The organism is Streptomyces sp. NPDC034085, assembly GCF_055575555.1.
The window spans coordinates 57,672-113,057 of sequence record NZ_JBVISL010000015.1; the positions used below are offsets into that span (position 1 = coordinate 57,672).

Here is a 55,386-nt window from a genome sequence, read left to right on the forward strand (position 1 = left end):
CGTCGCCACGGCCCGCCGCGCCGAGACGCTCGACGGCCTCGTCCGGCGCTTCGGCGACCGGGTCCTGCCGATGGCCCTGGACGTCACCGACCGCTCGGCGGTGTTCGCCACCGTGGCCGAGGCCGGCGAGCGGGCCGGGCGCATCGACGTCCTGCTGAACAACGCGGGCTACGGGCTGGCCGGGGCCGTCGAGGAGGTCGACGAGCGGCAGGTGCGCGACCAGTTCGAGGTGAACTTCTTCGGCGCGCTGTGGATGTCGCAGGCCGTGCTGCCGCTGATGCGCCGCCAGGGCAGCGGCCACCTGCTCCAGATGTCCAGCATCGCGGGCGTGACCACCTACCCGAACCTGGGCGTGTACTGCGCCAGCAAATGGGCCCTGGAGGCGGTCGGGGAGACCCTGGCCCAGGAGGTCGCGGGCTTCGGCATCAAGGTCACCCTGGTGGAGGCCGGCGAGTTCCGCACCGACTGGAGCGGGGGTTCGATGGTGCGGGCCGCGCCGATGCCCGCGTACGACTCCGTCCTCGCGCAGCGCCGGCACGGCCTGTCGGGGGCCTTCGCGCACCTCCAGCCCGGGGACCCGCGCCGGGCCGGCGTGGCGCTGCTGCGCCTGCTCGAGGCGGAGGAGCCGCCGCTGCGCGTGCTGCTGGGCGCCGGCGCGGCCGACCGGGCCCCGGCCGTCCTGCGCGAGCGCCTCGCCGCCTGGGAGGAGTGGGACCCGCTGGCCCGGACGACGGACTTCCCGCCGCGGCCCGGGCCGTGACCCCTACAGGCCGGCGGCCCCATCAGCCCCTGGTCGCCCGCGCCCTGCCGGTCGAGCTCGTCACCCTCCCCCTCGACGCGCTGCTCGTAGGCCGTGTCCACGCCCTGCGCGATGTCCGGGGACTGCGCCCCGATGGACACCGACACACCGCAGGAGGCGCCGTCGAAGCCCGCTCGACCGGCGTGTGCACGGGCCGGGCGGGAGCCCGGCCGGCGGGTCCTCAGACCGCGGCGCGCTCCGCGGCCGGTTCCCGGCGGGAGGCCGGGCTGAGCAGGCCCACCTGGAGCTGTCTGAGCTCCGGGGACGGCTCCAGGCCCAGTTCGTCCGCGAGGAGGCGCCGGACCTTCTGGTAGGCCTGCAGGGCCTCCGCACGGCGGCCGGCGGCGCCGAGCGCCGCGATGAGCCGGCTGTGGAACCACTCGTTGAGCGGGTAGTCGTTGATGAGCTTGCGCAGCTCGGGGATGGACTCGCGGTACCGGCCGAGGCGCCCCTGCGCCTCGATGCGGGTCTCGAAGGCCCTGATGCGCAGCTCCTCGAGGTGCACGACGTGTCCGGCGAGGACGTCGCCGGCCGGGAAGTTCGACAGGGCCGGCCCCCGCCACAGGTCGAGTGCCTGGCGGACGGTGCGCAGGGCCCGGGCCGGCTCGTCCTCGGCGAGTTCGTGGCGGGCGCGGGTGACGAGCCGCTCGAAGACCCTGATGTCGACCTCGGATTCGTCGACCTGCATCGCGTAGCCGGGCGGGCTGGTGACGATCAGGCAGCGGTCGGCCGGCGCCAGCCGCTCCTGCGTGAACATCCGGCGGGCGTGGTAGACGTACGTCTGGAGCGTGGTGACGGCGCTGCGCGGCGGGGTCTCGCCCCACAGCTCCCGGATGAGGGCCTCGGCCGTGACGATCTCCCCGGGCCGGGTGAGCAGCAGTGCGAGCGTCTGGCACACCTTCGGCGTTCCGGGCTGGTAGGTCCTGCCGTCGTCGGTGACGATTTCAAAGGGGCCGATGAGATTGAATCGCATGGAAGATGACTCCTCATCAGCGGAATTCGGCGACAACGGCGGGCGCCCGCCACGACCGAAAGTCTCTTGCGCGCCGAATGGGCACGTCAACCGGCGGTACGTCAGAACGCGGTCAATCTCCGTCAGAATTGAGCCGCCTCCTGGCCGGTTCTTCCCCCGCCGTCCGGGGAAAGCGAAAAGACGGCCGTCCCGCCGGATTTCTCCGGCGGGACGGCCGTCGTCATTCGACCGGCTTTCCGTTACTCACCGAGGAGGTAGCGGATGTGCTTGACCAGCTCGCCGATGTCCTCGCGCAGCAGGCTGTAGTGGTCGGCGTCGAGGTCGATGACCGTCGGCGGCTCGGCCGAGTAGCCGCTGCTGTTCTCGAGGAACGAGTAGTCGTCGCCCTCGGCCTTGAAGATGCTGATCGGCGCCTGGAGGGTGCGCTCGGCCAGCTCGCGGAACGAGTACTCGAATTCGTAGGTCTGGCCCACGACCGAGATGATCCGCTTGGCGAGGTCCACGTCGATGCCCTTGAGCTCGCTGATGAACTCGGCGAAGGACGCCTCGTCCGTCACGGTCTCCAGGCACTTCTCCAGGTCGGGGCCGGAGATGGTGCCGGTGAACACCGAGAAGAGGATCGTCGTGTAGGCGCGGTTGGCGAAGGAGGCCTCACGGCCCCACACCTTGCCGTTCTCGGCGCGCACCTTCGGCGAACCGGGGGCGATCAGGAAGAGGTTCTCCACCTTCTCGCCCGCCTGCTCCAGCTGGAAGGCGGTCTCGAAGGCCACGCGGGCGCCGAAGGAGTAGCCCCACAGGGTGTAGGGGCCGACGGGCTGGAGTTCCTTGATGGCCTCGATGTCCGCCTTGGCCATCTCGACGATGGTCTCGTACGGGGTCTCGCCCTCGTTGATGCCGTACGACTGGACGCCGTAGAACGAGCGGCCGAGGCCGATCTCGCCGGCCAGCGTGCGCAGGTTCATCGGGTAGCCGCCCAGGCCCGGCCAGCACAGCACCGGCTTCTGCTTGCCGGTCTCCGCGTGCAGGCGCACCAGGCGCGAGGACTCCTGGGCGACCTCGCGCTCCAGGCGGCGGGCGAGCTTCTCGACGGTCGGGGACTCCAGGACCGTCTGGAGCGGCAGGGAGACGCCCAGGCGCGAGTTGAGCTCGCGGATGAGGCCGACGGCGATCAGCGAGTTGCCGCCCGACTCGAAGAAGTCGTCCTGGACCGAGACGTTCTCGCGGCGCAGGGCCTTGCCCCAGACCTCCGCGATCTCCTTCTCGGTCTCGGTGCGCGGGGCGACGAAGGGACGCTCCACCAGCTCGGCGTTGACCTGGTCGGAGACGGCCAGCGCCTTCACGTCGATCTTGCCGTTGGCGGACAGCGGCAGCCGCTCGAAGACCACGACCCGGTTCGGGATCATGTAGTCCGGCAGGAAGCTGACGAGGTCGTCGCGGATCAGCTCCGCGGGACCGCGCATGTGGACGCTGTCCTCGCGCATGCCCTCGTGGCCGAGCTGCTCGTCGCTGATGCGGCCGCCGACGAAGAAGTACGACGGGCCGGTCTCCACGCCGTTCGCCTGGAGGACGGAGTCGATCCGGCGCGAGGCCGGCAGCGGGTTGCCGGTCTTGGAGCTGTAGCCGGAGGACATGAAGCCCAGGTTCAGGCCGTTCATCATCAGGTGCTGGAGCTTCTTGCCGAGGGTGACGTAGTGCATCCACTCCTCGGGGGCGCGGCTGATCACGCTGATGCCGAAGCTCGAGGCCTGGTACACCGACTGGTTGATCGCGATGACGTGCTTCTTGAGGACGACCTCGTCCGCGAAGCGGGTCAGCTTGCCGTCGGCGTAGCGGTACTGGCCCTCGGGGAGGTTCGCGACCTTGCCGCCGTGCGTCTGGACGTAGACCTCGGCGTGGTCCTCGCGCTCGCCCGCGTGCGGGACCAGCTCGAAGGTGCCCAGGTAGTAGTCCTCGTCGGCGACGTCCAGCAGGTCGCGGACCGCGGGCTCGAAGGCCAGGTCGCGGATGTCGAGGCCGTAGGAGGGCAGGATCTGCTCGAAGAGGCCGACGATGTGGCCGGTCTCGATCTCCAGCACTTCCTGGATGTTGTTCTTGTAGACCGGCTCGATGCCGCTCTTCTTGCCGATGAAGTGGACGTGCGCGGTCGGCTTGCCGGTGGCGGCCTTCTCGCTGATGAGGACGAGCTGGTGGCGGACCGGCTGGTAGTAGTAGTAGCCGGGCTGCAGGCCGCCGACGCCCTCCAGCTCGAAGTACATCTGCGTCGCGTACAGGGCGCCCGGCGAGGCGTAGCCGTACTTCGGGAGCAGCCGCTCCTCGCTGACGTACTGGCCGAACCAGCGCAGGATCTGGCCCAGCTCGGAGGGCGCCAGGTCGGCCGCCTTGCGCGAGTAGGCAGCGGTGACCTTGGCTCCGAGCAGCCCCAGCAGGTCGGCCTCGGTGACCGCGCCGCCCTCGTAGAAGCGGTAGGTCTTGCGGGCGAAGACCCGGGCGCGCTGCTCGGGGGTGGGCTCGGCGCCCTCCAGGTCGAAGGCCGGGCGGGCCGCCAGCTCGCTGTCGTCGCGCAGGCCCGGGTTGGAGAGCTGCGCCTTGACCTGGAGCTTGCTCTTCTTCGACGCGTGGTGGGAGCCGTGGTTGCCCTGGTCCATCAGGGCGGCTTCCTTCTCGCTCAGCTCGACGCAGGCGATCAGGTTCTGGAAGCCGGTGCGGCCGTCGTTCTTGACGATGACGGCGGCGTTGCGGACCCAGTCGTGGTTCTCGATCGCCAGGGATATCTCGTCCAGCTCGACGCGGTAGCCGCGCAGCTTGACCTGGTTGTCGGCGCGGCCGGCGAACTGCACGGTGCCGTCCGGGTTCCACTGGCCGAGGTCGCCCGTCTTGTACAGGCGGGTGGGGGCGGCGCCCTCCTCGAGCTGGATCTCCACGAAACGGTCGGCGGTCAGGTCGGGGCGGTGCAGGTAGCCGCGCGCCAGCTGGACGCCGCCGATGTACAGCTCGCCGATCTCGCCGACGCCGACCGGCTTGAGGTCCTCCCTGCCGAGGATGTGGTAGGTGGTGCCGTGCACCGGGGCGCCGATGGAGATGGACTGCGGCCCCTCGTCCAGCTCGGCCGGGTCGACCACGAACGAGGAGGAGTTGATGGTGCACTCCGTCGGCCCGTAGACGTTGATCAGGGCGCGGCCCGGCATCTCCTGCGTGGTCTGGATCGCCAGCAGGCGGGAGAGGGCCTCGCCGCCGCTGAAGATCTGCTGGAGCGAGACGCACTCCTGGAACTTCTCGGTGTCGAGCAGGCCCTGGAGCAGGGTCGGGACGCACTGGAGGGTGGTCACGCCGTGCTTGACGATGGTCTCGATGAGGCCCTCGGGGTCGGCGTAGACGCCCGGGGCGCCCATGACGACGGTGGCGCCGTTGGCCGGGGAGAGGATCTCCCACTGGGCGGCGTCGAAGCTCATCGGGGTCTTCTGCAGGATCACCTTGCTGCGGTCGATCCCGTAGGTCTCCCGCAGCCAGCCGAGCTGGCTGACGATGCTGCTGTGCTCGATCATCACGCCCTTGGGCTTGCCCGTGCTGCCCGAGGTGTAGATGACGTACGCGAGGGTGTCCGGGCGGGCGCCCTCGACGGCGGGCAGCTCGTGGCCCTCGGGGAGGACGAACGCCTCGGAGTCGCGCAGGGTGACGACCGTGACGTCCTGCGGGGCCAGCTCGCGCAGGCGGGACACCAGGCGCTGCTGCGCCAGGATGATCTTCGCCTGGCTGTTCTCGATCATGTAGCGGAGCCGGTCCTCGGGGTACTCCGGGGACAGCGGCAGGTAGGCGGCGCCGGCGCCCAGGATGCCCCACGCACCGACCATCAGGTCGATGGACGGCTCGACGAAGAGGCCGACGCAGTCGTCCGCGGAGACACCGAGGTGTCTCAGGTACTCGGCCAGGGCCGCGCTCCGGGAAGCCAGCTCACGGAAGGTGAGCTTCTCCTCCCGGTAGGCGACGGCGATCGCCTCGGGGTGCTCGGCCACACGCTGGGCGAGCAGGCCGGGCAACGTGTGGGTGCCGCGCAGGGTGGGCTCGAGCACGCTGGTCTCCTGAAGAGTCATTTCCCGCTTCCTTACGTTCCGTTGTGGAGCAGCGGGCGCGGTCGAGCGCCCCCGCGACCGGGTTCCGGCGTGCCGGCGTGCCCGGTGTGAACGAACGCCTCACCGCGAGCGTGGGGGTGGTGTCCGCTCGGGTCGGACACCGCGGAAGCGGTGGGGCGTCAGTGGCCGAGGCGACTGCTCGGCCGGAAGAACCGAAGAACTGAGGGGCGCAAGGGCAATGCCTCACCACCCGGTAAGACCGGAACGGCGCGGTGCGTGCGGCCGCCTCCCCCTACGGACGGACGGGCCCCCGTCGGCCCGTCCGTCCGGGCGATCACCGGCTCCGCAGGAGCCGGGTTACTGATCCGTTCTCGAACACCTCGCGTGAGGCACCCGCGATGAGCGGGGCGATCGACAGGACGGTGACCTTGTCGATGCCCAGTGCCGCGGGCACCGGCAGGGTGTCCGTGAAGACGAACTCGCTGACGCGCGAGTTCTTCAGGCGGTCCGCCGCGGGGCCGGAGAGCACCCCGTGCGTGGCCGCCACGATGACGTCCCGAGCGCCCTGGGCGAACAGGGCGTCGGCGGCGGCACAGATCGTGCCGCCGGTGTCGATCATGTCGTCGACCAGGACGCAGACCCGGTCGCGGACATCACCGACCACCTCGTGGGCCGTGACCTGGTGGGCCACGTCCTTGTCGCGCCGCTTGTGGACGATGGCCAGCGGAGCGCCGAGGCGGTCGCACCAGCCGTCGGCCACGCGCACGCGGCCGGCGTCGGGCGACACGACGGTGAGGGCGTCGCGGTCCACCTTGGAGCCGATGTGGTCCGCGAGGACCGGCATGGCGAACAGGTGGTCCACGGGACCGTCGAAGAAGCCCTGGATCTGGTCGGCGTGCAGGTCGACCGTCAGGATCCGGTCCGCGCCGGCGGTCTTGAGCAGGTCCGCCACCAGGCGGGCCGAGATGGGTTCCCGGCCGCTGTGCTTGCGGTCCTGGCGCGCGTATCCGTAGAACGGCAGGATCACCGTGATGCTGCGGGCCGAGGCCCGCTTCAACGCGTCGATCATGATGAGCTGTTCCATGATCGACTTGTTGATCGGCGCCGTGTGGCTCTGGACCACGAAGCAGTCCGCGCCGCGCACGGAGGCGTGGTAGCGGACGTAGATCTCGCCGTTGGCGAAGTCGATCGCCTTCGTCGGGACCAGCGTCGTGCCCAGTTCGGCCGCGATTGCCTCGGCCAGCTCGGGGTGTGCGCGCCCCGAGAAGAGCAGCATCTGTCCGGAGTCGCTCACGCGGCGCCGGCCTCCTCGAGCGTCGGGTAGTCGGTGTAGCCGGTGTGGTCTCCGCCGTACCACGTGCTCTGGTCGGCCTGGGCCAGCGCGGCACCGGCGCGGATGCGCTCCGGCAGGTCCGGGTTGGCGATGAAGGCCGAGCCGAAGGCGACGGCGCAGGCGACGCCCGTCTCCAGGGCCTCGGTGGCGATCTCGGCGGAGACGGCGACGCCGTTCTCCGGGTGCGGGCAGAGGATGATCGTGCCGGTCCACTGCGCGCGCAGGGCCGCGATGTGGTCGCGGTTGCCGCCCTCGAGGATGTGCAGGAAGGCGACCGGCGGCAGGGCCGCGACGAGCGCCTCGTAGAGGGCGCGGGTGTCGCCCTCCACGATGTCGTTGTACGGGTTCGACGGCGAGATGCGCACGCCGACGCGGTCGGCGCCGATGCGCTCGGAGACCGCCTCGACCACCTCGATCGCGAAGCGGACGCGGTTCTCGATCGAGCCGCCGTACTGGTCGGTGCGCTGGTTGGTGTTCTCCGCCAGGAACTGGTGGAGCAGGAAGCCGTTGCCCGCGTGGATCTCGACGCCGTCGAAGCCGGCCTCGATGGCGAGTTCGGCGGAGTCCGCGAACTCCTTGACGATGCCGGCGATCTCCTCGACCGTCAGGGCGCGCGGCTGCGGGTAGTCCAGCGGGCCCTGGGGGCCGTAGGCCTGGCCGGCCGCGGTCACGGCGGACGGGGCGACCGACTGGTGGCCGCTCGGGTACAGCGAGGGGTGGCCGATGCGGCCGCAGTGCATGAGCTGCGCGGCGATCAGGCCGCCCTTGGCGTGCACGGCCTCGGTGACCGGCTTCCAGGACGCGGCCTGCTCCTGCGTGTGCAGACCGGGGCTGTTGCCGAAGCCCTGGCCGGTCACCGACGGCTGGATGCCCTCGGTGATGATCAGGCCGGCGCCCGCGCGCTGGCCGTAGTAGGTGGCCATCAGGTCGGTGGCCAGCCCCTCGGCGGTGGCCCGGTTGCGGGACATGGGAGCCATGACCACTCGGTTGCTCAGGGCCAGCTTCCCCAGAGTGACCGGCTCGAACAGCTTCTCGGACATGTGTGTCTCTCCAGACTGAGGTCAACGCGTGGTGTTGCGGTGGTGGTTCGAGGGGCTCAGCGGCCCGCGAGTTCCGCGAGGTGCTCGGAGTGGGCGACGGCCAGGCGGCCGGCCGCCTCGGCGCAGGAGGCGAGGACCGCCATGTTGGCCTTGGCCGAACGGCCGTCGGTCGCGGCGTCGACGGCCCGCATCAGGTACTTGGTGATGGCCTGGCCCGAGACCCCGTCACGGGTGGCCTCGGCGACGGCGGCACGGATGGCCGTGTCCACCTCGGCGGAGTCGATGGCGTCCTCTTCCCGGACCGGGGTGGTGATCAGGAAGGAGCTGTTGTTGCCGAGGGCCCAGTGGGCCTCGACGGCGCGGGCGATGGCCCGCTCGTCGTCCAGGCGGTGGGGCGCCCGGTGTCCGCTCGTACGGCAGTAGAAGGCGGGGAAGTCGTCCGAGCGGTAGGCGACGACGGGGACGCACTGCGTCTCCAGGTACTCCAGCGTCAGGCCGAGGTCGAGGATCATCTTCGCGCCCGCGCAGACGACGGCGACCTTGGAACGGGTGAACTGGATGAGGTCCGAGGACACGTCCCAGGTCTCCTGCGCCCCCCGGTGCACGCCGCCGATGCCGGCGGACGAGAAGAACGGGATCCCCGCGAGCTCGGCCGCCACGACCGAGGAGGCCACGGTGGTGGCGCCCGGGCCGCCCTGCGCCAGCACGACGGGCAGGTCGCGGCTGGACACCTTCGGGATGCCCGGCAGGGAGGCGAAGCGCTCGATGTCGGAGTCCGACATGCCGACGCGGATCGCGCCGGCCTCGATGCAGATCGTCGCGGGCACCGCGCCGCCGGCCCGTACGGCGTCCTCGACCTTGCGGGCGGTGGCGGCGTTGTCCGGGTAGGGCAGGCCGTGCGTGATGACGTTGCTCTCGAGGGCGACGACGGCCGCGCCGTCGTGGAGGGCCTCGCGGACCTCCTCCGTGTAGACGACGGGGATGCCGCTGCTTGCGCTCATCGGGATGTCTCTCAACTCTCGTTCAAGTAGCCGGGCCGCCGTACCAGCTGGTCCGGGCGGGCCGCGATCTCGGCGAGGACCTGGGTGTCCCAGTCCTCCGGTGTGACCGGCTCCAGGGAGATCGAGACGGTGTCCTCGCCGGTGGCGAAGGTCCGCGTCACGGCGGCGGTGACCGCCTCGTCGATCGCCCTCAGCTGCTCGGCCGTGAAGTCCCTCGGGTAGTGCCTGACGTGTACGTGGGGCACGGACTCGGTCCTTTCACGGTGCGGAAGTTCGGGTGGGTGGGCGGCACACCGCGGACGGGGGAGGCCGCGGTGTGCCACCACCGCTCCCCGCCCTGCTCCCGGGGGGCAGGGCCGGGCGGGGAGGCGTGGGCGGGACTCCGTCGTGTTACGCCTTGACGGATTCCCGCGGGGTCTTCTGGACCGGCTCGGGCTCGGGCTGCTTGCGGCCCGGCCGCGGCTGGGCCACCACCACCGCCGCGACGACCGTCAGCGCTCCGACGATCTGGAGCGGCGAGAGGGACTGGCCCAGGACGAAGTAGCCGAGCAGGGTGGCCGCCAGGGGCGAGGCGAAGCTCAGGAACGACACGGCCAGCGCGGGCAGCCGGGCCACACCGCGGAACCAGATCGCGTAGGCGAACAGGGCCCCGATGATGCCGAGGTAGGCGAAGCCCCAGAGGTTCTTGGCGGTGATCTCGCCCGGCAGGCCCTCGCCGATCAGCGCGACCGGGAGCAGGACCAGGCCGCCGACGGTGAGCTGCCAGCCCGTGAAGGGCAGCAGGCCCACGCCTTCGGGCCGGCCCCAGCGCTTGGTCAGCACGATGCCGGAGGCCATGCTGAGCGCGCCCAGCAGACCGGCGACGACACCGGTGGCGTTGAGCCCGGCGTTCGGCTGGAGGACCAGCAGGGCCACGCCGGCCGCGCCGAGGGCGCAGGCGACCAGGTGGATCCGCTTGATCTTCTCCTTCAGCAGCACCGCGCCGAGCAGCAGCACGATCATCGGCTGGATGGCCATCACCAGCGCCGCGACGCCGCCCGGCAGGTGGTAGGCGGCCACGAAGAGCAGGTAGAAGAAGGCGCCGATGTTCAGCACGCCGAGCACCAGGGCGCGCCACCACCAGATGCCCTTGGGCAGCGTCCGGCCGATGGCCACCAGGATGAGGCCGGCGGGCAGGGCGCGGAGCAGCGAGGCGAGCAGGGGCCGCCCCTCGGGCAGCAGCTCCGTGGTGACCAGGTACGTGGACCCCCAGATCGCCGGGGCGAGCGCGGTCAGCGCGGAGTCCGCGAGCGTACGGCTGCTCTTCATCAGGCCACTGCCGAATCGGTCGTGCCGAAGTAGCGGTCACCGAAGTCGCCGATACCCGGGATCATGAAGGCGTTGTCGTTGAGGCGCTCCTCGATGGAGGAGGTGACGATCCTGACCGCCGGATGCCTGGCGTGGACCGCCTCGATGCCCTCGGGCGCCGCGAGGAAGTTGACGAAGACGATGTTCTTCTCGCGGACCCCGGCCTCGAGGAGGACCTCGATGGCGGCGTTGGCGCTGCCGCCGGTGGCGAGCATCGGCTCCAGGAGGAGGACGTGCCGCTCGGCGATGTCCGCGGGGAAGTTCTTGTAGTAGAGGTGCGGGAGCTTGGTGGTCTTGTCCCGCTGGATCAGCAGCTTGCCGACGGTGACGTCGGGGATGACCTGACGCAGCTCGTCGAGCATCGAGTCACCGGCCCGGATCACGGGCACGGCGCACAGTTTGGGGCCGAACTTCAGACCGTCGTACGTCTCGCCGACCGGCGTGGTGGCCTCGTGCTTGTCGAAGGGCAGCTGGTCGAGCGCCGATTCGAGCAGGAGGCGGATGATGCGCCGGGAGTAGAACACGAAGTCCGCGCGGGAGGCCCCGCGGTCGCGGATGATCGTGTGCATGGCCCGCAGCTGGTTGGTCTGCGGCAGCGGGTGGACATTGTGGTGGCCGGTCGCCATGAGAAACCTGCTTCTCGTCGGTCGTGGAGACGGGCTGCGGCCGGACCCGGGGCGCGGAGGCGCCCCGGGGACCGCAACCGTGTGGTCGGGTGCCGAGGTCAGGAGGCGGCGATCTCGGCGAAGGCCTTGCGCGACTCGGAGACGAACTTCGCGACCTTGGCCCGGTCCTTGCGGCCGTCGGGGCCCTCGAGACCGGTGTGGGCGTCGACGGCGGCGGGCTTGACGAAGCGGATCGCGTCGGCGACGTTGTCCGCGTTCAGGCCGCCGGCCATCATCAGGGGCTTCGGCGAACGGCGCACGAGCTCGGCGCTGACGTTCCAGTCGTGGGTCAGACCGGTGGCGCCCTTGGCGCCGGTGGCCGGGTTGAAGGTGTCGGTGATGAACATGTCCACCACGTCGGAGACCTCGTCGACGAGCTGGAGCAGCTCCTCGGCGTTGTCCTCCTTCACCACCAGGCTCTTGAGGACGTACAGGTCGGGACGGTTGGCCTTGAGCTTGCGCAGCTGCTCCGGCTCGACGTCGCCGTGGAGCTGGACGGCCTTGACACCGAGCTGCGTGGTGAAGGCGCTGATCTCGTCGGCGTCCGTCATGTAGCTGATGAGGACGCCCTCCTGAGGAGACGCCAGGCCGGCGATGATCTCCGTGGCCGCGGCCTCGGAGATGTCGTCCTTGCCCGACGGGAGGCGGAGCGGGAAGCCGAACCAGTCGCAGCCTTCCTCGGCCAGCAGCTTGGCCTCCTCGGCGTCGATGATTCCGGCGACCTGCACCAGATCCTTCACGTCACTCATGTGTGTTCCTTTTCGGGATGAATCATATGAATCAAACAGATATCGGGAGACCGAGTCGACGTGTCCCGGTATGACGGATTTCGTTACACGTCACGGGATGCTCACCAAAAGCCTCGTTGGCGCCGATCCGTGGGTCAACGGGGTCTATGTCAGATCCGCGTCAACCTTCTTCAGGTCTCTGTCAGCACCCGTCGCGACCCGGCCAACGGCCGTGTCGCGGGCGAGCAGGCACTCCTCCAGGAAGGACAGGACCCTCAGGTGGTAGGTGCGGGCGGCCCAGCCCAGACTGATGTTGTGTCCAGCATGGGCCTGCCGGGCCACCTCCGGGGAGGCCCCCATCAGCGGAGTCAGCAGTTCCTCCAGCGCCTCGCCGTCGTGCCTCCACCACAGCTCCTGTTCGGCGAACGTGAAGCGCACGGGCACCCCCACTCCGGCCGCTACGGAGGGGTACATTTCCGGCCACCGCAGCGTCTCGCGCATCTCGACGGCGGGCACCGGCCGCAGCAGCCGCTGCCCGAGCCGGAAGGCGTCCGGGGGGTAGAACCGCAGCGCCCCCCAGTGCCGGCGCCACTCGCCGGGCAGGTCCGGGCCGGGCAGCCGCCAGGGCTCGACGAGGAAGCGCCGGCCCAGGCCCGAGAGGTCCACGCCGAGCGGTACGAGGCCGCCCCGGGCGGCGGCGGCCGCCGCGAGCGCGACCCTGCCGCCGCCCGAGTGGCCCACGAGGAGGACTCCGGCGCCCGGGTCGCGGTCGCGGACGAAGCCCTCCAGGGCCGCGAGCACCGCCGCGGTCTGCCCCTGGAGGTCCTGCCCCTCGGGCAGGACGGCGGCCGAGGCGCCGTACCCGGGCCGGTCCAGCGCGAGTACGACGTACCCGAGGCCGGCGCCGAGCTCCAGCAGCGACAGCCCGGGCCGGGCCCGGCTGTCGAAGTAGCCGGCGCTCATCCCCGAGCCGTGCAGGGCCACGACCAGGGCCCGGGGCACCGGCTGCGCGGGCAGGGCCAGCAGCCCGGAGAGCGGGATCCCGCCGGCGTCGAGCGTGACGGACCGGACCGGGGGCGCGCCGGGGGGCGGCTCAGGGGCCATGAGGGGGTTCTCCACGGGGGTCAGGAGGGCGGCCGGGCGGGCGGGGTGCGCCGCGCCCGGGTGACGGCCAGCGCCCAGGCGGCCCTGCGGCGCAGCAGCGCCGTCAGGGGCGGCAGGGGGTGCGGGCGCGAGGGGCGTACGAGGTCGCGTACGGGTTCCCGCGCGGGGACCCGGTAGCCGGCGATCCGCGCGGCGTTCATCCGGTTCTCACAGCCGGACTCCGGCGAGTTCGGGCAGGCGCACCCCGGCGTCCCACACGACGTGGAAGGCGACGTGGCTCAGCCGCCAGCCGTCCGGCGTGCGGACGGCGCGCGCCTCGCAGTACCCGCCGACCTCGAAGTGTGCGGCGGGCCGGTCGTCGGCATGGTGGACGTGGGTGGTGAGCTGCTGGGCCCGCAGGGTGGCCCGGTCCCCGTCGAGGACGACGTGGTGGTTGGAGCTGGAGTGGTGGGTGCGCGCCCACCGCTCCCGGGCCTCGCGCTGGAAGGCGGCGAAGGCCTCCACCCCCGCGCACACCCCGATCGGGAAGGCGAAGGTGGCGTCCTCGGTGAAGAGCGAGGCGTACCGGGACTCCTCCGGGCCGCTGCCGCCGTGGGTGTCGAGGGCGGTCACGTAGCGGTCGAACAGTTCGCGCAGTTCGGCGCGGTCGCGCAGGACCTGTATCTGCTCGCGCAGCGCCGCGATGTCGTCGTGGGTCGATGGCATGGCCTCTCCAGTTGGCGGACTTCGGGCACGGGCCGACCGGTCAGGAGTGTCCGCCCTCGAACTCCTTGACCGGGGCGATGACGATGTCGGGCGTTTCGGGAGCGGGACCGCGGGGGTGTCCGCGAAGTAGCGCCGGCCGCCCGAAGGGCGGGCCCGACAACGCGGCGAGGTGCGGTGCCAGGCGCCGCAGGGCAGGCGGGACTTCGCGGACACCCCCGCGCGCCTGGCGGGGCGCCGGCCGGACGGAGGGTCAGGCCGGGCGGGGCTCGCGCCAGCTGCGCGAGCCGTGGAAGCCGCGGGCCTGCCGGGGACAGCGCCAGCCCGCCAGGGCCGGTCCGCCGCCGGCCGTGCCGCCGTGCTGGCCCTCGTACGCCGCCGCCCGCGCGAGCACGACGGCGGTCAGCGCCGCCAGCTCCTCGGTGTCGGGGCTTCCCTTCACCACGCGGATGGCCCGGCCGGGTTCGACTCGTGTCTCCACAGTCTGCTCCTCGTCTCGTGATGCCCCGCCGGCGCTCACCGCGGCGGGTCTGACGTACGTGCGGGCGGGGACGCCGGCGTGCGGCGTCTCCAGGCAACGGATCACTACCGCACGGGTCTCGCGCGGTTCTACGAGGCCGTCCACCGGGCCGCCCCGGCCGCGTGGTGCGGGGTGCGCCGACCGGTCCCCGTACGCGGCGGTCCGCCGCGTGGGACGGCCCCGGAGTCAGACCGCGGTGGCGGTGAGCTCGTCGACGGCCAGTGCCAGCCGGTCCGCCGTGTGCGTGCTGTGGACGTGGGCGCCCGGCAGGATCCGCCGGACCAGGCCGCCGAGCACCCGGCCCGGCCCCACCTCCACGAACCGGTCGGTCCCCGAGGCGGCGAGCGTCCCGACGGCCTCGGTCCACCGCACCGGGCTGGTGAGCTGGCCGCGCAGCGCGACGATGGCCTCGGCGGCCGTCGTCACCCACCCGCCGGTGACACCGGAGACCAGCGGCACGGCCGGGTCGCGGAACTCCGTCGCGATCAGCGTTTCGGTGAACTCGGCCTCGGCGTCGACCAGCAGGCTGGAGTGGAAGGGGCCGCCGGTCCGCAGCCACGTCACCCGCGCCCCGGCCGCCCGGGCCGCGCCGGTGGCGTGGGCCACCGCCTCGGCCTGGCCGGACACCACGGTCTGGCGGGGCTCGTTGTCCCCGGCCACCTCGACCACCTGGCCGGTGGCCGCCCGGGCCTCGGCGCACATCCGCGTCAGGTCGGTGCGGCGCAGGCCGATGACCGCCGCGGTGGCGCTGCCGACGCGGTCCCCGACCGTGGCGACGAGCTCGCCGCGGAGCCGGACCAGCCACAGGGCCTCGGTCCACTCCAGGACGCCGGCGGCCGCCAGCGCCGCGTACTCGCCCAGGCTGTGCCCGGCCACGGCGTCCGGCCGCAGGCCCTCGCCGCGCAGCACCTCCAGGACGGCCAGGCTCGTGAGGAAGATCGCCGGCTGCTCCACCGCCGGGTCCTCCAGGTCCTGGGGCGACCCCTCCAGGCAGACCCGGGCCAGCGGGAACCCGAGCAGGTCGTCGGCGGTGCGGTAGTGGGTGTCGGCGAGGTCGGGCCGCAGGGCGAGCAGCTCCTTGCCCATGCCGGCGCATGCGGAGCCCTGGCCAGGGAAGACGAAGGCGGTGCGGGTCATCCGGTCACGTCCTTACTTGCGGTTCAACTGGCGAGGACCGTGTGGTGCGGTCCGGGGGCGGCGGCGCCGCACACGGGGGTGCCGGCGGCCAGCCAGGTGTCGGGCACCCACCTGACGTCGACCACCCTGGGGGCCGGCCCGGCCACGGCCACGGCGGCGGCGTGGGTGGTGTCGGCCGGGACGCCGACCATGGTCCAGCCGTCGGGGTGGCGGCCGTGGTCGGTGCCCAGGTAGTCCTCGGCGGGCGAGCGGCTCAACCCTGTCCCAAGGCCCTTGAGGAACGCTTCCTTGCGCGTCCAGATCTGGCCGAACAGCTGCCGGCGCTCCTCCCCCGGCTCGGCCGCGGCGATCTCCAGCTGCTCGTCCGGGTGCAGTGCCTTGGAGCAGATGTCCACCGTCTCGGCGCCGGGCAGTTTCTCCACGTCAACGCCGAGCGGCGTGGTGCCGACACCCACCATGGCCACGCCCCCGCTGTGCGAGAGGGAGTAGTGCAGCGGCGGCGGCGGAGGGGACAGCGCGGGACGGCCGTGCGCCTCGCCGCAGCCCGGGCAGGGCTCCCGCATGAAGCGCACGTCCTGGGGCAAGGTGGCCGTGTATCGTCCGAGCAGCCGGCGCACCGCCACGTGGGCCGCCGCGTACAGCAGGCCGTCCGACTTGCGGATGAAGGCGTCGGTGCGCTTGCGCTCCTCCGCGTCGAGCTCGCCGATCGCCAGGGCCTCGGCGTCCGCCCCGGTGGGACGGCGGATCAGCCAGAGGTCGACCCGGTCGGCGGAGAGGGTGAAGTCGGGCCGGTCGAGCCCCTGGTGGTTGACCACCGGGCGGACGGCCGGCAGCAGGGTCGTAGTGCTCATGCCGGCACCGCTGCCCCGTGCAGGTGGGCCTCGGGGCCGAACTGGCCGGCGAGGCAGTCGATGAGCTCCTGGGCGCTGTTGGCGAGCAGCAGCCGCTGGAGGTTCACGTCGACGCCGAGCGTGTTCTCCATCCGGTACTGGAGTTCGATCCCGGAGATGGAGCCGATGCCCAGGCAGCCCATGGGGCGGCCCGTGGTGTCGACGAGGTGCGGTTCGATGCCGAGGATGCGGCCGAGCTCCTCGCGCACGTACTGCTCGAGGATCCGGGTGCGCTCGCGCAGCCCGGCGGTGGCCAGCACCGTCATGTCGGGCGTGGTCATGTGGACCAGGCCGTTGTCTGTTTCGTACGTCTGTGACATGTGAAGTGTGTTCATGATGCTTTCCGGGTCGAGGCGGACGGGTGACCCCGTCCGTCCGTGGTCGGAGCCGCCGGGCGGGAGAGGGATCCGGCGGTGGTCGGGGACGGGTCGAAGGGGTGGAGCAGGCCGCGCAGGGCCACGCACGCGCCGGCCATGCCGACTGCGGTGACCAGCCAGAGCGCCGGGCTCCGGCCGCCGGCCGCGTACAGGGCGGACGTCAGCGCGGTGGTCAGCGCCGCGCCCAGCTGGACGCAGGTCTGGTAGAGGCCGCCCGCCGCCGGCTGGAGCGCTGCCGGGACGGTGGCGGTGGCCTGGAGGTGCAGGGCCGTGAAGGCCAGCACGAAGGCGGCGCCGACGAAGGACATGGCGGGCAGCAGGTCGGCGTAGCCGACGCCGTCCGCACCGCCGTGCGGGTAGAGGGCGTAGCCGGCGGGGGCGGCGAGCGCTCCCGCCGCCACGGCCCGCGCGGGTCCCAGCCGGGCGGCGATCCGGCCCGAGTGCAGGGCGCTCAGCGCGAGCGGGGCACTGGCCGGCAGGAAGGCGAGGGCCGTCTGCCAGGAACTCCAGCCGGCCCGCCGCAGGTCGAGCGCGGCCACCAGCAGGAACCCCAGGTACGAGCCGTTGAGCGCGGCCGCCCCGAGCGCGGAGCGCAACAGGGGTGCGTGCCGCAGCAGTTCGGTGCGCAGCAGCGGGTGCGGCGCGGTGCGTTCGGCCCGTACGAGGACGGCGCCCAGCAGCAGCGCCCCCGCGAAGGCCCCGGCGGCGCACCGCTGCTGCCCCGCCGAGCCGGCCAGGGAGGAGAGCGCGTACACCAGCAGCAGCACCGCCCCGGTCAGGGCGCTGCCCGCCACGACGGGGTGCCGGCCGAGCCGGCCGCGCGGCCCGTCCCCGTCGCGGGGGACCAGCCGCTGCCCGGCGGCGAACAGCAGCAGGGCCACGGGCGCCGGGAAGGCGATGGTCCAGCGCCAGCTGCTGCCGGTGAGCAGCCCCGAGAGCAGCAGCCCCGAGCAGAATCCGGCGGCCCCGAAGAAGGAGTAGACGGACACCGCGCGGCGGCGCTCGGCGCCCTCGGGGACGGCGGACAGGATGATGGCGAGTCCGGTGGGCGCGGTCAGCGCCACACAGAACCCTTTCACCACGCGGGTGGCCGTCAGCAGGAGCGCGCTGTCCGTCAGCGCGCCCGCCAGCGAGGCCGCGGCGAAGGCGAGCAGCGCCGCGAGGTAGACCCGGCGGCGGCCCAGCCGCTCGACGAGCCGGCCGCCGAGCAGCAGCAGCCCGCCGAACCCGGCGGCGAAGCCGCTGACGAGCCACTGGGCCCGGGTGGCGGACAGCCCCATGCCGCTGCCGACGGAGGGCAGGGCCACCAGGGTCGCGGACACCTCCAGGGCGTCCACCAGCATGTTGGCGGCGAGGACGGACACCAGGGCCCAGCGGGCCCGGGCCCGGCCGCCGGACGGGATGTTCATCGGGGTCTGCACGCTCGCGTTTCGGAAGAGAAGGAGGACGGGGAGAAGGGGGCGGGCGGCCCGGGGAGGGATCCCCGCGCCGCCCGCCCGCCGCCGGCGCGGCGCGTGGGATGGTGCGCCGGCGGGGTCTTGGAGCGGCCGGCGTCAGCCGAGGAGCGTGCCGCCGGTGGCGTCGACGAAGGAGCCGGTGATCCAGCGCGCCTCGTCGGTGGCCAGGAACGCCACCACGTCGGCGACGTCCTCCGGCTCGCCGACCCGGTTGAAGGCGGACAGGCCGGCCATCTGCTCGACGGCCTCGGGGATGTCGAAGACCGGACTGCCGTTGCGGGTGATGCCGGGCGCCACCGAGTTGATGGTGATGCCCCGGGGGCCGAGGGCCTTCGCGAAGTGCAGGGCGAGCTGTTCGAGCGCGCCCTTGCTCATCGCGTACGCGATCTCGTCCGGGTTCGCGAACCGGGTCAGGCCGGAGGAGATGTTGATGATCCGGCCGCCGTCGGGCATGTTCCGCAGCGCCCGCTGGATCAGGAAGAACGGCGCCTTGGCGTTGACGGCGAAGATCCGGTCGAACTGCTCGGGGGTGACCTCTTCCGCCGGGACACCGCCCATCACCCCGGCGTTGTTGACCAGGATGTGCAGGTCGGTGGAGCCGGTACGGTCCAGCAGCTCGCCCTCCAGCGCGGTGAACAGGGTCTCCACGTCCCCGTCGACGCCGAGTTCGGTGCGCAGCGCGAAGGCGCGGCCGCCGTCCTTCTCGACCGAGGCGACCACCTCGTGGGCGGCCGCCTCGTCCCGGTGGTAGTGGACGGCGACCAGCGCGCCCTCCTCCGCCAGCCGCATCGCGGCCGCCCGGCCCATGCCCCGGCTCGAACCGGTGACCAGCGCGGTGCGGCCCGTGAGCCGCTCCGCGCCGGCGCCGGCGCGCCCCGGCGCCGCATGCGCCGTGAGCGACGCCGCCGGGACGCCGGCAGTGGCAGGGGCAGGGGCGGTCACCGCCGCCGCCGGCCGGGCGGCGGGTTCCCCGGCCCGTTCGGGCCCGAACCAGCGGCCGAGCGCCGCGGTCAGCGGACCGGCGTCCGGTCCGTCGGCCCAGACCACGTGCCCGTCGGGGCGTACGAGTACGGCGGCCGGCTCCTCGCCGGCCCCGCCCGCCACCGAGGCGGCGGCCACCGTACGCACCCGGCCGGCCCAGGGCGCGGCCGCCCCGGCGAGTTCGGCCCGGCGGGCCTCCCCGCCCGGGGGCAGGAGCAGCAGGCCCCGCCCCGGGCGCAGCAGTTCGAAGGTGTCGGTGCGGCCCTCGGCGGTGGTGACCTCCCAGTGCGGCACCCGCAGGCCGAGCAGCCCGGAGCCGGAGCCGGAACCGCCGTCGCCGTCCGTACCGCCGACTGCGTGGCGCACCGAGAGGCCCGAGACCAGCCCGGCCAGGTGCGTCCGTACGTTCTCACTGGCGGTCAGCTCGGTGAACACCTCCCGGACCGCGTCCACCTCGGCGCCGCCGAGCAGCAGCAGCGCCTGGGTGCGGATGTTGCTCTGGACGGCCTGGCCGACCGGGTGCCGTTCCTCGTGGTAGCTGTCGAGCAGTTCCTCGGTGCCGTGGCCGGCGACGCGGGCGCCGAGCTTCCAGCCGAGGTTGAAGGCGTCCTGCAGCCCGAGGTTGAGGGACTGCCCGCCGATCGGCATCTGCCGGTGCGCCGCGTCGCCGGCGAGCAGCAGCGGACCCCGGCGGTACTCGGCGGCCTGCCGGGAGGCGTCGCCGAAGGAGTTGACCCACAGCGGGGTGCCGGCGCCGATGTCCTCGCCGGTGATGCGCTTCCAGGTGTCGGCCACCTCCTCGAAGGAGGGCTGCCCGGGCCGGGGGCGCGCCCCGAACTCGTGCACCATCACCCGGGTCACCCCGTCGGGCCTGCGGGCCGCGACGACCAGGCCGCCCTCGAGCCGCTGGAAGCGGCGGCCGGGGATGTCGATGCCGGCCACGTCGGCGCGCAGCAGTTCGCGTTCGGCGTCGGTGCCGGGGAAGCCGAAGCCGCCCAGGCGCCGCACGGTGCTGTCCTCGCCGTCGCAGCCCACGAGGTGGTCGGCCCGGAAGGCCAGCTCCTCGCCGCCCTCGCCCCGTACGGTGGCCAGCACTCCGTCGGCCGTCGTGGTCAGGGCGGTCAGCTCGTGGCCGCGCCGGATGTCCGCGCCCAGGTCGGCCGCCCATTCCCCGAGGACTTCCTCCAGGCGGGTCTGGGCGACCTTCCACTGCCCCGGGTAGGGGCCGGGCAGGGCGAGGTCGAGGGGGATGCCCCCGAAGTGGCCGGCGTTCTCGCGCGGTACGTCGCCGAGCCGTTCCAGCAGGCCGCGGCTGTCGAGGATCTCCATGGTGCGGGCGTGCAGGGTCGACGCCCGCGATGCGGTGGCCGGGGCGGTGAGCGTGTCGAGCACCACCACGTCCGCACCCGCCAGCCGGAGTTCTCCGGCGAGCAGCAGTCCGACGGGGCCCGCGCCGACCACGAGCACCTGGGTCTCGGTGCAGTCCTGATCGATGGCCATGGGCGTACTCCCTCTCTGTGGGCGGGGGTGGGGGCGGAGTGGTGGCGTCAGGGGCGCGTCAGGCGCTGACGGTGACCTTGAGGCTCGCGTTGACGGCCTCGACGAGGGAGCGCGGGGTGCTGTTGTCGGCGAAGATGTCGTCGTCGAGGGTGATGCCGAACTCGCGCTCGATGCGCCCGCCGGTCTCCAGGAGCGCCAGCGACTCGTAGCCCAGGGACTCGAAGTCGGTGTCGAGGATGTCGCCGTCGAGGTCGACCCCCTCGTCGGCGCCGGCGCCCTCCAGGAGGATGCGCTTGAGGTCGTCGAAGGTGAATTCCTGCTTGGACACGGGTGGGTCCCTTCATCAGTCGTTCCGCATCCGGGGAGTCCGGCTGCGGGGGTTCTGTCGCGCTGTGCCCTCGGGCCGCCTGCGCCTGCGGTCGGCGGCGCGCACCCACGGGGCGTCCTCAGTCGACGGCGCGCACCACGGCGGCGGCGTTGAAGCCGCCGCTGCCCCGGGCGAGGACGAGCGCGGTGTGCACCGAGGCGGTGCGCGGCCGCACCGCCACCAGGTCGATGTCGTGGGCCGGCGAGAGCTCCACGTTGGTGGTCGGCGGGATCAGGCCCTCGCGCATGGCGAGGACGGCGCAGACCACGTCGATCGGCGCGCCGCCCGCGGAGATCCGCCCGGTCATCGTCTTGGGGGCGGTGACCGGCACCCCGCGCGGGCCGAAGACGGCGGTGATGGCCTCGGCCTCCTCGCGGTCGAGCCGCGGGACGCCCGCGCCGTCGGCGAAGACCACGTCGACCTCCGCCGGGTGGCAGCCGGCGTCGGCGAGCGCCGCGTCGATGGCGCGGCGCAGGCCGGGCGGACGGCCGCTGCCCGGCCGCGGGTCGAGGGTGGCCCCGTAGCCGGCGAACTCGGCGTAGACGTTGCGCGCGCCGCGGGCGCGGGCGCTGTCCTCGTCCTCCAGGACGAGCATGGCGCCGCCCTCGCCCGGTACGTAGCCGCGTGCGGCCTCGTCGAAGGGCAGGTAGGCGCGCTCGGGTTCGTCACTGGTGGAGAGGGACCCGCCGGCCAGGTGCGCGGCCCAGCCCAGCGAGCAGATGGAGGCGTCGAAGCCGCCGGTGGCGATCAGCCGGCTGCCCTTGCCGAGCCGGCGCCGGGCGTGGGCGAGGGCGTCGAGGCCGCTCGTCTGGTCGCCGACGAAGACCCCGGTGGGCCCGCGCAGGTCGTTGCGTACGGAGATCTGCCCGCTGTTGACGGCGTAGAACCAGGCGAAGGACTGGTACGCGCTGACGTGCTTGGCGCCCCGGCTCCAGAGCTTGCGCAGCTCGTTCTCGCCGAATGCGAGGCCTCCGGATCCGGCGGCGGTGACCACGCCCATGTCGCAGGGGTGGATGTCGCCCGGGGCGATCCCGGCGTCCTCGAAGGCGCAGTCGGCGGCGACGAGGGCGAGCTGGGTCACCCGGTCGGTCTGCGGTACGAGCCGGCCGGGCAGGTGGTCCTTGGGGTCGAAGCCGTGGATCTCCCCGGCCAGGCGGGCGGGGTAGGAGGAGGCGTCGAAGCGGGTGACGGGCCCGATGGCGTTCTTGCCGACGCGGGTCGCCGCCCAGAAGTCCTCCACCCCGAGTCCGCTGGGGGCGGCCACACCGATGCCGGTGACCAGGGTCCTGGCGCTCATGCGGTCCTCCTGTCGGGCCGGGCCAGCACCATCGCGCTCTGGAACCCGCCGAAGCCGCTGCCCACGGTCAGGACGGCGTCGGTGCGGTGCTCCCGCGCGACGAGCGGGACGTAGTCGAGGTCGCACTGGGGGTCGCGGATGCGCAGGTTCGCGGTGGGCGGCACCACGTGGTGCTCCATCGCGAGGACGGACGCGGCGATCTCCATGGAGCCGACGGAGCCCAGCGAGTGCCCGATCATCGACTTGATCGAGCTCACGGGGGTCCGGTAGGCGTGCGGGCCCAGGGCCAGCCGGTACGCGGCCGTCTCGTGGGTGTCGTTCTGCCGGGTGCCGGAGCCGTGGGCGTTGACGTAGTCGACGTCGGCGGGCCCGAGCCTGGCCTCGTCCAGGGCGACGGTGATGGCCTCCGCCAGCTCCCGGCCGTCGGGGCGCAGTCCCGTCATGTGGAAGGCGCTGGAACGGGAGGCGTAGCCGGCCACCTCGGCGTAGAGGTGCGCGCCGCGGGCGCGGGCGCTCTCCAGCTCCTCCAGGACGAACACCGCCGCGCCCTCGCCGAGGACGAATCCCCTGCGGGTGGCGTCGAAGGGCCTGGAGGCGCGCTCCGGGTCGTCGTTGAGGGAGGTCGTCGCCTTGATCGCGTCGAAGCACGCCAGGGTGAGCGGCGTGATCGGGGCGTCGGTGGCGCCGGTGACCATGACGTCGGCGCTGCCCTCGCGGATGAGGTCGGCGGCGTGCGCGACCGAGTCGATCCCGGAGGTGCAGCCGGAGGAGACCACCGCGGCCGGCCCTTCCGCGCCGACGGCCCAGGCCACCTCGGTGGCGAAGGAGCCGGGCACGAAGTGGTCGTGGAGGTGCTGCGGCGCGCTCTGGTGGTCGACGGCCGTGAGCCGGCCGTCGAGGCTGGCCGCGCGGTACGCCTTGTCGAGGCTGCCGACGGCTCCCACCCCGGTGCCGATGCTGACGCCCGTGCGGTACGGGTCCAGGGCGGCGAAGTCGATGCCGCTGTCCTCGACCGCCTCGCGGGCCGCCACCACCCCGAACTGGGCGGCGCGGTCCATGCGCCGGATCTCCTCCTGCGTCAGCCCGTGCAGCTCCGGGAGGAAGTCGGCCTCGGCGGCCACCCTGCTGCGGAAGGGGGAGGCGTCGAAGTGGGTGATCTCCCGGGTGGCGGTGCGCCCCGAGCTCAGCAGCTCCCAGAACTCGCGGACCCCGATGCCTCCCGGCGCCAGTACCCCGATGCCTGTGATGACTACCCGGCGGGCCACGAGCGGTGCCCTCCTGTCATGTCTGCGGTGGCGGGCATCATTCCGTCGCCGTCCAGTCGTAGAAGCGCGTGGCCATCGCGTCGGCCGGGGAGCGCCAGGTCTCCGGGTCGTACGGCTGGATGAAGGGCTGAAGCTCGTAGCTGATCTGCATGAACCGGGGGTCGTTGCGGGACTCCTGGATGCGCTCGCCGCCGTCGTCCTCGGCGAAGTCCTGGAGGTGGAAGTAGAGCCCGTTGTACGAGAACAGCCGCCGGCGCAGCGTGCCCATGCGCTGTGGCATGTCGGTCTTGTCGAACTCGGCGAAGAGCTTGGCCACCTCGGCGCTCGAGCGGACGTCCATCCGCGCCACGATCAGGTTGCTGTGCATGTTTTCTACTCTCTCCAGGGATTCGGCGGGGTCAGCGGGAGGCGGGCGGGTCGTAGAGCCTGATGAAGTCGTCGACTCCGTCGGCGATGAGCGCGTCCTCCTCGTGGCGCCCGAGCGGCAGCGCGCCGTGGAAGGAGCGCTGCACGACGGACGAGGGGACCAGCAGGATGAAGCGTTCCGCCGCCTGGTCGGCGTCGGTGATCTCGAGCAGGCCCCGGCCGGCGACCTGCCCCAGCCGGCGGGCCAGCGCGCGGCGGGCCTGGCGGGGGCCGGTGGCCTGCCACTTGTCGACGGCCCCGGCGGGCAGGGTGGTGACCTCGGCGCTGATGTGCCGGACGATCGCGAAGTGCTCGCGGAAGGCCTCCAGCGGCGCCAGCCAGGCCCGGCCCAGCCCGATCAGGTCCTCGCGCAGGTCGCCGGTCTCCGCGAGGTAGCTCTCGGCCACGGCCGTGAGGCAGGCCGCGACGGAGGCGGAGCTGTCCAGCAGGACGCCCAGCAGCAGCTGCTCGTGGTCGGGGAAGTGCCGTCCCACGGCGTCCGGCGCCACCCCGGCCTCGGCGGCCGTGGCCTCGGCGGTGCAGCGCCTCCAGCCCTCGCGGGCCAGGACGGTCCGGGCCGCCCGTACGACGGCGCGTCGCTCCCCGTCCGGGCCGGCCGGACCGGCCGGACCGGCCGGGACGCGCTCGATCGTTGCTCGGGGCGTTGCCATGTGTGGTTCCTCCGGTTGACGTTCTGGTCCGGCCGCCGGATGAGCCGGCCGCCAGGGGTGTGCCGGCCGCCCGGGGGTGCGTCGGCCGCCAGGGGTGCGCGCCGGCCCTCGGGGAGTCCCGCGGTCAGGGGGAGCCCGGCCTCAGGGAGTCCCGAACCAGCGCTCGAGCGCCATCGGCAGGTCGTGGTGGCTGCCGGGGGCGGCCCATGCCACGTAGCCGTCGGGCCGGATCAGCAGGGCGGTGGTCCCGTGTAGCCCGTCGGCCTCCGGCGGCGCCTCCCGCGGCCGGGCGGTGACGGTGTCGACCCGCTCCGCCCAGGCCGCGGCGCGCTGGCGCAGCCGGGGGTTGTCGGCCAGGTCGAGGAGCACCCCGCGGGCGGGGTGCAGCAGTTCGGTGCTGGAGGTGGGGCCGCCGGCCGCGGCCAGTTCCAGGTGGGGCATGCGCCGGCCGAGCAGCGGGTGGCCGCCCCTGCCGACGTCGTAGGTGATCTCCAGGCCGGTCACCATGGCGGCGAGGTGGCGGGCCACGTCCTCGTACGCCATGAGTTCCCGCAGGGAGTCGCGCAGCGGCTGCACCTCCGCGCCGCTCAGGAACAGCAGCCCCTGGGCCCGGGTGTTCATCAGCAGCCGCCTGCCGACGGGGTGGCGCTCGCCGTGGTAGGTGTCGAGCAGGCCGAGCGGGGCGCGGCCGAGCACGACCGAGGCGAGCTTCCAGCCGAGGTTGACGGCGTCCTGGATCCCGGTGTTCATGCCCTGCCCGCCGGCGGGCAGGTGGATGTGCGCGGCGTCGCCGGCCAGCAGCACCCGGCCGCGCCGGTACTCGGTGACCTGCCGTGCCGCGTCGCCGAAGGCGCTCACCCACACCGGCTCGGCGGCCGATATGTCCTCGCCGGTCAGCCGCTGCCAGGCGGCCGCGACCTCCTCGAAGGGCGGCGGGCCCTCGCGCCGGCGCGGCGGTGTGCCGCGCTCGCAGACGACGATGCGGGTGGTGCCGCCGGGCAGCGGGCCCACCATCACCATGCCGCCGGGCAGGGTCTCGCCGATCATGCGGGGCTTGAGCTCGATGCCCTTGATGTCGGCGAGGTACATCTCCATGGTGGCCGCCGAGCCGGGGAAGTCGAAGCCGGCCGCCTTGCGCACGGTGCTGCGCCCGCCGTCGCAGCCGACCAGCCAGCCGGTGCGCAGGGTGTGCGTCCCGTCCGGGCCGCGGACCTCGACGTCGACGCCCTCGCCGTCGTCGTGTACGGAGAGCACCTCGTGGCCGCGCCGGATGTCGGCGCCCAGGGCGGTGGCCCATTCCTCGAGGTGGGTCTCGGTGACGGACTGGGGCACGGTCTTGGCGGCCTGGCAGGCGCCGTCGAGCACGCCGAAGTCCAGGGGCAGCCCGCCGAAGTGGCCCAGCGTGCTCCGTTCGATCTCGCCGAAGCGCGCGAGCAGGCCGCGCTGGTCGAAGGTCTCCAGCGTGCGCGTGGTGAAGCCGAGCCCGCGGGATTCGCCTGTACGCCGGTCAAGGCGTTCCAGGACGACGACGGCGACTCCCGCCAGCCGCAGTTCCCCGGCGAGCATCATGCCCGCGGGACCCGCGCCGACGACGATCACAGGGGCGTCCATCGCGTCTCCTTGAATTCGCCTCCGGAGACAGTGCACCGGATCTTGACTACAAGGTTCTTCGGACGCGAGCGGCCGTTCAATGGCGCTGGATTCAGGAGTAGGTCAGGTTCCACAAGGCCCGGTCCGGTGCGTCGGAGGGCGGCCAAGGGAATGTCAAACACCGGTCAGACGCCTGGATCCGGGTCCTACCGGATGCCGTGCGGACCGCTGCGGGGTGCTGCTCGGTCTTCTGCCGCGCGTGCGGCGACGGGAGGTCAGGTACGCGCCGCCGCCCGCCGGGCGAAGCAGTCGCGCACGTCGCTCTCGTTGTAGTACGTGCGCCCCGCGCGGTTGCGCCGCCGCCAGCGGCCCTCGCTCGCCAGCCGGTAGACGGTGCCCGTCGGCGTCTGCCACAGCTGCGCGATGTCGGCCGCGGTCAGCCAGCGCTCGGTGGCCGCGGCCGCGGGGGCGCCGCCTTCGCGCGCGGAGTCCATGGAGCGGCTGAGCGCGCTCCACTGGTCGCTGGTCCAGCGGTGGGCCGCATCGGCGGCGCAGACGATCGCCGGTGCGTCGGCCCGCGCCCCGGCGCGTACGGCGAGGGTCAGGGCGCCGGAGCAGCCGGACTCGGGGCAGTCGCCGAGGCGGATGCTGCGGGCGGGGTCGGGGAAGGCGGCGCGGCGGCCGGCCCGTACCAGCCGGGCGATCTCCCCGCTGGCCTCGCCGGCCGCGGAGTGGGCGGCGAGCCAGGCGGCGTTGCGCCCCAGGAAGGCGGTGAGCGCGGCGACGGTGCGCGGCGGCGGGGTGAGGCCGCGTTCCTGGGCGACCAGGCCGCTCCAGGAGCCCAGTACGGAGACCATGCGGGCGCGTACGTCGGCGGCGGCCCCGTTGAAGGGCAGCCCGGGCAGTTCCCCGCCGCTGGTGCGCTCGCGCAGGCTGCCGGGAGCCGCGCCGCCCAGGACCCGGCCGCACTCCTCGTACAGGTGCGCGAGCTCCGCGAGGCCCGCGGTGAGGTGCTCCGCGCAGGACCGGCACAGCCGGCTGCCGTCGGTGGTACGCCTGCGGGCCCTGCCGCCGGTGTGGCCGGTGCGGCAGCCCTCCCCCTGGCACAGCGCCGTCACGGCCATGCTCGTTCCCCCCTCGGCTTGCGTCGTGCTCGGCGGTCTCCCCCGCGGCGGTGCGCGGGGCCGGGTTCAGGCGCCCTGGCCGAACCGGAAGCCGACGCCGCGGATCGTGATGATCCAGCCGGCGCCGATCTTGTTGCGCAGCGTGCTCACGTGCGTGTCCACGGTCCGGCGGGACCAGGAGTCGCCCCAGACCTGCTGCATCAGGGTCTTGCGCGGGATGACGGTGTCGGGGTGGGAGGCGAGGAGGTAGAGCATGTCGAACTCCTTGCGCGTGGTCTCGACGGGCTCCCCGTTCAAGGTGACCTCGCGCGTTCCCGCGTCGATCCGCAGCGGCCCGCAGCTGATGGTGGCCGCGGCGGGCCGGGCCGGGCGCGCCCGGCGCATGACCGCTTCCATCCGCGCCATCAGCTCGCGGAAGCCGTACGGCTTGACCAGGTAGTCGTCCGCGCCCGCCTGGAGGCCGAGGACCCGGTCCAGCTCGCTGCCCCGGGCGGTGACCGCTATCACCGGGATCTCGTGGGCCGCGCGGATGCCCCGGCAGACCTCCAGCCCGTCCAGGTCGGGGAGTTCCAGGTCCAGCAGGACGAGGTCGGCGTCGGCGTAGCCGCGCAGGGCCTCGCTGCCGGTGCCGACGATGTCGACCTCGTGTCCGTGGCGGCGCAGGCCGCGTGCGAGGGTCTCGGCCTCCATCGTGCTGCTCTCCACGATGAGGATCCGCCACAGGGCCGACTGCGCCGGCGCGTGCTGTGGCGCCCTGAGACCCTCGGCCGGCAGGAACCCCCCGTTGACTCCCGCGGCGGCTGTGTGAGGTTCCAGTACAGCGATGGTCCGCTGGTTCATCTGCCCCCCTCCCTCAAGCTCGGTTGAGCTAACGTCAACGAAGATACAAACCGCTTCGTCGGTTTGTCAAAGCCCGTAAATCCCGGCAAGGTTAGCGATAAATGGACCAAATCGGGCCACCGGAGGGCAGGACTCGCCGTCAAACAAGCCAAGAACGGGCACGTCAGCGGCGTTCCCATACCAACGGCGCGGTTTAATAATGGAAGGAAACTGATACAGGAGCTATGCGTGATGAAACAAGAACGCGCCGTCCGGACCCGTCATGCACTGATCGAGTCAGCCGCGACCGTGTTCGGACGGCGCGGCTACGCCGAGGCGACGCTGAGCATGATCAGCGTCGGCGCCGGGGTGAGCCCGGGCGCGCTGCACTTCCACTTCGAGAACAAGGCGGCGGTGGCCGCGGCCGTCGAGGCCGCCGGGGCCGCGGCCCTGCGGGCGGCCGCCCGCGAGGTGTACGCGCAGCGGACGTCCGCCCTCCAGGCCCTGGCCGACAGCTCGCAGGCGCTCGCCGGACTGCTCCTGACCGACCCCGTGGCCCGGGCCGGCTTCAGGCTGGGCCGGGAGCCGGCGTACACCTCGTCCTACGCCCTGCCCCGGGAGTGGCACGAGTACGTGCACCGGCTGCTGGCGGAGGCCGCCGAGGAGGGCGCCCTGCTGCCCGGCCTCAACCACCGCAGCGTCGCGGCGACGGTGGTGGCGGCCACCCTCGGCTTCGAGGCCCTCGGCCGCGACGACCCGCAGTGGCTCGCGCCGCGCACCCTGGCGGGCTTCTGGCGGGTGGTCATGCCCTGTCTGGCCGCCCCCGCCACCCTGAGGAGACTCGACACCGCCGGGCGCGGGAGCTGAGCCACGCGGAAGGCCCGCCACCGCGGGACGACGACGGTGGCGGGCCTCTCCCGCCCCGGGGGCCACCCCGGACCGCCCGCAGGCCCGGGCCGCCTCAGACCGACCGCAGGGCCCTGACGGGGTCGCCCGTGTACCGCGTCGCCGGCTCCAGCGCCGCCCGGCTCTCGCGGCCGAGCACCTCGCGCACGTAGCGGCGCGCCGCCGCCGGCTCCGCGCCGGGGCCCAGGACCCGCTCCGCCGCCCGCTCGTCCAGCAGCACGTCGTGCCGGCAGAAGACGGTGACCCCGGACGGGTCGGGCTCCACGGACCACTCGCCCGCGTGCGCCGCCAGCAGCGGGTGGGGCCGGGTCTGCCGGAAGACGATCCGTCCGGCCGCCGGGAAGCACACCCGTACCGCTTCGGTGGGGTGGACGGACCCGTCGTCGGCCAGGTTGAGCAGCCGGGTGCGCTGCACGCCGGGCCGGTCCTCGGCGACCTCGGCCTCCAGGACGTGCGCGACCCGGCCGGGCCAGGACTCCACCCCGTACAGGAACTCGTACACCGGCTCGGCCGGACCCTCGATCCGTACGGACTCCTCGAAGGACATCAGCAGTTCGTCCAGCCGCCGCCAGCGCTCGGCGGCGCCCCGCAGCCCCGCCAGCGCGGCCCGCGCCCCCTCTTCGGCGGACGCCACGGCACGCTCGGCCGCGGCCGCCGGGCCGCCGAGGACGAGTTCCTGCTCCAGGGTCAGCCGCGACCACCCGGGGGCCAGCTCCTCCACGGTCCAGCTGCCGCCGGAGGCGGCGACCGGCTCGTCGGGGCGCTCCTCGCGGAAGACGACGCGCCGCCCGCCGGCGTCCAGACTCCGCCGCACGAGCGAGCGCCGCAGTTCCCCGTCGGCGTCGGCCCACCGGACGTACCGGTCGCAGGCGGCGTCGAAGTCGAGCCGCTCCACGTGGACGGTGTCCGGCAGGAACAGCGGCCACTGGGTGACGTCGGCCACCAGGGTGTACAGGGCTCCGGCGGGCGCGGCCGCGTCGACCGCGTATGACATCCGGTGCACTCGCTCGACAGACATCGGACACCTCTCTCAACGCTTGGCGCAGAGCCTGTCGGCGTCCGCCGGAGTCCGCGTCGAACGGCGCTGGAGTCCCGGACGGCCTCAGACGGCGGCGCGGCTGCCGAGCACGTCGTTGACCAGTTCGAGGAAGAGCCGCGGGGTGTCGGCCAGTTCGAGGATCTCCCCGTCGAGGAGGATGTCGAACTTCCGCTCGACCGAGCCTATGGTCTGCAGGATGGAGAGGCTGTCGTAGCCGAGTTCGATCCAGTACAGGTCCTGGACGTCCTCGGTCAGCTCGACGCAGTCCTCCTCGCCGCCCCAGACCCGCAGGATGCGGGTGAGGTCGGCGAGTTCCAGCCGGGCCGTGGCTTGCATGGTTTGCCTCTCTCCTCGTCCGCCGGCGCAGCGGCTCATACCGGGTCGCCAGGAGCCTGACCGCCCGCCCTGGAGAGTCCCTCACGCCGGGAACGAGCCCCGCTGGAGCCGCCCGCCCTCCCCCTACGCCGCGTACAGGTCGAAGGTGGAGCTGCGGCGCGGTCCCGCGACCACGTCGAGCGCCGGGTCCACCCGCAGCATCGCCTGGTGCAGGCGCTGGAGCTGCTGCGAGGGCTCGACGCCGAGCTCCCCGATCAGCCGGGCCCGGAGCCGGCGGTAGACGTCGAGGGCGGTGGCCTGCCGGCCCGAGCGGTACAGCGCGACCATGGCCTGGGAGTGCAGGCCCTCGTGCTGCGGGTTGCGGGCCATCAGCTCGGTCAGCTCGGCGAGGAGTTCGGTGTGCCGGCCCAGCCGCAGGTCGACGTCGATGCGCCGCTCGGTGGTCACCAGCCGGCTCTCCGCCAGCCGCAGCACCTCGATCTCCAGGATCGGCCCGACGCGTACGTCGACCAGCGCGGGCCCCTGCCACAGGTCCAGCGCCTTGCGCAGCAGGTCGGCGGCGCGCTCGTCGTCACCGTCGTCGAAGGCGTTCTGGCCGGCCGCCACGAGGGCCTCGTACTCGTGGACGTCCACCGACTCCTGCGGGATCTGGAGCAGGTAGCCGCCGTGCCGGGTGGCGAGCACGTCCTTGGCGGTACCGGGGGCACCGGGACCCATCGCCGTACCGAGCCGGCGGCGCAGCTGGAGGATGTACGTCTGGAGCGTGGTGAGCGCGCTCTCGGGAAGCTTCGTCCCCCAGATCTCCTCCATGAGGGTCGGTACGGGCATCACCCGGCCCGGGTAGAGCGCGAGAAGCGCCAGGATCTGACGCGGCTTGCCCGCCGTAGGAACGATCGATGCCCCGTTGACCTCGGCACTCAACGGACCCAGAACCTGAATCTTCACGGTCTCCCGTCTCCCCTCCATATTTCGTCGAGATACTCTCGGTTTTCAGTATTCGACCCGATGACGGTAAGGCAGCCCAGGGCAACATCACCGGGAATTCGAGCCGACATCGAGCGGACCTCCGAAACAGGCGGACAGACGGCGGATTCGAAAGACAGGATTCGATCGGAGACCAAACCCCGTGCTCAGCCCGCTGATGGGGCTCGTCGTCCTGCTTCCGATTCCCGTTCGTGCAAATTAACCCTCAGGTTTATCCCAGCTCTTTCTTAAATCCCCTGACACACCGCACCCGGCGATCGGCGCGCGTCCGTTCAGCCGACCCGGGCGAGCCTCTTGCGGGCCGTCTCCGGAGATTCGACGGAAGTCTCCGGTCCGCTCATGAGGATGGAGCGCTGGAGGCTGCGCAGGGCCGCCGACGGCTCGATGCCGAGCTCGCGCACCAGCGTGGCGCGCAGCCGCTGGTAGACGCTGAGCGCCTCACCGCGGCGCCCCGAGCGGTGCAGGGCGAGCATGAACTGGCCGTGCAGGTTCTCGTGGATGCGGTAGCGGCTGGCCAGCACGGTCAGTTCCGCGAGCAACTCCCGGTGCCGGCCGAGCCGCAGGTCGGCCTCTATGCGCTGGTCGAGCGCGCACAGCCGGGTCTCCTCCAGCCGCCGCGTCTCCATGTCGAGCTGCACGCCGCCGTCGACGTCGGCGAAGGCGGGCCCCGACCACAGCGCCAGCGCCTCGCGCAGCAGCCGTGCGGCGTTGGGGAAGTCCCCCGCGTCCATGGCCCGGTAGCCCATTCCGGCCAGCCGGTCGAATTCGCGCACGTCACTGGTGCCGCCGGCGCTGTTCAGCATGTACCCGCCGGGCAGCGTGACGAGGACGTCCTTGGGCGTGCGCGTCCCGTCGGTCCCCTCCAGCGCGGCGGCGATGAGCCCGCGCAGCTGGAGCACGTACGTCTGGAGCGTGGTGCGCGCACTGCGCGGCGGCTCCGTCCCCCACAGCTCCTCGATGAGCGCGGCCACGGGCACCACCTGGTCCGCGTGCAGGGCGAGGAGGGCCAGGACCTGCCGGGGCTTGGCCGCGGTCGGCGTGATGGAGACCCCGTTCTCCCGCACGGTCAATGCGCCCAGTACATCGATGTCCACGCCGTACTCCCCTGCTTCGTCCATGGATGAGCCCTCGACTTTCGCTGGAATGAGCAAAAAACAGCTGCGCCGGTTTGTCAATACCAAACCGGCTGTACCGTTTTTGTCGGGCCGGCGCCCTCGCGACCTCCTCAAGATGCACTCTGACCTGGTTCTTCAATGGTTCGACGGGAAGTCGAGGACACCCTCGACGCCTCCTGAACGGGCCGGAATCCCTGCGGATCCCACGGCGGAGTGGCTTGAAACCGCCGTTAACCGACCGGATGGTTGGCTCAATCTTGCCCCTGAGCCCGCAAAGCCGACCGCTCCTCCCCGCCCTGGAGCCCTTCCCGGCCTCCTTAGTACGGAACTGGACCACTTCTACAAACCGCTTTAGCGGTTTGCTGAACGTCAACGCAGCTCAGGGAGCACCGGAGCGCCGGAGGAGAGGCGCTGGAGAACGGCTCGAAACCGAGGCGAGGCGGCGCGGCCCGGGCGCCCCGGGCGGCAGGAAGTTCGGGCCACGGCGCAGACGCCGCAAGGGCATGGGGCCCTCCGGCCGGGGCGCGACCCCCGGAGCGGCCGCACCTCGGCCGTTGGCCGGATTGTCGCCGGCCGCCCCGCGCCGACCGCCGGCGGGACAGGAGCGACTCCCCTCGGCGCTTTGCGCGAGCTAAGCACCGGGGATCTCGGGCGGGGCGGCGAGCGGCCGCGCATCACGCCGGGGCGTTCCCCACCCGCCACACCGGGCACCGCCGCCACAGCCCGCATCCGCCAAGGTGGGCCGCCCCCTCCCCGCGGCCCCGGCTCCCCGCCTCCACTCCGCGCCCCTCCGCCGCCCCCGCTCCCCGCCGAGCGTTCCCGTCGGCGGACGGGTTCACCCCCAAAGGTGCAAAGCGAACCGTCTACCGCGAATCGCCGCATCGGCTTCACCGTCTCTTTACCGCTCCGGCTTCGACCGGCTAAAGAATCGCTCTTGACCCGCTGGAGAGTTTCCTGTGGGGTGGCGCAGATTCGACGGGTGCCGAGGGCCGGAGACCAGGGGAAACAGCTGCGGGGAGGATGGCCGGAATCAATTCTTCCGCATATTCCCCTGCCAATGACCGGACTGCCTCTGGATAAAAAACCGGTTGGTATATATTTTTCTCGTCAGTCACGCCTGTTACTGGCCAGCGCTGTCTAGGGGGAACAATGAGCGCGAGCACGTTTCATGTCGAGCGGGCAGCGATCCACGACCCGGGTTGGCGGGCTGCGGTGTCACCCATGGAGCAGAGCGGTTACCGCTTCCCGTCCTTCACCGCCACGGTCCCGAAGGAACTGGTCCACCGCGCGTCCGTCGCCGAGGTCCTGCTGACCGACTGGCAGCGGATCGACGACACCCACTTCTCCGTCACCGCCCAGTGGCCCCGCAGCCACAGCTTCTTCACCCCGGTGGCGGGCGGCTACTACGACCCGCTGATCTGCACGGAAACGATCCGCCAGATCGGCAGCCTGCTGGGCCACGCGGAGTTCGCCGTCCCGTTCGGCCACCACTTCCTGATGTGGGACCTCAGCCTCACCGTGCACCCGGAGCACCTCCAGGTGCGCCAGACCCCGGCGTCCCTCGTCATCGAGGTCACGTGCACGACGGTCAACCGGCGGGCGGGCCGGCTGGCGGGACTCGGCTACGAGGCGGTCGTCCGCCGCGACGGACACGTCGTCGCGACCGGACGCGCCTCCTACACCTGCACCAGCCCTTCCGTCTACAAGCGGGTGCGTCCCGCCCACACGCTCGAGCCCGACCACCGCGCGCTGCCGCTGACGGCTCCCGCCGCACCGCAGAGCGTGGGGCGCCTGTCGCCCACCGACGTGGTCCTCTCCCCGAGCGGCGAGCCCAACCGCTGGCAGCTGCGGGTGGACACCCTCCACCCGGTGCTCTTCGACCACCCGGTCGACCACGTTCCGGGCATGGTGCTCCTGGAAGCCGCCCGGCAGGCGGCCGCGGCCGCCCTGGGGCGTTCCTCCTTCCTGCCGCTGAGCATCGCCGGCGACTTCAAGCGGTACGCCGAGCTCGACATCCCCTGCGTGATCGAGGCCGAGCGGCTCGACCAGGACGTCCCGGGAGCCGAGGAAGCCGTACGCGTGACGGGCCGCCAGGACGGGCAGCTGGTGTACAGCGCCATCGTCACGGCGGCCGCGTACGGCCACTGACCGGGGCGGCGGCCTCAGGGCCGTGCGAAGGCGGACAGATGGTCCGCGGCCCACTCCCGGAAGGAGCCGGCCGGCCTCCCGGCCAGCTCCTCCACCGTGTCCTCGACCCCCGACTTGGCACCGCGGCGCTGCCGCTCGGCACTGCCGAGCAGCGCCTCGACCACGGGCTCGGGGTGGCGTGCGGCCCACATGGCACGCGCCTGCCCCGGTTCCAGCTCCTCGAAACGCAGCGGGCGGCCCAGCAGTTCGGCCAGCTGCGCGGTCTGGCCGGCCGCGGAGACCGCCTGCGGTCCGGTCAGGGTGTACGCCCTGCCCGTGTGCCCGGGCTGCGTCAGCGCACGCACCGCCACCTCCGCGATGTCCCGCGGATCGACGCAGGAGTTCACCGACTCCCCGTACAGGGCCCGTACCACGCCCTCCGAGCGGATGGAGGACGCCCAGGAGAGGGTGTTGGACATGAAGGAACGGGGACGCAGCAGCGTCCACTCCATGCCGGAGCCGCGCAGCAGCTCCTCGTTGTCCCGCTGCCACCGCGTGATCAGGTCATCGGCCCGCTCGTCCGCGACGGCGGCGGCCGAGAGCTTCACCACGTGCCGCACCCCGGCCGACCGCGCGAGCCGCAGGAACCGCGCGTCGTCATCGCGCCCGACCCGGCTGGTCACCAGGAACACGCGGTCCACGCCCTCCAGCGCCCGGGCGAGCGAGGCGGGATCGTCGTAGTCCGCCCGGACGGTCCCGGCCGTCCGGGGCGCGTCCGCCACCCGGGCCGGCTCCCGGGCCATCACCCTGACCGGCAGGTCCGGTCCGAGGCGTTTCAGCAGCTCACGCCCGACCGTGCCGGTGGCGCCCGTCACAAGAATCATCGTCCGTCCTCACTCATTTTCGGTCCTCCGCGCGGCCGCATGGTTGGCGTCGGAGTCACCCGCTGTAAGATACGTACGGGACGGACGGTTTGCATCAGGGCTTCCGACGCTCCGAGAATCCTGTTGAGGGAAGGAGCCAAAGTGGCTGAGCAGGTACGAGCCATCCGCACGCGTCAGGCGATCCTGAGCGCAGCGGCGAAGATCTTCGAGGAGCGGGGCTACCAGGCGTCGACCATCTCCGAAATCCTGACGGTCGCCGGAGTGACGAAGGGAGCCCTGTACTTCCACTTCCAGTCGAAGGAGGACCTGGCTCTCGGGGTCCTCAACGCCCAGAACCAGGATCTCCCGCTCCCGGACCGCGCGTCCAAGCTCCAGGAGATCGTGGACATCGTCATGCTGCACACCTACCGCCTGCAGACGGATCCCATGGTCCGCGCGGGCGTACGGCTGACCATGGACCAGCGCGCCGAGGGGCTCGACCGCAGCGGGCCCTTCCTCAACTGGGCGATCCCCGTCCGCGGACGGCTGGAGAAGGCCCAGGCCCAGGGGGAGCTGCTGCCCCACGTGGACCCCTTCGAGACCGCCGACGTGATCGTCGGCGCCTACGCCGGCATCCAGTCCATGTCCCAGGCGATCACCGACTACGCGGACCTCGTGGTCCGGGTCAGCGCGCTCCTGCGCCACCTGCTGCCCAGCATCGCCCAGTCCTCCGTGCTGGCCTCGCTGCAGATCACCGAGGCGCGGGCGTCGGACGTCTACCACGAAGCCCTGATGCTGGCCCAGGAGCGCGAAGCCGCGGGCGCGGTCAGCTGAACCGTCGCCCATGCCCGTCTCCTGACACCGCCGCCGGTTCGGGCACCCGGGCGCCGTCGCCGAAGTACGCCGGGAGCGCGTCGCCCAGCGCGCCGCCGCCCGGCGACCAGGCGACGTAGCCGTCGGGCCGCACCAGCAGCGCGTCGGGCGCCCCGTCCGGCGCCTCGCGCGCGTGCACCACGCGCAGCATCCCGGCCCACGGCCGGGCCTCTTCCTCGTGGCGGGCCCCTTGTTCCCCGCCGAGCAGCAGCAGCGGGCGGCCGTCCCGCAGCAGCGTGGTGAGCTCTGTCTCCCCCGCCGGGGTGCGGAGCCGGGCGTTCGGCAGGAACCGGCCCTCCCACGGCGACGGCCGGTCCGTGTACGCGGGGAGCACCGTCCCCTGCGCGCTGATCATGTCGCCGAGCCGGCCGCTGCCCCGGTCCGCGGCCAGCAGCGGGGTGAACACCGCGCGCAGCGCGTCGACGTCGTCCCCGTGCCGCATCAGCGCGAGCTGCGCCCGGGTGTTGTCGATGACCCCCTCGGCCGCGGGGCGGCGCTCCAGGCCGTAACTGTCGAGCAGCCGCGGTCCCGCCTCGCCCCGTACCGCCAGCGCCAGCTTCCAGCCCAGGTTCAGGGCGTCCAGCACCCCGGTGCTCAGGCCCTGCCCGCCGATGGGGAAGTGCAGGTGCGCCGCGTCGCCGACGAGGAAGGCGCGTCCCGCGCGGTAGGTCCGGGCCAGCCGCGTGAAGTCGCTGAACCTGCTGATCCAGCGTGCCCCCGTCATCGCGACGTCCCGTCCGGCGATCCGGGAGACCTCGCGGCACAGCTCCTGCGGGGTGGGCGGCCGTTCCCGGCCCTCGTACGCGCCCGCGCAGTCGAGCGTCCGGATGTGTGTCTCGCCCCCGGGCGTGCGCTTGGAGACGATCCAGCCGCGCGGGGTGCGCAGCCAGCCCTGCTCCAGGGCTCCGGGGTCCTCCAGTCTGGCCAGCCCCACCAGGGCGGAGACCGTGGCCGGCGAGGTGTCGGAGCCGATGCCCAGCTGCTCGCGCACGGTGCTGCGGGCCCCGTCGGCGCCGACGAGGTAGGCGACGCGGCAGGCCGCCCGGCCGCCGGGCCCCTCGACGGTGAGCCGTACTCCGTCCTCCTCCTGCGTGATCCCGGTGACGCGGTGCCCGCGTAGGATCCGTGCGCCCGCCGCCCGGGCGCGCGCCTCGAAGAGCCTCTCCAGCCGGGCCTGGGGGCACTTGAGGATGGGGTCGGGCTCCAGCGCGGGCGCGGTGATGACCAGGCCGTGGATCCCGGCGAAGTGGAAGTCGCCCGGCGCCCCCTGCCAGGCGCTGTCGGGCAGGTGCTCGCGCCGGGCGAGGCTCTGTACCGCCCGGGCGTGCAGGGTGGTCGCCTTGGGCCGCTCGGAGACCTCCGCCCGTTCTTCCAGAACCAGCGTGTCCACCCCGTACCCGGCCAGCTCCGCCGCCACCAGCATGCCGACCGGCCCTCCGCCGACCACGGCCACCTGTGCCCGCACCGTTTCCCCCTCCCCTAGACCGGAGAGAAAATATACCGGCTGCCCCGTTCTTTTCAATCGCCCTGCACCGCTTAAGCTCCTCGGATGATCAGCTCATCCCTGCGCCTGGTGCCGGTGACCCCGGAGAACTTCGACGCCGTCACCGCCGTGCGCGTCCGCGCCGACCAGGAACACCTCGTCGAGCCCGTCACGACGTCCCTCGCCGAGGCCTACGTCCACGGCGCGACCGCCTGGCCGCGCGCCATAGTCGACGGCGACGAGGTCGTCGGCTTCGTCATGGCGTTCCTGGACATCGTCTGGAACCCGGCGAAGGACCCCGAGCACCGGCGCTCCGGCGTCTGGCGCCTGAACATCGCCGCCGGTCAGCAGGGCAAGGGCTACGGCCGCTTCGCCGTGGAGGCCGTCGCCGAGGAGATCCGGCGTCGTGGCGGCGAGCGGGTGTACGTCACCTGGCACGACGGCGCGGACAGCCCGGCGCCCTTCTACCTCGGCCTCGGCTTCCGCCCCACCGGCGAGCTGAGCGGCACCCAGCCCGTCGGCGTCCTCGAACTCGCCTGACCCCAGGATCACCACCACCCAACGGCGCCTCCCCCCGACGACAACCCCCCATCGCCCCCTAGCCGAGCACCACCGTGCCGGGTACGCCGCCGGGCGCCGCGCCCGCGGCCGCTCCGGCCCGGAACTGCTGCGGGCTCACCCCCCGCACCCGCTTGAAGGCCGCCGACAGCGCGAACGCGCTCCCGTACCCCACCCTCCGGGCCACCGTCGCCACCGTGGCGTCCGGCTCGCGCAGCAGGTCGGCGGCCAGGGCGATCCGCCAGCCCGTCAGATAGGCCACGGGCGGCTCCCCGACGAGCTCGGTGAAGCGCCGGGCCAGCGCGGCCCGCGACACCCCGGCCCGGCGCGCCAGCTCCGCGACGGTCCACCCGTACGCGGGCTCCCCGTGCAGCAGCCGCAGCGCGGTCCCGACGACCGGGTCGCCCTGGGCCCGGTGCCAGGCCGGCGCCCCCGAGCCGGGAGCGGCGAGCCAGGCCCGCAGCACCCGGATCAGCAGCAGGTCCAGCAGCCGGTCCAGCACGATCTCCTGCCCCGGCTCGTCCCGCGCCACCTCCGAGGCAAGCAGCGTGATCAGAGCGGCGTCGGCCGCCCCCACCGGCCGTACCAGGACCGCCGGCAGCGCCCCCAGCACCCGCCGCCCGATCTCGCTCGGCGCCTGGTAGGTGCCGCTGAGCACCACCGCCGAGCCGGCGTCCTCCCCCGGCACGCCCCAGGTGCGCACCCCGAGCGACATCCGCTCGGTGACGTCCTCGCCCTCCCGCGTGCTGCACCGCTGGTCGGGGCCGATCCTGATGCCCACCGCCGTGTCCGGGGCGTCGGCGAGCGTGTACGGCGCGGGCCCCCGTACGACGGCGACGTCGCCCGGCCCGATCCGCACGGCCTCCCCGTCGTCCGGCAGCAGCCAGGCCGAACCGCGCACCAGCGTCATCACCGACAGCGGGGCCCGGTCCTCCACCCGCATGGCCCAGGGCGGGTCGAAGACGGACTTCATGAGGAAGGCCCCCCGGGCCCTGGGTCCTTCGAGCAGACCGGTCAGCGTGTCCATGCCCTCATCCTCGGACGTCCCAGACCCCGCTCGCGGCCGCTTCGCGCACGTAGTCGGCGAAGTCCCGGGGCGGACGCCCCAGCACCTCCTCCACCCCGTGCACCAGGTGCGCGTTGCGCCCGTCCGAGATGAGCGTGAACAGCTCGGCGAACTCCTCCGACAGGCCGTTCTCCCGCAGCACCGCCCGGTACTCCGCGTCCGAGACGGGCACGTACGCGATGCGGCGCCCGGTGGCCTTCGACAGCTCGGCGGCCACTTCCCCGAAGCCGATCAGCCGCGGCCCGGACAGTTCGTACGTCCGGCCGACGTGCCGGTCGTCGGTGAGCGCGGCCACCACCACGTCGGCGATGTCCCCGGCGTCCACGAAGGGTTCCACCGCCTCCCCCACCGGCAGGGCGATCTCCCCGGCGAGTACGGGCTCCAGGAAGAAGCTCTCGTCGAAGTTCTGGTTGAACCAGCTGGCGCGTACGACGGTCCAGTCGGCCCCCGAGGCCCGCAGCCGGCTCTCGGCGAGCCGGGCCGCCTCCTCCCCGCGCCCGGACAGCAGCACCAGCCGCCGCGCCCCGGCGGCCACGGCCGCCTCGGCGAAGGCGCCGATCCGGTCGGCGGCTCCGGGAAAGGCCAGGTCGGGGTGGTAGGTCACGTACGCGCGGTCTACGCCGTGCAGCGCCGGGCCCCAGGTGTCGGGCCGGTCCCAGTCGAAGGGCGGCTCACCGGCGCGCGAGCCGATCCGCACCGCCCGCCCCTGGCCCTGGAGCCGCTCGGCGACCCGCCGTCCCGTCTTGCCGTTGCCGCCGATGACCAGGGTCGTGGCGCTTCGCGTCCCGTTCGTGTTCTTCGTCATGACACCCAGTCAAGCCGGGCTGGGTGAGACACGACATGGCTCAGACGCTCGCCCGCATGCGCGAGCGTCTACTTCTGCGCGAGGGTGTGCGCGACGAGCGCGTTGGCGTGTCCGTGGCCGATCCCGTGCTCGGTCTTCAGCCAGGAGACGAGCTCCATGTGCCGGGTCAGCGGGGAGGACCGGATGAGGTCGGTCCAGTACGCCACCGGGCGGCCGTACTTCTTCTCGATCGAGGGGAAGTAGCTGGCCGGCCCCTTCACCGACTGCTCGCTCATACCGTGGTTCTCCTTGCTGTGCGGGTCCGGAAACGGGGGCGCGGGGTTCAGCCCGCCACGGGGGCGGCCGCCGGCACGTACGCGTGCACCTGCGCCCCGCTGCTGCCGAGCGCGGTGGTGCCCACCGGCCTCAGGGTCTTCACCGGTGCGTCGTCGCCGAAGAGCCTGCGGCCCCCGCCCTGCACCACCGGCAGGGTCCACAGCCGCAGCTCGTCGAGCAGGTCGTGCGCCAGCAGGGCGTTGACGAGCCGTCCGCTGCCGAAGACGAGCAGGTCGCCGCCGTCCTGCTGCTTGAGAGCGGTGACCTCGGCGGCCAGGTCGCCGGTCAGGAAGGTGGCGTTCCACTCGGGGGTGTCGAGCGTGGAGGTCACGACGTACTTCGGCAGGGCGTTCATCCGCTCGGTCCCGGTGTCGGCGCCCTCGGCGCGCGCCATCCAGGCCGGCGCCATGCCCTCGTAGGTCACACGGCCCAGCAGCAGCGCGTCGGCGGCGGCGAGTTGCTCGTCGGCGAACTTCGCGGCCTCGGAGTTCCAGAACGGCATGGACCAGCTGGGGTCCTCGAAGACGCCGTCGACCGAGACGAAGACGGAGGCGATGACCTTGCGCATGACGTTTCCCCTGACCATGTGTACGGCGTTCACATTCGGACCCTCCGCAGCCTACCCAGAAAAGTGGACGCCGTCCACATCTGCTTCCGCGGCCCGACTCCCGCTCCTCCCAGGGGTAGACCGCTGCCCTTCGGCCAACTCATCGCCGTCCCGCGGAAATCTCGGGGAGCCGCCCGAACCCGGCTTCCCACCTGCACAAATCGGATGCGGGCCGGCCGCCGTGCCCCGTAGGGTCGACTCCCGTGGAACCGCTCACCGAAAAGCACATCCGGTCGTCCTTCGTGAACTGCACCAAGGGTGAGGCGGCGCGCCTGCGCCTGCCCCTCGACTTCGCCGACCTGCCCTGGCAGGACCTGGACTTCCTGGGATGGGTGGACCCCGGGGCCCCGCTGCGGGCGCACCTGGTCGTCCCCCGCCCCGAGGGGCCCGTCGGCATCTCCCTGCGCGTGCCCGCCGCGACCCGCACCAGCGCGGTGAAGTCCAGCCTGTGCCAGATCTGCCTGACCGGGCACGCCTCCTCCGGAGTCACCCTGCTCGCCGCTCCCCTCGCGGGCGCCCGCGGCCGCGAGGGCAACACGGTCGGCACGTACATCTGCGCCGACCTCGCCTGCTCCCTCTACATCCGCGGCAAGCGGCAGCCGAAGCTGCGCGCGGGCCGCCAGGAGGAGTCCCTGACGGTGGACGACCGCCTCGCGCGGATGTGGGCCAACCTGGATTCCTTCACCGCCAGGATCACCGCGGGGGCGGCCGCCTGAGCCGGGCGCGCGGGCCCCGGCACCCCGTTCCGCCTCATGCCCGCGACCACCACGATGTGAGCGGGCGGGCCGTGGAGGAGAGTTGCAGACCAGAAATGTGATCACATGATCGTATGACGAGGACTCTTTACCTGTTCTGCTCCGCCGCCCCGCCCGTCTTCGACGTGGCCCACGTGATCGAGGACGCCCAGGCGCGTGGCTGGGACGTGTGCCTGGGCCTGACCCCGACGGCGGCCCAGTGGGTGTCGGAAAGCCTCGACGGCCTCGCCGCCCTCACCGGCAACCCGGTGCGCTGGCAGTACAAGCTCCCCGGCGAACCGGACGTGTGGCCGGCCGCCGACGCCGTCCTCTTCGCGCCGGCCACCTTCACCTCGGTCAACGCCTGGGCCCTGGGCCTCACCGACCGGTTCACCGTCGGCGTGGCCGCCGAGGCCCTCGGCAAGGGCACCCCGGTGGTCGCCATGCCGTGCACGAACGCCGCCCTCGCCGCGCACCCCCAGTTCGAGCAGTCGCTGGCGGTCCTGCGCGGCGCGGGCGCCGAACTGCTCTTCGGCGAGGGCGGTTTCCTGCCCGGCCCGGCCGGCCCGGACACCCCGCCGCACTTCCCCTGGCAGGTCGCCCTGGACGCCGTGGACCGCGCCGGCACGGTCCCCGCGTAGGGCCCGCGGCTACTCGCCGGTGGCCCCGTCGATGGCCTCGCGCAGCAGGTCGGCGTGCCCGTTGTGCCGGGCGTACTCCTCGATCATGTGCGCCAGGACGTAGTGCAGGGAGTACGCCTGGTCGCCGAAGTGCCCTCGTACGTCGAGGGACTCGGCGGCCGCCACGATGGCCCGCGACCGCTCGCAGGTCTCCTCCCAGATCCGGAACGACTCGGCGGGGTCCGCGTCCTCCACGTGGAACTCCGTCCGCTCCCCGGCGGCGTTCTGCGGGAAGTAGCCGCGTACGTCCTCACCGTTCAGCACGTTGCGGAACCAGCCCCGCTCCACCTCCGCCAGGTGCCTCACCAGTCCCAGCAGGCTCAGCGCGGACGGTGCGACGGCCTTGCGCCGCAGCTGCTCGTCCGTCAGGCCCGCGCACTTCATGCGCAGGGTGTCGCGCTGCCACTGCAGCACGCTGGTCAGGGTGGCCCGTTCGTCCCCGGTCAGTACGGGCGGTGTGCGCTGCTCCAGGTCCATCGTCCGATGATCACAGCACCGCGCGGCCCGCGGCCTCCCTTTCCACATGCCGGACACCCCGGAAGAAACTCCGGACGTCCTCCACGAGCAGCTCCGGCACCTCCATCGCGGGGAAGTGCCCGCCCCTGTCGTAGGAGGTCCAGCGCACGACGCGGTCGGTGCGCGCGGCGACGTGCCGCAGCGGGATGAAGTTGTCCCGGGGGAAGTCGGCGAGCGCCGTCGGGGTGTCGGACACCTCGGGCGGCTGCCCGTAGTAGTCGGCGTGCGCCCGCTCGTAGTAGATGCGGGCGGCCGAACCCGCCGTCCCGGTCAGCCAGTACAGCATCACGTTGGTCAGCATCTGGTCCCGGTCGACCGGGGTCCGCGGGTCGCTCCACTCGGCGAACTTCTCCCCGATCCAGGCGAGCAGCCCGACCGGCGAATCGTTCAGCCCGTACGCGAGGGTCTGCGGCCGGGTCGCCTGGATGTCGGCGTACCCCTGCCGCTCCCGCACCCACACCCGGTAGCGCTCCCAGGAGGCCAGCGTCCGCTCCCGCTCGGCGGGGCTCAGCGCCGCCAGCTCCTCCTCCCCGGGCTCCGCGGTGGCCCCGGCCCCGGGCAGCAGGTTCAGGTGCACCCCGATCACGTTGCCGGGCCGGATCCGCCCCAGCTCCCGGGACACCGCGGCGCCCCAGTCGCCGCCCTGGACCCCGTACGTCCCGTACCCGAGCCGCTCCATCAGCACCCCGAAGGCCCGCGCGACCCGCTTGAACTCCCAGCCGGTGCCGGTGGTCGGCCCGGACAGCCCGAAGCCGGGGATGGCGGGCAGCACCAGGTGGAAGGCGTCGGCGGGATCCCCGCCGTGCGCCCGCGGGTCGGTCAGGGGACCCGCGACCTTCAGGAACTCCACGAACGACCCCGGCCAGCCGTGCGTCATCAGCAGCGGCGTGGCGCCCGGCTCGGGCGAGCGGATGTGCGCGAAGTGCACCCGGGCCCCGTCGATCACGGTGGTGAACTGCGGCCACGCGTTCAGCAGCGCCTCGGCGGACCGCCAGTCGTACTCCTCGCGCCAGTACCGTACGAGTTCCCGCATCTCGCCCAGCGGCATCCCGTACGCCCACCCCACGCCGTCCAGTTCGTCGGGCCACCGCACGCGCCGCAGCCGCTCGTCGAGGTCGTCCAGCTCCTCCTGCGGCACCGCGAGCCGAAACGGCCTCATCTCAAGATCGTCCATGCCGCCACGATGTCACGCCGGGCCGGGCCGGAGCACCTGGGTGTTCTGGCAGGCGGTCAGCAGCCAGCGTCCGTCGTCCTGCCGGGAGACCACGTACAGCGGGGCGCCCTCGCTCCCCTCGCCGGCGCCCTGGTAGCACTGGCGCACCTTGACCGCCGCGACGTCGTCCCGCACGAAGAGCACGTGCGCCACCTCGTAGGTGACCGTGCCGTCCCAGTCCGCCGCCGGCAGCACCCGCCGGGTGAACTCCGCGATCTCCTCGAAGCCGATGAGGACCTTGCCGTGGGCCGTGGTCCAGATCGCGTCCGGGTGGAAGAGCCCGAGGAACTCCTCGGGGTCCTTGTTCTGCTGTGAGCGCTCGACGGTGGCGACGAGGTGGCGGATCGCTTCGAGGTCAGCCGCGTGTCGCGTGGTGTCCTTGTCCATGCGCGCCACCCTCGTCCCTCAAGCGCACTTGAGGTCAAGCCCTCCCGGCGCCGGGCTCACGCCGCGTAGAGGTCGAAGGTGGATCCCCGCTTGGGGCCCGCCACCACGTCCAGGGCCGGATCGACCGTCAGGATCGCCTGGTGCAGCCGCTGCAACTGCGGTGACGGCTCGACGCCCAGCTCCCCGATCAGCCGGCCGCGCAGCCGCCGGTAGACGTCCAGCGCCGCGCCCTGCCTCCCGGACCGGTACAGCGCCACCATCAGCTGGGAGTGCAACCCCTCGTGCTGGGGGTGCCGGGCGGTCAGCTCGGTCAGTTCGGCGAGGAGCTCGGTGTGCCGCCCGAGCCGCAGGTCGATGTCGATCCGCCGCTCCACCGTGACCAGCCTGCTCTCCTCCAGCCGCATGACCTCGATCGCCAGGACCGGCCCGACCCGTACGTCGACCAGCGCGGGCCCCTGCCACTGCGCGAGCCCCGCCCGCAGCAGGGCCGCGGCGCCCTCGTCGTCGCCGCCCTCGAAGGCGGCGAGACCCCGCGCGACGAGGTCTTCGTACGCGTGGACGTCGACGGACTCCCGCGGCACCTGCAACAGGTACCCGCCGTGCCGCGTCGTGAGGACCTCCTTCGCGGCCCCCGGCCGGCCCGGCCCCATGGCCGTGCCCAGCCTGCGGCGCAGCTGGAGGATGTACGTCTGCAGGGTGGTCAGCGCACTGTTGGGCAGCTCATGGCCCCAGATCTCCTCCATGAGGGTGGGCACCGGCAGCACGCGCCCGGGGTGCAGGGCGAGCAGGGCCAGGATCTGCCGCGGCTTGCCCGCCGTCGGCACGATCGACTCCCCGTCGACCTCGGCACTGAGCGGTCCCAGAATCTGAATCCTCACGGTCTCCCCCTCGGCAGTTCGTCGATTCACCTCGATCGAAGCCGAGCCCCCCAGCGGCCCGGCTCCGCCTTCCCGCCCCGCTCCCCCGTGCGCCGCACACCCCGTGCGGCCCGGCCGGAAACGGCGTTCCGCACACCGGAGCCCCGGGCGTCCGCGGGCCACCGCGGCCCGATCAGGGCCTAGACCCGGCTCCCGAGGAACTCATAGCTCCGCTCCCCGCCCGGCGCGCCGACGGCGGCGTCAGCGGCCTGCGTCCGGTACTCCCGTACCCGCTCCGGGCCCACCAGGCTCGGCAGCAGCAGCCCCCACAGGGCGGCCACCTTCCGCTGGAGCTCCTCGTACGACAGCCCGGTCCCGGCCAGCACCTCGATACCGCAGACGGCGGCCGCGACCAGCGCCTCGGCGCTCTCCCACCGGTCGGCGGCCGAACCGCCACCGCCGTCGGGCACGCCCGGGACCGGCCCCTCCAGCGGCAGTTCACCCACGTCCCTCGCCATCCGCAGCAGCTCGCACACCGCCTCCAGCCACGCCCCGTGGAAGTCGACCGCGGCCGGCTGGTGGCCGGCGCACTCCTTGGTGATCCGGAAGCTCGCCGGGATCGCCGGATCCTCGTGCAGCGTCCGCGCCAGCCAGTGCGTCGTGTCGATCAGCGCCTGCAAGGGCGAGGCTCCGCCCTCGCGCAGTCCCCGGACCGCCTCGTGCAGCAGGCCGCAACCGCGCTGCTGCACCGCGTCCGCGAGCTCGTCCTTCGAGGCGAAGTGAAAGTACAACGCCCCCTTCGTCACCCCCGCCGCACCGGCGATCTCACCGAGTGTGGCGTTGGCGTATCCGTTGCGGTGGAACAACTCGGCCCCGGCGAAGACCAACCGCCTGCGGGTCCGCTCCGACCTCTCCTGCACCGCTCCGTCTCCCTTTCGCCCCCGCTGCGTCCCTGCACCTACCGCTGACCGCCGCACCTGCGGCGGCCCGCGCGCGGGTCAGGCCCGTACGAGCCGGTCGGCCCGCGGGCCCGCCCCGGCGACCGTGGCCACCGCCGCCGCCTTGCCCACACCCTCCGGACCGGCCATCAGGATCGAGCGCTGCAGCCTGCGCAGCGCGGTGGACGGCTCGAGGCCCAGGTCCCGTACGAGCGTGGCGCGCAGCCGCTGGTACACGTCCAGCGCCTCGCCGCGCCGGCCGGAGCGGTGCAGGGCGAGCATGAACTGCCCGTGCAGGTTCTCGTGCGTGCGGTACCGGCTCACCAGCACCGTCAGCTCCGCCAGCAGCTCGCGGTGGCGGCCCAGCTTCAGATCGGCCTCGATGCGCTGGTCGAGCGCGCACAGCCGGGTCTCCTCCAGGCGCCGCGTCTCCATGTCCAGCTGCACACCGCCCTGTACGTCGGCGAAGGCCGGCCCCGACCACAGGGCGAGCGCCTCGCGCAGCCGCTGGGCGGCGACGGGGTAGTCGCCGGCGTCGATCGCCCGGTAACCCATGCCGGCCAGCCGGTCGAACTCCCGTACGTCGCTGGTGCCGCCGTCGCTGTTCAGCAGGTAGCCGCCGGGCAGCGTCACGAGCACGTCCTTCGCCGTCCGCTCCTCGTCCTCGTTCCCCTCCAGGGCGGTCGCGATGAGCGCGCGCAGCTGGAGGACGTAGGTCTGGAGGGTGGTACGGGCGCTGCGCGGGGGCACGGCCCCCCACAGCTCCTCGATCAGCGCCGACACCGGCACGACCTGATCGGCGTGGAGGGCCAGGAGCGCCAGGACCTGCCGGGGCTTGGGGGCGGTGGGAGTGATGGAGATCCCGTTCTCCCGCACGGCGAGTGCGCCCAGTACATCGATGTCCACGTCGTACTCCCCTGTCCTTTGGATGAGTCGCAAGAGTCAGTAGAAAACAGGCCGGACGGTTTGTCAATGCCCAACCAGTCAGACAGTTTTCGGCCTGGCGATATCGCGGCGCCGCCCAGAAATCTCCTCTGACCTGGGCTTTTGCGAGCAACTCACACACCCATGACAGCCCGGAGCTCTTCAGCCGCCTTGCTACAGAGGTCATATAACACCCAACAAGGCCTGAAAATCAAACCATTCAGTCTGTTTCTTGTCGGAAGAGTTCGGCTCCAGCCGCCACCTCGTCGGGGACGAGCCCCGGCAGTACCACCGTCCAGATGCGGGCCATCGCCTGACGGGGAGTCCACTCCGGTTCCACGATGCGCAACGCCCGCAGCCCGGCGGTGACGGCGACCGCCACCCGCGTCGCGTCCTGGGGCGAGACCCCGTCGGCGAGGAGCCCGGTCCGCTGCGCGGTGACCATCAGCTCCTCCACCCACAGACGGCACCGTCCGCGCAGGTCCACCCGGCTCTGGTGGGCGGCGTCCGCACCCAGTGCGAACCCGGCGCGGACGACGACGTCCCGGGCCAGCAGTTCCAGCAGCGCGTACGTCGCGTCGACGAGCACCTCCAGGGGGTCGCCGGCCCGCCCCGGTGCGCCTTCCGTCCGGGCGATCCGCAGCAGCGTGCGCGCCGCCCGGGCCTCCACCGCCCGGGCGAGGGCGGGCTTGCCGTCGAAGTGGAACTGGACCGCGCCGGAGGTCACTCCGGCCCGTTCGCTGATCGCGGCGATCGACGCGGCGGTGAAACCCTGCTCGGCGAACACCTCCGCGGCAGCGAGCACCAGCGACTCCCGCGTGCGTGCCGCACGCTCCTGCTTGACCATGAGGGGCTCCACACCGCAATCACCGCGTCCGCGGTTCGCCCCACACCGAGGGGGTACGAGATCCTGGGCCACAGTCGACGCCCGCACCGGAGCGCCACCGGACTCCCGACGGAGCCCCCCTCATGACGTTGTCTCGCGATACAGCCGAAACACAGACCGGAATGAAGGGGATCACGTTTCGTGCCTGGCGCGGAAAGCACTACGTGACCCTGGCCGAGCTCCTGGTCCGCCTGGGCAGCTTCGGCCTGCACCTGACCTGGCACGTCGCATTCGACGAGATCGTCGATCCTCGCTGCGTCGAGATGGAGAAGCGGTCTGCGGACGGCGGCATGGACACACTGACGCTGTTGTCGCTGACGACCCCCTTCCTCCAACTGATCGACGCCGAGGCAAGGGGGTCCGCCGAGGGCAGCGTGAGGGTCGTCCTGACCGAAGTGGACAGCTCCTTGTGGGACGTCAGGGCAGCGGACGAGCGCGTCCTCACCGAACTCCACCGCCACTTCCCGGACGCCACGGACCTCTGACCGGGGCGGATCGCCTTCGCTGCGGCGGCCGGGGACCCGACCCGCTGACCTCGATACACCGGTCCCGGCGTGCTGAGTACACATGACCACCCCGAGCATTAACGCCGTTAACGCCACTCCTCACGGACTATTGCCTGCCGACGCGATTCCCCGGGCTGCTCGTCTGTCGAGAGCGCCGATGGCTCGCTCTATCAGACGTCGTAGCCCTCGCCTCCAGCACCACCTCCACCAGACGGGCAGGCTCTGCCATGGCGTTTCGTCCTGGTGTTCCGGCCCTTCGGCCCCTTCGAGTCGGGCGCCGGCGGTGGGCCGGTGCGGGCGCCCGTCGCATGCTGATGCGCACGGACGCTGATCAAGTCCACCGACCTGCCGCTTCGGCTGCGACCTGGACCTGCTGAAGCAGACGCCCCCACATCCCATCGGCCGACCACAGCCCGTGGCATTCATGGACGGTCTTCCCCGGCCCGAACCATTCGGGCAGGCACGCCGGTGGTACCGCCACCTGCCGACGCCTGTTGCTGACCGGAAGGAACGGCCGCAGCCGTTCCCACTCGGTCTCACTAAGAATCACCCCACCCCATGCCCACCCAAGGGCGCCCCCCGAGCATTAACGGCGTTAACGCCACCCCGCACGGATCAACCTGCCAGTGACACGCCGCTCTCCTTCCCCGCCCCGAACAACCACGACCCAACCCCTCAAGCCCAGCGCACCCCCGAGCATTAATGCCGTTAACACCACCCCGCACGGACCCCACCTGCCAGACGGGCTGCCCCACCCTGCCGCCCTGAGCCCACGCCCCACACCAACCCCGCAGGCGGACCCCACCGGCCTCACGCCTTCCGCCCGACCCGCAGCCGGCCGCCGTCCACCCCGCCACCCTTAACGCCGTTAACACCCCCACAGCCGGCTCCCTCCACCGTGCAGCACCCCCGCATCGGTCCCCGAAGCCCGCTCCTCACGAAGAACAGCGGCAGCAGCACCGCAAACTCCCGCAGCCACCGCACCACCTGCCGGCCGCCTTCACCCCTCGGGTACCACCCACCCCAAAACCGCCCAACAGACCCCAGACTCCCACCCCATCAACCGGAAAAAGTACTTGTCGACTGGTTTTCTTTGACTCAATCCCACTAGATTGCCCCCGTATCACCAGACGCAAGCGCAGCAGGAGACACACACGTGGCGAGGGTCAGGCAGGAACGAGCCGAGCTCACCCGGCAGGCGATCCTCGACGGCGCGGCCGTCGCCTTCGACCGGTCCGGCTTCGACGGCACCAGCCTCAGCGACGTCGTCAAACACGCCGGAGTCACCAAGGGCGCCCTCTACTTCCACTTCCCGTCCAAGGAAGCCCTCGCCCGCACCCTGGTGGACGAACAGTTCCAGGTGTCCAAGGACGTCCCCGCCCTGGCAGACCCCGGCCTCCAGACGGTCATCGACCTCACCCACCAGATGGCGTTCGGGCTGCGCACCAACGTCCGCATCCGCGCCGGCATCCGCCTGGTCATCGAGTTCGGCTCCTTCACGAGCCCGGACCCGTCCCCGTACAACGCCTGGATCGAGACCTGCCGCAGCTGTCTGACACCGGCCCAGGAACGCGGCGACATCCTGCCCTCGCTCGACGTGTCCGACCTCTCGACGTTCCTCGTCGGCTCGTTCACCGGCATCCAGGTCACCTCGCACGTCCGTGCCGACCGCGAGGACCTGCACGCCCGGGTCGTCGACCTGTGGAACTACCTCCTCCCGGGAATCGTGCCCGCCCCGCGCATCCCCCTCTTCGACCCCGCGGGCTCGCCGGCCTGCCGCGCCGAACTCGCCCTCAGCGCCCCCGGGACACCCGCCCCGCTGTCCACTCCCCCACCCACCCCGGTCGGTTGACGGCACACACAGGGCGGCCTCCCACCCGCGAGGGGGAGGCCGCCCTGTGGCGTACCCGGGCGCCCCACCACACCCCCGTGCCACCCCACCACCCATTTCGTTAGCAAAACCCAAGCGTGGCGCTCACGCGCACCCAAGAACGTTAGTAAAGTCCCTCTCATGACTTCGCCCTCGTCCCAGAACGACCGAGAGAAGGTCGTCTCCAAACTCCCCCCGCGGCTCCGCCAGGAGTTGAAGATCCGCACCGCCCAGCTGCGGGTCGACATCCAGGACGCCGTCCACCAGGGCATCGCCCACTGGAGCGCCCTCGCCTCCGCCCCCTCCCCCGTCGACACCTCCGGCGCCGAGTCGTTCTCGACGTGGCTGCCGGCCGGCCAGTGGGAGTCCTTCCGCACCGCTTCCAAGGACCGCGGCGTCTCCCTCATCCAGGGCCTCGCCCAAGCCGTCCACCTCTGGCTGGAGATGAACCCGGCCCCCACCGTCCAGCGGCCCTCCGTCGTACGCCGCATCGTCGTCTGCAACCAGAAGGGCGGCGTCGGCAAGACCGCCATCACCGCCGGCACCGCGGAGGCCCTCGCCGAGGACCCCGCGAGCCTGCACCCGGTCCGCATCGCCCGCCAACTGGCCCGCCTCGCCACCCCCGTAGCCGGGGACCCGACGCCCACCACGCCCCTCGACCTGGAAGACCTCCCGGGTCTCGGCATGCGCGTGCTGCTCGTCGACTTCGACCCCCAGGGCCACCTCACCAAGCAGCTCGGCCAGCAGCCGCTCCCCATCGGCGGCGACAGCCTGACCTGTCACATGGCCGGCGAGGCCAAGGGGCCCCTCCAGGATCTGATCGTGCCCATCGAGCACGACCGGTTCGGGGACCGCCTCCACATCCTGCCCGCCTGCACGGACGCCTTCCTCCTGGACGTGCGCCTCTCCACCGTTCGCGCCCGCGAGGCCGCCCTCGAACGCGCCCTCGCCCCCGTCGAGTCCGACTACGACGTCATCCTCATCGACTGTCCGCCCAGCCTCGGCCTGAGCATGGACGCGGCGATCTACTACGGCCGCCGCCGTGACGCCGAACAGCCGGGCGCCTCCGGCGCGCTGATCGTCGTACAGGCGGAGGACTCCTCCGCGGACGCGTACGACCTCCTCACCTCGCAGATCAACGACCTCCGCGACGACCTCAGCCTGGACATCGACTACCTCGGCCTCGTCGTGAACCTCTACGACGGCCGCCGCGGCTACATCGCGACCAGCTCCCTCCAAGCCTGGATGGACATAAAGGATCCCCGGGTCGTGGCGATCGTCCCCGACCTCAAGGAACAGCGCGAGTCCGTCCGCCTCAAGCAGCCCCTCTTCGTCTATGCCCCCAACGGCGACCAGGCCGTCGCCCTGCGCGCCCTCGCCCGGGAGATCTCATGAGCAGCAAGGCCGACAAACTCGGAGTCTCGGCTTCCTTCGCACGGGCCCAGCCCGTCGGCGTCAGTTCCCGCCGCGCGGCCATCGCCGAGGCCACGGGCGCCCCGACCTCCGGGGTCGTCCCGCCCTCCGAGGTCCCCATCGACGCCCTCGCCCACAACCCGTTCAACCTCCGCGAAGACCTCACGGACCTCGACGAGCTCGCCCAGTCCCTCACCGTACGGGGCCAGCTGCAGCCCCTCGCGGTCGCGACCCGGCTCGCCTTCATGGAAGCCCACCCGGGCCAGACCGACGGCCTGGGCCGCGCCCCGTACGTGGTCATCGACGGGAACCGCCGGCTCGCGGCCGCCCAGCTCGCCGGCCTCAAGACGATGCACATCCACGTCAACGACGCCTTGTCCGCGTCGGCGGCCGACATCCTCGAATCGGCGCTCATCGCCAACGTCCACCGGGTCGACGTGGCCCCCATGGACCAGGCCCGCGCCCTCCAGGAGCTGGTCGAGGTCCACGGATCCCAGGCGCAGGTGGCCAAGCGGATCGGGAAGACGGCGGCCTGGGTCTCCCAGCGGCTGACCCTGCTGAACCTGACGCCCACCCTCCAGGAGAAGGTGGAGACGGGCGAGCTGAAGGTCGAACCCGCCCGCCGGATCGGCCGGCTCCCCCAGGAGGAGCAGGCCGCGGCAGCCGACGAGACCATTAACGCCGTTAACCCCCCGCGCCAGCGCACCCGTCCGGCGCCCCCGACCGTTAACGCCGTTAACGCCCCGACACCCACCCCCACCCCGGCCCCCGCCCCCACCCCCCGCATCACGATCTCCGCCCACTCCCCGGAGACCATCGCGGACGCCCTTACCGCCCACCTCACCCCGGACGACCTCAAGGCCGTCACGGAACTCCTGATGCAGCGCATCTGAGCTGTCGCACCCACGGCGGGGGCGCTGGCGGCATTAACGCCGTTAACGCCCCCACGTGCGTTCCGTGTGCGTTCAAGCGTGCGATTCACATAAGGTGCTGCTGGAGGTACCGATGAGCGAGATGAACGAACAGACCACCCTCTTCGCAGCGGTCGACGCCCTGCTCGAAGAAGCGGCCGCCCAGGACGGGCTCCCCCACCCTGACGAGCGCAAGCGCCTGCGCGAGGCCGCCGGCCTGAGCCAGGACCAGATCGCCAAGGCCCTCTCGGTCCGCCGCGAAACCGTCACCTCCTGGGAAACCGGCCGCACCGCTCCCCGTCCCCCCAAGCGCGCCGCGTACGCCCGCCTCCTCGAAGGCCTCGCCGCCCTCCACCCCCCGGCCACCGTTAACGCCGTTAACGCCGCACCCGCGCCAGCGACCCCCACCACCCCCACGACCGTTAACGCCGTTAACGCCACACCCCCGTCGCCCCCGCGAGCGACCCCCACTACCCCGACGACCGTTAACGCCGTTAACGCCACGCCCCCGCCGCCTCCCCCAGCCGCACCCACCATCCCCCACAGCGTTAACGCCGTTAACGCCCCGGCACCCACCCCCCAGCCCCCCTCCCCCGAAACCGTTAACGCCGTTAACGCCGTTAACGGTCAGCTGCCCACGCCCACCCCACCCACCTCCACCCAGAAGCCCCCCACCCGCCCCCGCCGGCCACAGCGCCCCGCCCCCGCCGCCCTGGAAGGCAACGGCCCCCTGGCCGTCCTCGACGGCACCGGCCGCGCCCACGCCGCAGGCGGCCTCCTCCTCCCCCACCCCACCGCCGACCTCCCCTCCCTCATCGCCTGGGCCCTGGGCCCCGACGCCGACCTCCGCGCCCCCCGCCTCCACCACAACGGCCGGGACGGCGACCCCCTCCTCGTCCTCACCGCCCCGGCCGCCGAGCGCCTCGGCCTCCCCCTCACCCTGGAAGACCGCCGCGCCCTGCGCCTCCCGGACAACCACCCCGTCATCAAGCAGCTCACCAAGGCCAAGTGGCAGCTCACCCGCCGCGGCTTCGGCCCCTGGGCCCGCATCTACCGCCCGGCCTCCCCCACCACCGGCCGCCAGTGCGTCCAGCTCGCCGTCCTCCCCTGGGGCGCCCTCGACCCCCGCGCCTGGGGCGAGGACACCGCCGACCTCCCCGCCCCCGAGCTCGCCGAACTGCTCACCACCTACGCCGCCCGCGTCCTCACCCCCCGCGGCTCCACCGCCGTCACCGGGCTGGAACTCATGACGGCCCTGCGCCCGCCCACCCGCGCCGCCCGCAACCCGGAGACGAACACCTGGGAGTCGGCCCCCGTACCCGGCTCCCTCACCCGCCCCGTCGACCCCGCGCCACCGGAGGCCCCCGACGAGCACCCGGTGGTCGCCGCCCTCTACCCCCGCGCCCACCAGCGGACCCCGGACGAGGTCCTCGACGAGGAGGCGTACGACTGGATCCGCGACCCGGAGCTCCTCACCGACGCCGAGTGCGCCCGCACCCACGCCGTCGGCATCGACGTGAACATGGCCTTCGCCGCCGCCGCGAACCGCCTCACCGTCGGCCTCGGCCCGGCCGTGCACACCACCGCCCCCCGCTTCGACCCGAAGCTCCCCGGATGCTGGCTCGCGGACCTCTCCTCCCTCTCCCTCGACCCCCGCCTCCCCAGCCCCTTCACCCCGCACGGCGGTCCCCCCACCGGCCCCGCCTGGTACGCGACCCCGACGCTCGCCTACGCCCAGGAGCTCGGCCACGACGTCCGGCCGACCGAGGCCTGGCTCCGCCCTGAGAACGGCCCCTACCTCGACGCCTGGTACACCCGCCTCCGCGACGCCTACCTGGCCACGATGGCGGACCTCGGCATCACCCCGTCCCTCACGGAATCCGAGTTCCTGACCGCCATGTCGACGTACAAGGCGAACGCCCCCCACACCACGACGGCGGTCCTCTCCGCCATCAAGTCCACGGTCAAGGGCGGCATCGGCAAGCTCCGCGAACGCCCCCAGGGCGCCGCCTACCGTCCCGGTGAAGCCTGGCCCGCCCTGGAGCGCCCCACCTGGCGCCCCGACATCCGCGCCGCCGTCATCTCCACGGCCCGCGTCAACATGCACCGCAAGATGCAGAAGCTCGCCACGCAAGCCGGCCTGTACCCCATCGCGGTCCTCTCCGACTGCGCGGTCTACCTCTCCGACGGCCCCAGCCCCCTGGACTTCCTCCCCCGCACTCCCGAGGGCAAGCCCCTCCCCGGCGGCTTCCGCCTCGGCGTCAGCCCCGGCATGGTCAAGCACGAGGGCACCCAGTCCCTCCTGTGGGCCGTCC

Annotated in this window: 55 protein-coding genes and 1 pseudogene (2 of these 56 running past the window's edge); 12 read left to right on the plus strand and 44 right to left on the minus strand. The window is 72.6% G+C overall.

The genetic code is table 11. From position 1 onward, the window contains the following. On the plus strand, positions 1-760 hold the 3' portion of the coding sequence (locus tag ACZ501_RS32935) for an oxidoreductase (RefSeq protein WP_361599356.1). The gene continues 98 nt to the left of window position 1, outside the view; 760 of the gene's 858 nt are visible here — the last part of the coding sequence; its start codon lies beyond the left edge, outside the window; the stop codon is at positions 758-760. A 20-nt stretch (positions 761-780) separates the two neighbouring features. Here ACZ501_RS32935 and ACZ501_RS32940 read toward each other — a convergent pair. The 27 genes and pseudogenes from ACZ501_RS32940 to ACZ501_RS33070 all read right to left on the minus strand — a co-directional run. Beyond that, a pseudogene (locus ACZ501_RS32940) lies at positions 781-942 on the minus strand (methionine adenosyltransferase); the annotation flags it as partial. A 38-nt stretch (positions 943-980) separates the two neighbouring features. Continuing rightward, positions 981-1,772 (minus strand): AfsR/SARP family transcriptional regulator, encoded by a 792-nt coding sequence (locus ACZ501_RS32945; protein WP_361599353.1) that lies wholly within the window; start codon positions 1,770-1,772, stop codon positions 981-983. Between the two features lie 239 nt (positions 1,773-2,011). Further along, positions 2,012-5,860: an amino acid adenylation domain-containing protein gene (locus ACZ501_RS32950; RefSeq protein ID WP_468800266.1), complete on the minus strand. Its 3,849-nt coding sequence runs from the start codon at positions 5,858-5,860 to the stop codon at positions 2,012-2,014. 313 nt (positions 5,861-6,173) lie between these two features. Then, positions 6,174-7,115: a ribose-phosphate diphosphokinase gene (locus ACZ501_RS32955; protein ID WP_361599389.1), complete on the minus strand. Its 942-nt coding sequence runs from the start codon at positions 7,113-7,115 to the stop codon at positions 6,174-6,176. Positions 7,116-7,129: 14 nt separating this feature from the next. Then, positions 7,130-8,212, minus strand: a complete 1,083-nt coding sequence (locus tag ACZ501_RS32960) for an alkene reductase (RefSeq protein WP_361599347.1) — start codon at positions 8,210-8,212, stop codon at positions 7,130-7,132. 56 nt (positions 8,213-8,268) lie between these two features. Then, on the minus strand, positions 8,269-9,213 hold the full coding sequence (locus tag ACZ501_RS32965) for a pseudouridine-5'-phosphate glycosidase (RefSeq protein WP_361599344.1): 945 nt from the start codon (positions 9,211-9,213) through the stop codon (positions 8,269-8,271). A gap of 11 nt (positions 9,214-9,224) precedes the next feature. Continuing rightward, the gene (locus ACZ501_RS32970; protein ID WP_361599341.1) at positions 9,225-9,458 is read right to left on the minus strand and encodes a tautomerase family protein; all 234 of its coding nucleotides are present in this window, start codon (positions 9,456-9,458) and stop codon (positions 9,225-9,227) included. A 145-nt stretch (positions 9,459-9,603) separates the two neighbouring features. Further along, a complete protein-coding gene (locus tag ACZ501_RS32975; RefSeq protein ID WP_361599338.1) occupies positions 9,604-10,521 on the minus strand; it encodes an EamA family transporter in 918 nt (305 codons plus the stop codon). Further along, positions 10,521-11,186 carry a uracil phosphoribosyltransferase gene (gene upp, locus ACZ501_RS32980; RefSeq protein WP_361599335.1) on the minus strand — a complete coding sequence of 222 codons (666 nt, stop codon included), beginning with the start codon at positions 11,184-11,186 and terminating at the stop codon, positions 10,521-10,523. The genes ACZ501_RS32975 and upp overlap by 1 nt, the downstream gene beginning before the upstream one ends. Before the next feature lie 98 nt (positions 11,187-11,284). Further along, the gene (locus tag ACZ501_RS32985) at positions 11,285-11,974 is read right to left on the minus strand and encodes a phosphoribosylanthranilate isomerase (protein WP_361599332.1); all 690 of its coding nucleotides are present in this window, start codon (positions 11,972-11,974) and stop codon (positions 11,285-11,287) included. A gap of 144 nt (positions 11,975-12,118) precedes the next feature. Further along, positions 12,119-13,057, minus strand: coding sequence for an alpha/beta hydrolase (locus tag ACZ501_RS32990; RefSeq protein ID WP_468800267.1), 939 nt, complete (start codon positions 13,055-13,057; stop codon positions 12,119-12,121). A gap of 20 nt (positions 13,058-13,077) precedes the next feature. After that, on the minus strand, positions 13,078-13,257 hold the full coding sequence (locus ACZ501_RS32995) for a hypothetical protein (protein WP_468800268.1): 180 nt from the start codon (positions 13,255-13,257) through the stop codon (positions 13,078-13,080). Between the two features lie 7 nt (positions 13,258-13,264). Then, positions 13,265-13,762, minus strand: coding sequence for a nuclear transport factor 2 family protein (locus tag ACZ501_RS33000; RefSeq protein ID WP_468800269.1), 498 nt, complete (start codon positions 13,760-13,762; stop codon positions 13,265-13,267). Positions 13,763-14,012: 250 nt separating this feature from the next. Further along, positions 14,013-14,240: an acyl-CoA carboxylase subunit epsilon gene (locus tag ACZ501_RS33005; RefSeq protein ID WP_361599320.1), complete on the minus strand. Its 228-nt coding sequence runs from the start codon at positions 14,238-14,240 to the stop codon at positions 14,013-14,015. Between the two features lie 225 nt (positions 14,241-14,465). Beyond that, the gene (locus tag ACZ501_RS33010) at positions 14,466-15,416 is read right to left on the minus strand and encodes an ACP S-malonyltransferase (RefSeq protein WP_361599317.1); all 951 of its coding nucleotides are present in this window, start codon (positions 15,414-15,416) and stop codon (positions 14,466-14,468) included. Between the two features lie 23 nt (positions 15,417-15,439). After that, on the minus strand, positions 15,440-16,267 hold the full coding sequence (locus ACZ501_RS33015; RefSeq protein ID WP_361599314.1) for a 4'-phosphopantetheinyl transferase family protein: 828 nt from the start codon (positions 16,265-16,267) through the stop codon (positions 15,440-15,442). Continuing rightward, positions 16,264-16,641: an acyl carrier protein gene (locus tag ACZ501_RS33020; RefSeq protein WP_361599311.1), complete on the minus strand. Its 378-nt coding sequence runs from the start codon at positions 16,639-16,641 to the stop codon at positions 16,264-16,266. Before ACZ501_RS33020 ends, ACZ501_RS33015 begins: the two co-directional genes overlap by 4 nt. Further along, on the minus strand, positions 16,638-18,092 hold the full coding sequence (locus ACZ501_RS33025) for an MFS transporter (protein ID WP_468800270.1): 1,455 nt from the start codon (positions 18,090-18,092) through the stop codon (positions 16,638-16,640). The genes ACZ501_RS33020 and ACZ501_RS33025 overlap by 4 nt, the downstream gene beginning before the upstream one ends. 144 nt (positions 18,093-18,236) lie before the next feature. Further along, positions 18,237-20,621, minus strand: a complete 2,385-nt coding sequence (locus ACZ501_RS33030; RefSeq protein ID WP_468800271.1) for an SDR family oxidoreductase — start codon at positions 20,619-20,621, stop codon at positions 18,237-18,239. Positions 20,622-20,679: 58 nt separating this feature from the next. Continuing rightward, entirely contained in the window at positions 20,680-20,949 is a 270-nt protein-coding gene (locus ACZ501_RS33035) for an acyl carrier protein (protein WP_361599302.1), read from the minus strand. 118 nt (positions 20,950-21,067) lie between these two features. Next, complete coding sequence (locus tag ACZ501_RS33040; RefSeq protein ID WP_362457507.1) at positions 21,068-22,285, minus strand: ketosynthase chain-length factor; 1,218 nt, start codon at positions 22,283-22,285, stop codon at positions 21,068-21,070. Next, the gene (locus ACZ501_RS33045) at positions 22,282-23,550 is read right to left on the minus strand and encodes a beta-ketoacyl-[acyl-carrier-protein] synthase family protein (protein WP_468800272.1); all 1,269 of its coding nucleotides are present in this window, start codon (positions 23,548-23,550) and stop codon (positions 22,282-22,284) included. Before ACZ501_RS33045 ends, ACZ501_RS33040 begins: the two co-directional genes overlap by 4 nt. Before the next feature lie 37 nt (positions 23,551-23,587). Next, positions 23,588-23,917, minus strand: coding sequence for a TcmI family type II polyketide cyclase (locus ACZ501_RS33050; protein ID WP_361599293.1), 330 nt, complete (start codon positions 23,915-23,917; stop codon positions 23,588-23,590). 31 nt (positions 23,918-23,948) lie between these two features. Then, positions 23,949-24,626 carry a TetR/AcrR family transcriptional regulator C-terminal domain-containing protein gene (locus ACZ501_RS33055; RefSeq protein WP_468800273.1) on the minus strand — a complete coding sequence of 226 codons (678 nt, stop codon included), beginning with the start codon at positions 24,624-24,626 and terminating at the stop codon, positions 23,949-23,951. Between the two features lie 141 nt (positions 24,627-24,767). Then, a complete protein-coding gene (locus ACZ501_RS33060) occupies positions 24,768-26,237 on the minus strand; it encodes an FAD-dependent monooxygenase (RefSeq protein ID WP_468800274.1) in 1,470 nt (489 codons plus the stop codon). Between the two features lie 254 nt (positions 26,238-26,491). Then, positions 26,492-27,340 (minus strand): hypothetical protein, encoded by an 849-nt coding sequence (locus ACZ501_RS33065; RefSeq protein ID WP_468800275.1) that lies wholly within the window; start codon positions 27,338-27,340, stop codon positions 26,492-26,494. 66 nt (positions 27,341-27,406) lie between these two features. Further along, entirely contained in the window at positions 27,407-28,180 is a 774-nt protein-coding gene (locus tag ACZ501_RS33070) for a response regulator transcription factor (protein WP_361599282.1), read from the minus strand. Positions 28,181-28,411: 231 nt separating this feature from the next. Between ACZ501_RS33070 and ACZ501_RS33075 the strand changes: the two genes are divergently transcribed. Then, entirely contained in the window at positions 28,412-29,026 is a 615-nt protein-coding gene (locus ACZ501_RS33075; RefSeq protein WP_361599279.1) for a ScbR family autoregulator-binding transcription factor, read from the plus strand. 94 nt (positions 29,027-29,120) lie between these two features. On the opposite strand, the gene ACZ501_RS33080 is transcribed toward ACZ501_RS33075, so the two are convergent. The 4 genes from ACZ501_RS33080 to ACZ501_RS33095 all read right to left on the minus strand — a co-directional run bounded on the left by ACZ501_RS33080 (position 29,121) and on the right by ACZ501_RS33095 (position 32,518). After that, the gene (locus ACZ501_RS33080) at positions 29,121-30,083 is read right to left on the minus strand and encodes an SRPBCC family protein (protein ID WP_468800276.1); all 963 of its coding nucleotides are present in this window, start codon (positions 30,081-30,083) and stop codon (positions 29,121-29,123) included. A gap of 84 nt (positions 30,084-30,167) precedes the next feature. Next, positions 30,168-30,440, minus strand: a complete 273-nt coding sequence (locus tag ACZ501_RS33085) for a phosphopantetheine-binding protein (protein ID WP_361599273.1) — start codon at positions 30,438-30,440, stop codon at positions 30,168-30,170. 123 nt (positions 30,441-30,563) lie between these two features. Continuing rightward, on the minus strand, positions 30,564-31,385 hold the full coding sequence (locus ACZ501_RS33090) for an AfsR/SARP family transcriptional regulator (protein WP_361599270.1): 822 nt from the start codon (positions 31,383-31,385) through the stop codon (positions 30,564-30,566). Positions 31,386-31,696: 311 nt separating this feature from the next. Then, positions 31,697-32,518 (minus strand): AfsR/SARP family transcriptional regulator, encoded by an 822-nt coding sequence (locus ACZ501_RS33095; protein WP_468800289.1) that lies wholly within the window; start codon positions 32,516-32,518, stop codon positions 31,697-31,699. 1,242 nt (positions 32,519-33,760) lie between these two features. On the opposite strand from ACZ501_RS33095, the gene ACZ501_RS33100 reads away from it, so the two are divergent. Beyond that, entirely contained in the window at positions 33,761-34,687 is a 927-nt protein-coding gene (locus tag ACZ501_RS33100; protein ID WP_468800277.1) for a ScbA/BarX family gamma-butyrolactone biosynthesis protein, read from the plus strand. Positions 34,688-34,701: 14 nt separating this feature from the next. On the opposite strand, the gene ACZ501_RS33105 is transcribed toward ACZ501_RS33100, so the two are convergent. Further along, positions 34,702-35,550 carry an SDR family oxidoreductase gene (locus ACZ501_RS33105; protein WP_468800278.1) on the minus strand — a complete coding sequence of 283 codons (849 nt, stop codon included), beginning with the start codon at positions 35,548-35,550 and terminating at the stop codon, positions 34,702-34,704. A 141-nt stretch (positions 35,551-35,691) separates the two neighbouring features. On the opposite strand from ACZ501_RS33105, the gene ACZ501_RS33110 reads away from it, so the two are divergent. Next, positions 35,692-36,363, plus strand: a complete 672-nt coding sequence (locus ACZ501_RS33110; RefSeq protein ID WP_361603477.1) for a ScbR family autoregulator-binding transcription factor — start codon at positions 35,692-35,694, stop codon at positions 36,361-36,363. Here ACZ501_RS33110 and ACZ501_RS33115 read toward each other — a convergent pair. Next, entirely contained in the window at positions 36,356-37,867 is a 1,512-nt protein-coding gene (locus ACZ501_RS33115) for an FAD-dependent monooxygenase (RefSeq protein ID WP_468800279.1), read from the minus strand. The genes ACZ501_RS33110 and ACZ501_RS33115 overlap by 8 nt on opposite strands. A gap of 84 nt (positions 37,868-37,951) precedes the next feature. Here ACZ501_RS33115 and ACZ501_RS33120 point away from each other — a divergent pair, with 84 nt between their 5' ends. Then, complete coding sequence (locus ACZ501_RS33120) at positions 37,952-38,425, plus strand: GNAT family N-acetyltransferase (protein WP_361603471.1); 474 nt, start codon at positions 37,952-37,954, stop codon at positions 38,423-38,425. Between the two features lie 58 nt (positions 38,426-38,483). On the opposite strand, the gene ACZ501_RS33125 is transcribed toward ACZ501_RS33120, so the two are convergent. The 4 genes from ACZ501_RS33125 to ACZ501_RS33140 form a co-directional block, all read right to left on the minus strand. Beyond that, positions 38,484-39,470 (minus strand): AraC family transcriptional regulator, encoded by a 987-nt coding sequence (locus ACZ501_RS33125; protein ID WP_361603468.1) that lies wholly within the window; start codon positions 39,468-39,470, stop codon positions 38,484-38,486. Positions 39,471-39,474: 4 nt separating this feature from the next. Then, entirely contained in the window at positions 39,475-40,314 is an 840-nt protein-coding gene (locus ACZ501_RS33130; protein ID WP_468800280.1) for an NmrA family NAD(P)-binding protein, read from the minus strand. Positions 40,315-40,382: 68 nt separating this feature from the next. Then, complete coding sequence (locus tag ACZ501_RS33135; protein WP_361603462.1) at positions 40,383-40,589, minus strand: DUF4287 domain-containing protein; 207 nt, start codon at positions 40,587-40,589, stop codon at positions 40,383-40,385. 47 nt (positions 40,590-40,636) lie between these two features. Next, the gene (locus ACZ501_RS33140; RefSeq protein WP_468800281.1) at positions 40,637-41,230 is read right to left on the minus strand and encodes a dihydrofolate reductase family protein; all 594 of its coding nucleotides are present in this window, start codon (positions 41,228-41,230) and stop codon (positions 40,637-40,639) included. A gap of 209 nt (positions 41,231-41,439) precedes the next feature. Between ACZ501_RS33140 and ACZ501_RS33145 the strand changes: the two genes are divergently transcribed. Both ACZ501_RS33145 and ACZ501_RS33150 read left to right on the plus strand, forming a co-directional pair. Further along, positions 41,440-41,952 carry an FBP domain-containing protein gene (locus ACZ501_RS33145; RefSeq protein WP_361603456.1) on the plus strand — a complete coding sequence of 171 codons (513 nt, stop codon included), beginning with the start codon at positions 41,440-41,442 and terminating at the stop codon, positions 41,950-41,952. 113 nt (positions 41,953-42,065) lie between these two features. Continuing rightward, positions 42,066-42,611 carry a flavoprotein gene (locus ACZ501_RS33150; protein WP_468800282.1) on the plus strand — a complete coding sequence of 182 codons (546 nt, stop codon included), beginning with the start codon at positions 42,066-42,068 and terminating at the stop codon, positions 42,609-42,611. A 9-nt stretch (positions 42,612-42,620) separates the two neighbouring features. Here ACZ501_RS33150 and ACZ501_RS33155 read toward each other — a convergent pair whose 3' ends face one another. The 7 genes from ACZ501_RS33155 to ACZ501_RS33185 all read right to left on the minus strand — a co-directional run bounded on the left by ACZ501_RS33155 (position 42,621) and on the right by ACZ501_RS33185 (position 48,332). Continuing rightward, positions 42,621-43,127: a DinB family protein gene (locus tag ACZ501_RS33155; RefSeq protein ID WP_361603450.1), complete on the minus strand. Its 507-nt coding sequence runs from the start codon at positions 43,125-43,127 to the stop codon at positions 42,621-42,623. Between the two features lie 10 nt (positions 43,128-43,137). Continuing rightward, positions 43,138-44,340 (minus strand): epoxide hydrolase family protein, encoded by a 1,203-nt coding sequence (locus ACZ501_RS33160; protein WP_361603447.1) that lies wholly within the window; start codon positions 44,338-44,340, stop codon positions 43,138-43,140. A gap of 12 nt (positions 44,341-44,352) precedes the next feature. Beyond that, on the minus strand, positions 44,353-44,766 hold the full coding sequence (locus tag ACZ501_RS33165) for an SgcJ/EcaC family oxidoreductase (RefSeq protein WP_468800283.1): 414 nt from the start codon (positions 44,764-44,766) through the stop codon (positions 44,353-44,355). A 56-nt stretch (positions 44,767-44,822) separates the two neighbouring features. Next, a complete protein-coding gene (locus ACZ501_RS33170; protein WP_361603441.1) occupies positions 44,823-45,644 on the minus strand; it encodes an AfsR/SARP family transcriptional regulator in 822 nt (273 codons plus the stop codon). Positions 45,645-45,823: 179 nt separating this feature from the next. Further along, positions 45,824-46,543 carry a ScbR family autoregulator-binding transcription factor gene (locus ACZ501_RS33175; protein ID WP_468800284.1) on the minus strand — a complete coding sequence of 240 codons (720 nt, stop codon included), beginning with the start codon at positions 46,541-46,543 and terminating at the stop codon, positions 45,824-45,826. A gap of 78 nt (positions 46,544-46,621) precedes the next feature. Then, entirely contained in the window at positions 46,622-47,467 is an 846-nt protein-coding gene (locus tag ACZ501_RS33180; RefSeq protein WP_362457453.1) for an AfsR/SARP family transcriptional regulator, read from the minus strand. 238 nt (positions 47,468-47,705) lie between these two features. Next, positions 47,706-48,332 carry a ScbR family autoregulator-binding transcription factor gene (locus tag ACZ501_RS33185; protein WP_361603432.1) on the minus strand — a complete coding sequence of 209 codons (627 nt, stop codon included), beginning with the start codon at positions 48,330-48,332 and terminating at the stop codon, positions 47,706-47,708. A gap of 203 nt (positions 48,333-48,535) precedes the next feature. Here ACZ501_RS33185 and ACZ501_RS33190 point away from each other — a divergent pair, with 203 nt between their 5' ends. The 5 genes from ACZ501_RS33190 to tap form a co-directional block, all read left to right on the plus strand. Then, on the plus strand, positions 48,536-48,856 hold the full coding sequence (locus tag ACZ501_RS33190) for a hypothetical protein (RefSeq protein ID WP_361603429.1): 321 nt from the start codon (positions 48,536-48,538) through the stop codon (positions 48,854-48,856). 1,177 nt (positions 48,857-50,033) lie between these two features. Next, positions 50,034-50,729: a ScbR family autoregulator-binding transcription factor gene (locus ACZ501_RS33195; RefSeq protein WP_361603426.1), complete on the plus strand. Its 696-nt coding sequence runs from the start codon at positions 50,034-50,036 to the stop codon at positions 50,727-50,729. Between the two features lie 159 nt (positions 50,730-50,888). Beyond that, complete coding sequence (locus ACZ501_RS33200; RefSeq protein WP_361603422.1) at positions 50,889-52,142, plus strand: ParA family protein; 1,254 nt, start codon at positions 50,889-50,891, stop codon at positions 52,140-52,142. Further along, a complete protein-coding gene (locus ACZ501_RS33205) occupies positions 52,139-53,053 on the plus strand; it encodes a ParB/RepB/Spo0J family partition protein (RefSeq protein WP_468800285.1) in 915 nt (304 codons plus the stop codon). The genes ACZ501_RS33200 and ACZ501_RS33205 overlap by 4 nt, the downstream gene beginning before the upstream one ends. A 121-nt stretch (positions 53,054-53,174) precedes the next feature. Next, positions 53,175-55,386, plus strand: the 5' portion of a protein-coding gene (gene tap / locus ACZ501_RS33210) for a telomere-associated protein Tap (protein ID WP_468800290.1). 71 nt of this gene lie beyond the right edge of the window; the window shows 2,212 of its 2,283 coding nt (coding positions 1-2,212); the start codon lies at positions 53,175-53,177; the stop codon falls past the right edge of the window.

What these genes read in the sequence shown, in the direction of transcription:
- ACZ501_RS32945 (WP_361599353.1), bottom strand. Translation starts at nt 1,772, where the DNA reads ATGCGATTCAATCTCATCGGCCCCTTTGAAATCGTCACCGACGACGGC.
- ACZ501_RS32950 (WP_468800266.1), bottom strand. Translation starts at nt 5,860, where the DNA reads ATGACTCTTCAGGAGACCAGCGTGCTCGAGCCCACCCTGCGCGGCACC.
- ACZ501_RS32955 (WP_361599389.1), bottom strand. Translation starts at nt 7,115, where the DNA reads ATGCTGCTCTTCTCGGGGCGCGCACACCCCGAGCTGGCCGAGGCAATC.
- ACZ501_RS32960 (WP_361599347.1), bottom strand. Translation starts at nt 8,212, where the DNA reads ATGTCCGAGAAGCTGTTCGAGCCGGTCACTCTGGGGAAGCTGGCCCTG.
- ACZ501_RS32965 (WP_361599344.1), bottom strand. Translation starts at nt 9,213, where the DNA reads ATGAGCGCAAGCAGCGGCATCCCCGTCGTCTACACGGAGGAGGTCCGC.
- ACZ501_RS32975 (WP_361599338.1), bottom strand. Translation starts at nt 10,521, where the DNA reads ATGAAGAGCAGCCGTACGCTCGCGGACTCCGCGCTGACCGCGCTCGCC.
- upp (WP_361599335.1), bottom strand. Translation starts at nt 11,186, where the DNA reads ATGGCGACCGGCCACCACAATGTCCACCCGCTGCCGCAGACCAACCAG.
- ACZ501_RS32985 (WP_361599332.1), bottom strand. Translation starts at nt 11,974, where the DNA reads ATGAGTGACGTGAAGGATCTGGTGCAGGTCGCCGGAATCATCGACGCC.
- ACZ501_RS32990 (WP_468800267.1), bottom strand. Translation starts at nt 13,057, where the DNA reads ATGGCCCCTGAGCCGCCCCCCGGCGCGCCCCCGGTCCGGTCCGTCACG.
- ACZ501_RS32995 (WP_468800268.1), bottom strand. Translation starts at nt 13,257, where the DNA reads ATGAACGCCGCGCGGATCGCCGGCTACCGGGTCCCCGCGCGGGAACCC.
- ACZ501_RS33000 (WP_468800269.1), bottom strand. Translation starts at nt 13,762, where the DNA reads ATGCCATCGACCCACGACGACATCGCGGCGCTGCGCGAGCAGATACAG.
- ACZ501_RS33010 (WP_361599317.1), bottom strand. Translation starts at nt 15,416, where the DNA reads ATGACCCGCACCGCCTTCGTCTTCCCTGGCCAGGGCTCCGCATGCGCC.
- ACZ501_RS33015 (WP_361599314.1), bottom strand. Translation starts at nt 16,267, where the DNA reads ATGAGCACTACGACCCTGCTGCCGGCCGTCCGCCCGGTGGTCAACCAC.
- ACZ501_RS33020 (WP_361599311.1), bottom strand. Translation starts at nt 16,641, where the DNA reads ATGAACACACTTCACATGTCACAGACGTACGAAACAGACAACGGCCTG.
- ACZ501_RS33025 (WP_468800270.1), bottom strand. Translation starts at nt 18,092, where the DNA reads ATGAACATCCCGTCCGGCGGCCGGGCCCGGGCCCGCTGGGCCCTGGTG.
- ACZ501_RS33030 (WP_468800271.1), bottom strand. Translation starts at nt 20,621, where the DNA reads ATGGCCATCGATCAGGACTGCACCGAGACCCAGGTGCTCGTGGTCGGC.
- ACZ501_RS33040 (WP_362457507.1), bottom strand. Translation starts at nt 22,285, where the DNA reads ATGAGCGCCAGGACCCTGGTCACCGGCATCGGTGTGGCCGCCCCCAGC.
- ACZ501_RS33050 (WP_361599293.1), bottom strand. Translation starts at nt 23,917, where the DNA reads ATGCACAGCAACCTGATCGTGGCGCGGATGGACGTCCGCTCGAGCGCC.
- ACZ501_RS33055 (WP_468800273.1), bottom strand. Translation starts at nt 24,626, where the DNA reads ATGGCAACGCCCCGAGCAACGATCGAGCGCGTCCCGGCCGGTCCGGCC.
- ACZ501_RS33060 (WP_468800274.1), bottom strand. Translation starts at nt 26,237, where the DNA reads ATGGACGCCCCTGTGATCGTCGTCGGCGCGGGTCCCGCGGGCATGATG.
- ACZ501_RS33065 (WP_468800275.1), bottom strand. Translation starts at nt 27,340, where the DNA reads ATGGCCGTGACGGCGCTGTGCCAGGGGGAGGGCTGCCGCACCGGCCAC.
- ACZ501_RS33070 (WP_361599282.1), bottom strand. Translation starts at nt 28,180, where the DNA reads ATGAACCAGCGGACCATCGCTGTACTGGAACCTCACACAGCCGCCGCG.
- ACZ501_RS33075 (WP_361599279.1), top strand. Translation starts at nt 28,412, where the DNA reads ATGAAACAAGAACGCGCCGTCCGGACCCGTCATGCACTGATCGAGTCA.
- ACZ501_RS33080 (WP_468800276.1), bottom strand. Translation starts at nt 30,083, where the DNA reads ATGTCTGTCGAGCGAGTGCACCGGATGTCATACGCGGTCGACGCGGCC.
- ACZ501_RS33085 (WP_361599273.1), bottom strand. Translation starts at nt 30,440, where the DNA reads ATGCAAGCCACGGCCCGGCTGGAACTCGCCGACCTCACCCGCATCCTG.
- ACZ501_RS33100 (WP_468800277.1), top strand. Translation starts at nt 33,761, where the DNA reads ATGGAGCAGAGCGGTTACCGCTTCCCGTCCTTCACCGCCACGGTCCCG.
- ACZ501_RS33105 (WP_468800278.1), bottom strand. Translation starts at nt 35,550, where the DNA reads ATGATTCTTGTGACGGGCGCCACCGGCACGGTCGGGCGTGAGCTGCTG.
- ACZ501_RS33120 (WP_361603471.1), top strand. Translation starts at nt 37,952, where the DNA reads ATGATCAGCTCATCCCTGCGCCTGGTGCCGGTGACCCCGGAGAACTTC.
- ACZ501_RS33125 (WP_361603468.1), bottom strand. Translation starts at nt 39,470, where the DNA reads ATGGACACGCTGACCGGTCTGCTCGAAGGACCCAGGGCCCGGGGGGCC.
- ACZ501_RS33130 (WP_468800280.1), bottom strand. Translation starts at nt 40,314, where the DNA reads ATGACGAAGAACACGAACGGGACGCGAAGCGCCACGACCCTGGTCATC.
- ACZ501_RS33135 (WP_361603462.1), bottom strand. Translation starts at nt 40,589, where the DNA reads ATGAGCGAGCAGTCGGTGAAGGGGCCGGCCAGCTACTTCCCCTCGATC.
- ACZ501_RS33150 (WP_468800282.1), top strand. Translation starts at nt 42,066, where the DNA reads ATGACGAGGACTCTTTACCTGTTCTGCTCCGCCGCCCCGCCCGTCTTC.
- ACZ501_RS33155 (WP_361603450.1), bottom strand. Translation starts at nt 43,127, where the DNA reads ATGGACCTGGAGCAGCGCACACCGCCCGTACTGACCGGGGACGAACGG.
- ACZ501_RS33160 (WP_361603447.1), bottom strand. Translation starts at nt 44,340, where the DNA reads ATGGACGATCTTGAGATGAGGCCGTTTCGGCTCGCGGTGCCGCAGGAG.
- ACZ501_RS33165 (WP_468800283.1), bottom strand. Translation starts at nt 44,766, where the DNA reads ATGGACAAGGACACCACGCGACACGCGGCTGACCTCGAAGCGATCCGC.
- ACZ501_RS33185 (WP_361603432.1), bottom strand. Translation starts at nt 48,332, where the DNA reads ATGGTCAAGCAGGAGCGTGCGGCACGCACGCGGGAGTCGCTGGTGCTC.
- ACZ501_RS33200 (WP_361603422.1), top strand. Translation starts at nt 50,889, where the DNA reads ATGACTTCGCCCTCGTCCCAGAACGACCGAGAGAAGGTCGTCTCCAAA.
- ACZ501_RS33205 (WP_468800285.1), top strand. Translation starts at nt 52,139, where the DNA reads ATGAGCAGCAAGGCCGACAAACTCGGAGTCTCGGCTTCCTTCGCACGG.